The following is a 57,671-nucleotide window of genomic DNA, read 5'->3' as shown; positions in this document are numbered from 1 at the left end:
TCGCTGTTCGTGCCGTTCTGGCTGGTGTTCATGATGGACGGCCTGCGCGGCGTGCGGGAAACCTGGCCTGCAGCGCTGGTGGCCGGCTTGAGCTTTGCCGTGACCCAGTACTTCACCTCGAATTTCATCGGCCCGGAACTGCCGGACATCACCTCGGCCCTGGCCAGCCTGATTTCCCTGACCCTGTTCCTGAAAGTCTGGCAACCAAAACGCGCCGCCGGCCAGCACATCGTCGGCGCTGTCTCGGCCTCCGTGGTGAGCGCCAGTGTCGGTGGTTTTGGCCAGAAGCGCACAACCGTGGCTTCGCCCTACAGCCTTGGGGAAATCTTCAAGGCCTGGTCGCCGTTCCTGATCCTGACCGTACTGGTCACCCTCTGGACCCTGAAGCCGTTCAAGGCGATGTTCGCCGCCGGCGGTTCGATGTACAGCTTCGTGTTCAACTTCGCCATTCCGCACCTGGACCAGATGGTGATCAAGGTCGCGCCGATCGTGGCAACGCCAACGGCTATTCCGGCAGTGTTCAAACTGGACCCGATTTCCGCCACCGGCACAGCGATTTTCTTCTCGGCGCTGATCTCGATGCTGGTATTGAAGATCAACCTCAAAATTGGTCTGACCACTTTGAAAGAGACCTTCTACGAACTGCGCTGGCCGATCCTGTCCATCGGCATGGTGCTGGCGTTCGCCTTCGTCACCAACTACTCGGGCATGTCCTCGACCATGGCCTTGGTGTTGGCAGGCACCGGTGCAGCCTTCCCGTTCTTCTCGCCGTTCCTCGGCTGGCTGGGCGTGTTCCTCACCGGCTCCGATACTTCGTCCAACGCCCTGTTCAGTTCGCTGCAAGCGACCACCGCGCACCAGATCGGTGTCAACGACACATTACTGGTGGCAGCGAACACCAGCGGCGGCGTGACCGGCAAGATGATCTCGCCACAATCGATCGCCGTGGCCTGCGCCGCAACCGGCCTGGTGGGCAAGGAATCGGATCTGTTCCGCTTCACCCTCAAGCACAGCCTATTCTTTGCAACGATTGTCGGCTTGATCACCCTGGCTCAGGCCTACTGGTTCACCGGCATGCTGGTGCACTAAGGACTACAAGCAAAACGGTAAAAACCGACGCCGGGCCACGCCCCCGGCGTCCGCAATTCACACCCCGGTCTGTAAGGCTGCTGAAAGCTTCCCTCACTATATTCAGCGGCCTCAACAGACGAATAACCGGGACCACCCGGAGACACGCCTGATGAGCGAGCTTTTTTACAACGCTGTGCCGAATGCGACCCGTGTCGCCCCGCCACTGCCCGAGCCTCGGCAATACCCCAGCGAGAAACCGTCACGGGTCTACCTGTTCGGGACCTGCGTGGTCGATTTGTTCTACCCCGAAGCCGGGATGGATGCGATCCACCTGCTGGAACGCGAAGGTATTCGTGTCGAGTACCCGCAAGGGCAAAGCTGCTGCGGACAACCGGCCTACACCTCGGGTTACACCGAACAGGCTCGGTCCGTGGCGCGCTCGCAACTGGCGCTGTTTGCCGGGGATTATCCGGTGGTGGTGCCATCAGGCTCTTGCGCCGGGATGTTGCGCGAACACTATACCGACTTGTTCAAGGACGAGCCGCACACGTTGAAACAGGTTCAGGCCCTGGCTGCCAGAACCTATGAACTGGCCGAGTTCCTGTTGTTTGTCTGCAAGGTGCAGTTCAAGGACAGCGGCGAGCCGGTGAAAGTGGCGCTGCACACTTCGTGTTCGGCACGCCGCGAAATGAACACCCACCTGCACGGCCGCGAGTTGTTGTCGCAGTTGAGCAATGTGGAGCGGGTCAATCACGATCACGAAAGTGAGTGCTGTGGCTTTGGCGGAACATTCAGCGTCCGTATGCCAGACATTTCCGGCGCGATGGTGGCTGACAAGACCCGGGCGTTGAAGGAATCCGGCGCGCACAAGGTATTGAGTGCCGATTGCGGCTGCTTGATGAACATCAACGGCTCATTGGAAAAACAGCAGGAAGCGTTGCGCGGTCAGCATCTGGCCAGCTTCCTCTGGCAGCGTACCGGAGGTGCCCGATGAGCACCTCCACGATTATTCCTACGGTTGCCGTAGAAGAAGATTTCCGCACCCGCGCCCACAACGCGCTGGGTGATGCGCAATTGCGAGGCAACTTTCGCAAGGCGATGGACTCACTGATGACCAAACGGGCAGCGGCGTTCAGCGATGCCCATGAAAGAGAACACTTGCGCGCACTGGGCAATGCAATCCGTGCCCGCGCGCTCTCCAAGTTGCCCGACCTGCTCGAGCAACTGGAACAGAACCTGACCCGCAACGGTGTGACAGTGCACTGGGCGGAAACGGTGGACGAGGCCAATGGCATCGTCCTCTCGATCATCCGCGCTCACGAGGGGCGGCAAGTGATCAAGGGCAAATCGATGGTCAGCGAAGAGATGGAGATGAACCATTTCCTGGCTGACCGGGGCATTGAATGCCTGGAATCGGACATGGGCGAGTACATCGTCCAGCTCGACCACGAGAAGCCTTCACACATAATCATGCCGGCGATCCACAAGAATGCCGGTCAGGTCGCGTCCTTGTTCCACGACAAACTTGGGGTGGAATACACCAAGGACGTTGACCAACTCATTCAGATCGGTCGCAAGGTCTTGCGGCAGAAATTCTTCGAAGCGGACATCGGCGTCTCCGGTGTCAACTTCGCCGTGGCCGAAACCGGCACCCTGCTGCTGGTGGAAAACGAAGGCAACGGGCGCATGACCACCACCGTACCGCCCGTGCACATCGCCGTCACCGGTATCGAAAAAGTCGTGGAAAACCTGCGCGATGTGGTGCCGTTGCTGTCGCTGCTGACCCGCTCGGCCCTGGGCATCCCGATCACGACCTACGTCAACATGATCTCCGGCCCGCGCAAGGCACATGAACTCGACGGCCCGCAGGAAGTGCACCTGGTACTGCTCGACAATGGTCGCAGCCAGGCCTTTGCCGACAGCGAATTGCGCCAGACCCTGAACTGCATTCGCTGCGGTGCCTGTATGAATCATTGCCCGGTCTATACCCGAATCGGCGGTCATGCCTATGGGGAGGTTTACCCCGGCCCTATCGGAAAAATCGTCACCCCGCACATGGTCGGCCTGGCGAAAGTCCCGGATCACCCGAGCGCTTCTTCGCTGTGCGGTGCCTGCGGCGAAGTCTGCCCGGTAAAAATCCCGATCCCTGCGTTGCTGCGGCGCCTGCGCGAAGAAAACGTCAAGGCCCCGGACAGCCCCCATCAAGTGATGCGCGGCCAGGGCAGCAAGTATTCGCGCAAGGAGCGGTTCCTCTGGAACGCCTGGGCGAAGCTCAACAGTTCGCCGACGCTGTATCGCCTGTTCGGCTTCTTCGCCACCCGTTTGCGCGCCCTCACGCCGAGCAATGTCGGCCCGTGGACGCAAAACCACAGCGCACCGAAACCCGCCGCCCGCTCACTGCATGAAATGGCCCGCGAGCACTTGGCCAAACAGGGAGACCGCTGATGAGCGCCAAGCAAAATATCCTCGCCAAACTGCGTAAAAGTCTGACAGGCACCACGCCGGTGGCCGACAACTTTGATGTCGATCTGGTGACCCAGCCTTACACCTACGCGCCTGAGCAACGCATTCCACAGCTGCGCAAACTGATGGAAGCGGTGCACACGGAAATCCACCTGACCTCCGGTGAAGAGTGGCCGGTACTGTTGGCGCAATTGCTGCGGGACCGCCAGTTGCCAAGCCTGCTGATCGCACCGACAACGCCCCACGGTCAACGCATCACACAGCATTGGGCGAATAATCCCGATCTGCCGATGCTCAAGGCCTACGACCGCCCGGTTGAAGAATGGAAAGCCGAGTTGTTCAACGACACCCCGGCGAGCCTGACCACCACCCTCGGCGCCATCGCGGCAACCGGCAGCCTGATTCTCTGGCCGACCCGGGAAGAACCGCGCCTGATGAGCCTGGCCCCTCCGGTGCATTTCGCCCTGCTCAAGGCCAGTGAAATCCGCGACAACTTCTATCAGGTGCAACAGGAATTCGAATGGGCCCAGGGCATGCCGACCAACGCACTGCTGGTGTCTGGCCCGTCGAAGACCGCCGACATCGAGCAAGTGCTGGCGTACGGCGCCCACGGCCCGAAAGACCTGGTGGTGCTGATCCTGGAGGACCAATGAGTCTACCGGCCGCTTTCCTGCGTGATGCACAGCAACTGATTCCTCAAGAGCGACGTTTCGACGACCCGCTGTCGACCCTGGCCTTCGGCACCGATGCCAGTTTCTATCGATTGATTCCGCAACTGGTTATCCGCGTCGAGTCCGAAGACGAAGTGGTGGCGCTGCTGCAACTGGCGCAACGCGATCAGGTGCCGGTGACCTTCCGCGCCGCCGGTACCAGTTTGTCCGGTCAGGCGATCAGCGACTCGGTGCTGATCGTGCTGGGGGACAACTGGAACGCGCGCGAGATCCGCGACCAGGGCACGCAAATCCGCCTGCAACCGGGTGTGATCGGCGCCCAGGCCAACGCCTGGCTGGCGCCGTTCGGACGCAAGATCGGCCCGGACCCGGCCTCGATCAATGCCTGCAAGATCGGCGGCATCGTCGCCAACAACGCCAGCGGCATGTGCTGCGGCACGGCGCAAAACACCTACCACACCCTGGCCGGCATTCGTCTGGTGTTGGCCGACGGCAGTCGTCTCGACACTGAAGATGCCGCTAGCGTCGCAGCGTTTCGCCAAAGCCATGCCGCGTTGCTGGAGCGTCTGGCGACGCTGGGTCGCGAGACCCGCGCCAACGCTGATCTGGCTGCGAGAATCCGCCACAAGTACCGTCTGAAAAATACCACCGGCCTGTCGCTCAATGCCCTGGTGGATTTCGACGAGCCTGTGGATATCTTGAGCCACCTGCTGGTGGGCTCCGAGGGCACGCTCGGGTTCATCAGTGCGGTGACCTACGACACGGTGATCGACCACCCGAACAAGGCCTCGGCCCTGATTGTCTTCCCGGATGTCGAGACCTGCTGCAACGCGGTCACCGTACTGAAAAGCCAACCGGTGTCGGCCGTGGAACTGCTGGACCGGCGCAGCCTGCGCTCAGTGCAGGACAAACCCGGCATGCCGTCTTTCGTACAGCATCTGTCGAACAATGCCTGTGCCTTGCTGATTGAATCCCGCGCCGCGTCGTCCGCCCTGCTGCATGAACAACTGGCGCAGATCATGGCGTCGCTGCAGGCGTTCCCGGTGGAAAAGCAGGTCGACTTCACTGAGGACCCTCAAGAAAACGCTCGTCTCTGGGCCATCCGCAAAGACACCTTCCCCGCCGTCGGCGCGGTGCGCAAGACCGGCACCACGGTGATCATCGAAGACGTCACCTTCCCGGTCGAACAACTGGCCATCGGCGTCAATCGCCTGATCGAACTGTTCGACAAACATCACTACGATGAAGCGATCCTTTTCGGACACGCACTGGAAGGCAATCTGCACTTCGTCTTCACCCAAGGCTTCAACAACACGGAAGAAGTCGCACGCTACCAGGCGTTCATGGACGACGTGGCGCAACTGGTGGCGGTGGAGTTCGGCGGCTCGCTGAAGGCCGAACACGGTACCGGACGCAACATGGCGCCGTTCGTCGAACTGGAATGGGGCAGCGATGCCTACCAGCTGATGTGGCAACTCAAGCGTCTGCTCGATCCCAACGGCATCCTCAACCCGGACGTGGTGCTCAGCGAAGATCCGCAGATCCACCTCAAGCACCTCAAGCCCTTGCCGGCCGCCGACGAGATTGTGGACAAGTGCATCGAATGCGGCTTCTGCGAACCGGTCTGCCCGTCGAAGGGCCTGACCCTTAGCCCGCGCCAGCGCATCGTGATCTGGCGCGACATTCAGGCGCGAAAACGCGCCGGCATCGATACCACCGAGCTCGAAGCCGCGTACGAATACCAGGGCATCGATACCTGCGCCGCCACCGGCCTGTGCGCGCAACGTTGCCCGGTTGGCATCAATACCGGCGAGCTGGTGAAAAAGCTGCGCAGCCGTACGGCAACCCATACGAAAACCGCCAACTGGCTTGAAGGAAATTTCGCCACGGCGCTACAAGGGGCGCGGTTCACCCTGCACGTCGCCAATGGCGCACGGATGTTGTTGGGCGCGCCACGCCTGGCAAAACTCTCGGCGACATTGACGAAGCTGTCCAAAGGCCAGGTCCCGCAATGGACCAACGCCATGCCGCAGCCGGAAAAAGCCATCCGCTTCAGTCCCGCCGTGTCGGACGAACGCCCTCGGGTGGTGTACCTGGCGGCGTGTGTGTCGCGGGTCATGGGGCCAGCGGCGGGGGATAAAGAGCAGGTGTCGTTGTACGACAAAACCCGCGGGCTGCTGGAGAAGGCCGGTTACCAGGTCGTCTTCCCGGACAATCTGGACAACCTCTGCTGCGGCCAGCCATTCGCCTCCAAAGGCTACGCCGAACAAGCCGAACACAAACGCCAGGAGCTGATCGGCGCCTTGCTGCACGCCAGTCGCGGCGGGCTCGACCCGATTTATTGCGACACCAGCCCCTGTACGTTACGGCTCACTCAAGACCTGGGCGACGTTCGACTGGACCTCTACGACCCGGTGCGTTTCATCCGCACGCACTTGATGGATCGCCTCGATTTCACACCACAGGAAGCGCCGATTGCGGTGCACGTCACCTGCAGCACTCAGCACCTTGGCGAAAGTCAGGCGCTGATCGATCTGGCACGCAAATGCAGCAAAAACGTGGTCATTCCTGAGGGCATTCACTGCTGCGGCTTCGCCGGCGACAAGGGTTTCACTACGCCGCAGCTCAATGCCCATTCGCTGCGCACGCTCAAGGAGGCGGTGCAGCAGTGCAGCGAGGGGATTTCCACCAGTCGCACGTGTGAGATCGGGCTGACGCAACATGGCGGCATTGATTACCACGGTCTAGTCTATCTGGTGGACCGCGTTACCCAGGCTAGGGTGCCCTGATAGCAGGACCCAAGGAAGGTGCATAGATGTACCTACTTGCCGGAATCGATAGTTCTACAGCAGAAAAACAGAACCCTGAGGTGCCGCCGCAGTCCACTGATCAAGTCCCGCCAATGCGGGGCTCTCCCAACACTCGGTAGCTCGATTTGATGGCCAGCAATGCCTGGCCCTTCAGCTCAAGGAGATACACATGAATCGTTCTGTGCTGTTAGGTTTGTTCATTACTGCTTCCATGATGGCTTCCACTTCGTTTGCTGCAGAAGAAGACCTTTGCGCGGTCAATCTGCAAACCATCGAAAACGCAAAGGCACAGATTCCTCCGGAAATGGCTGACCAGGTGAAAGCCTCCGTCGAGCAAGCCAAAGCCGACCATGCAAAAGGCACCAAGGCAGGCATTGATGATTGCGTCGCCGAGACCAACGACGTCATCAAGGCCGTCACCGACGCGAAAAAAGGCGGGAAGTAATCCGATACGAAGCAAACCAAAACCCGCCAACGGCGGGTTTTGTTGCATCCGGGGTCTGGAAATGCGTAACCGCCCGCATCGCAGGAAAAGCTCGACACGTTGTCTGAAAAAACCGAATTCCTGCGTTGAATCGTAGTCTTTGAGGTAGGTCCCATCCGTTCAAGGTGATATCCATGAAACCTACCACGCTCGCTGGTCTGTTCATTTGCGCTGCAATGCTGGCCTCTCCTGCATTGGCTGCGGACAACAACCTGTGTACGAGCAAGCTGCAAGAGCTCAAAGGCAAAGTGAATGCGCTGCCGGCGACCTCCGGAAACACCGCCATGGAGATCAAGAGACTGATGTCCAGCGCCGAAGCCTCACAAGCCTCCGGAGACGACACAAAATGCGTCACCGAAGCCACCCAGGCATTGGCACTCGCTGACAAACAGAGCAACCAGCCAACCCCATGATTTGTGGTGGCCTACCTTCGGGTTGGCCTTCTGAGTCGCGTTGACGTACACTGTACAGGCTTGTTGCTCACTTGATTCACAGAGCACCAGGCTCGGGGCCGTTTAGGATTCGACGCCGGTTGCGAAACTTTAGGTGCATGCCGAGTTGGTAACAGAACTCGTAAATCCACTGTTGCAACTACTTATAGTTGCCAATGACGATAACCACGGCCAGGAATTCGCTCTCGCTGCGTAAGCAGCCTTAGCCCTGAGCTTCTGGTACCTTCGGGTCCAGCAATCACCAGGGGATGTCTGTAAACCCAAAGTGATTGTCATATAGAACAGAATCGCCGTGCAGTACGTTGTGGACGAAGCGGCTAAAACTTACACAACTCGCCCAAAGCACCCTGCCCGTCGGGTCGCTGAGGGTTAACTTAATAGACACGGCTACGCATGTAGTACCGACAGCGGAGTACTGGCGGACGGGGGTTCAAATCCCCCCGGCTCCACCAATCAAAGCTGACAAGGCCCGCCCAGTGCGGGCTTTGTTGCATCTGGGGTTTGATCATTCATACCGCCCCCTGCGGGAGCGGGCTTGCCCGCGAAGAGGCCAGCGAAACCGCCTGGATATTTTCCAACCGCAGGTCCCCGCGTCACCACCCTCTCTCCCGGAGAAGCCCATGCGCCAAGCCCTCCTGATCATCGACGTACAACCCTGCTTCGCCCCACCGCCGTGGCTGGTCGACGGTATCCAGGCACTCATCGGCACCCTGCCCAGTGTCGCCACGGTCGAGCGTCACGACGAGACCATAACCCCCTTCGAAAAACAGCTTGGCTGGCACCCCGCGCCGGACGATGACAGCCTGATCCCCGCCGACCGCATTTTCATCAAGCACGGCTACGCCCCCACGCCGCAAACCATCGACTACCTGAAAAGCCTGAACGTCGAGCGCGTACTGGTGTGCGGCCTGCAGACCGAAACCTGCTGCCTGGCGGCGGGGTTTGCGCTGTTTGATGCGGGTTTGCAGCCGACGCTGATCACGGATTTGACGGTGGGGTCGTCGCTGGACCGGACGGGAGGGTTGGGGGTCAGGCTTTGGGAGCATCATTTCAAGCACACGGTGAAATCGAGCGACCTGTGACTTCACCGCGTCCTAGGACATTTCCCGCAAAACGCATCGCCTTTCATGAACTGGCGGACGCTGCTTCTCGACGATAGCCTTCAGGGGTCGCCTAAAACCGGCGATCGGCTTTGACAGGCTGAAAAGTGTACTCTTCACACCTCCCAGATCAGGCGACATGCTTTCACGCATGTAGTCACGATTATGGCGGCTGTGCGCGGGGCACCTTCGGGTGCACCGGGTTCTTACACTTCCGGTCTGTCAACCCGCGTATAGCTGCCACCCAATCCTGTTTGACAGCAGGGGATGGCAGCTTCTCCAACAGTGTGAGGAATGCCATTGTGAAAAAGCAAAGCCCCAATCCGCCAGATTCAACAACCGAATCACCCGACGTATCCAACCTCTCCAAAACCACCGAACCCGCCATCAGCGCCCGTCTGCGCAACCCCAATCACCTCGACCCCGTCAGCCACGTCTTCACCATCCGCCCCGACATCGACACGCCGTCCCTGCTCACCCACGCCAGCGAAACCCTCGCCTCGCTCAACGTCATGAGCACCGACCTTGCCTGCGAGCTTGAGAGTTCGCGTCGCAACATCGCCCTGGCGATCCAGCAGTTGGCTGTGCTGGCGCAATTGCTGGTGAACCGGGCACTGGACAACATCGCGCCACTCGACGAAGCAGAGGCTTGAGAGGGATCGATACAGGCCGATGCCAGACAGGTCAGTCGCCGGGCAAACACTTCGGATGAACCCGCAAAGCCCTTCTACACTCCATTCGCAAACGCCCTACATCACCCGTCGAATAGGCCCCCATGACAACCCTCACCGACCGTTTGAAGCAAGGCAAGGATGCGCGCAAGAAGTGCTCGCGCAGTTCGCAAGCAGCCTTGGGCAATGTCGATCGCGACCCGATACCGCTGATCAAGGCGTCGAGTGAGGGACGCATCAAATCGCTGGTGGAGTTGCGCTACGGGCGCATGCTGGTGTCGCCGTTCACCTTCTATCGCGGCAATGCGCTGCTGCAGGCCCACGACCTGGCGGGCACCTCGAACATGGGGCTGGTTTCGCCGATTTGTGGCGACAGCCACTTGATGAACTTCGGCGGTTTCGCAACGCCTGAACGCAACCTGCTGTTCAGCGTCAACGACTTCGATGAAGCCCATCCCGGGCCGTGGGATTGGGACTTGAAACGCCTGGTGGCGAGTTTTCTGGTGGCCGCCCGCGACTTGCGCCATGGCGAGTCGGTTGAAGAAAGCATCTGCCATGAAGTGGTGAGTGCCTATCAGAAAACCATGCTCGAATGCGCCGAACAAAGTTCGCTGGAAACCTGGTACGAGTCCATCAGCTATAACGACCTGCTGGCGCAGGCCAACAAAAACACCCTGGAACACGTGGAACGCGCCATCGAAAAAGCCGAGCGTCGCACCCATGCCGAACTGCTGCCAAAAATCAGTGATCGCGACGCCCATGGGCGTCTGATCATTCGCGATGACCTGCCGGAAATTTTCCACCTGCACAAGAACACCACTCTGCTGGACGCCGATGATGACTGGTTGCGCCTGTCGGACTGGCGCCCGCTCTACGACACCTTCATGCGTGACTATCGCGGCACCCTGCAAGCGGACCGCCGTGAACTGCTGTCGCGTTTTCACGTGCAGGACATGGCGTTCAAGGTGGTGGGCGTCGGCAGTGCCGGCACCCGTTGCCTGGTGGCGCTGCTGACCGACGATCAGCAGTTCCCGCTGTTCCTGCAATTCAAGGAAGCACGCCGTTCAGTGCTTGCCGGCTACGTGAAGGCCAGGTCGAAGGTGCGGCATGAAGGGCAGCGGGTGGTCGAGGGTCAACGCTTGATGCAATCGGCCAGCGACCTGTTCCTCGGCTGGACCACTGGCCCCAGCGGGCGGCATTTCCATGTGCGGCAATTGCGCGATATGAAAATCTCCGCCGAACTCGAGACCTTCGATGGCGAAGCCTTCGCGGCCTATGGCCGGCTTTGCGGCCGGGCCTTGGCTCGCGCCCATGCCAAGTCTTCGGGGCAGGCGGCGGTGATCAGCGGTTACATCGGCAAGAGCGAGGCATTGGCCGATGCGCTTTATAAATACGCCCAGGGTTATACCGAGCAGAACGAGCGCGATTTCGAGCGCTTCCAGCAAGCCTGCCGCAAGGGCCGTTTACGTGCCCGGTCGGAAGCCGACTTTGCCGCCGATCATTTGCCGTAGCGGTGTCGCAGGCTCTGGTGCGGGGCTTTGTTCGAGATGAATTTTTCTTCACCCCACCCTCTCGCGCCAGCCTGTACATTTCGCTCGCTCATTCAAGAAACTACGGTTTGCCCGCCCTCCCGCGGGCTTTTTTTTGGTTGTTCCGGGGAGCATACCTATCCATTTCTGCGGTAACGGCCGCCTATGGTTCCGCTTTTACAGCACCGCGAGGCGAGCTAACGCTCGACCTCGTTGTTTGGTGGTGCACGTTCCCCTGTAGGAGCTGCCGAAGGCTGCGATCTTTTGATTTTGATTTTGCGATCTGGAGATTGCTGAAGATCAAGATCAAGATCAAAAGATCGCAGCCTTCGGCAGCTCCTACAGATATTTCGTTATCTGTTTTCCCTTGGGATTCCCCCAAGCCGAAGCGTCTGTGCGCCGCGGTGCAGTTGTTACGCCCACTCAATTCACTGGCTGAGTCTGAGCCGCCGGCACCGGTTGTTGCGCTTTGGAGAGCACCGGCTGTTCCAGCCTCGCTCGCCCGTAAAACGCCAGCGCCGTCAGCAAACACGCCAGCCACACGAAGATCCCGGCCCAGAAGGTGTGGGACATGTAGTGCCAGCCTTGCAGCACCCGCGTTGTGCCGTAGATGAAGCCGAGGGTCAGCGATCCGTACATGATCGCCTTGGAATAGCGCCAGCGATAGCGGCGAGCCACGAAGTACAACGCCAGCATGGTGAAACCACCCGAGGCATGTCCGCCCGGCCAGCAGCGGCCGTCACCGGCGACTTTCAGCAGGTCGAAATTCTCATACCACTCAACGTGCTGCATTTTGCCGCCGTACAGTGTCGTCTCGATCGGGCAATACACGCTGGTGTGGCCCTTGAGGTAGTGAATGACTCCGGTGCTGATGGAAAACGCGAACACCACGTAGAGAAAGTCGCGACGGTGGCGGTTGGCAAATCGCAGTACCGGTGCCACTTTGATTTTTTCCAGGAAGACGATGATTTTCGAGTGCTTTTCAGCCTTCAGGCGCGGCCAGAGAAACGACAGCAAGGCACCGATAATCGCAATTTCACCGGTCCAGTTCGGGATGATCCGCGCCCATTTGTGGGTGATTTTTTCGAACAGGTGGACCTGGTCCAACGGGTACGTCTGCGTCACCGGATCAAAAAAGTAATTGTTGAAGGCGATATCGATGCGGGTCATGTCGAACATCAGGAACACCACGGCTGCGCAGGCCAGCGGAATACCAAAGTTCACCCAATAAAAGCGGTAGCGGGAGGCAGTCTGCATGCTCAATCCTGATTCAAAGGGAGGGTGAAGTTCAACGGGGTGTCACCGTGGGCCAATCCGATGCTTCGATAAAACCCAGCATGCGCGGACTGTTCGGCGTTTCGGCGGAGATAAACAGAGACGCTCCGTAACCCAGGGTCGACGTGGTCAATTCGAGGTCCTTTTCCAGTTGCGCCATGCATTCGCTGTGGGTCACCAGAATCAGGTTACGTCCGGCCACCTTGTGCGCCAACGCGTCACGCAGCATGGTGCCCTTGCAACTGATCAACCAGTCTTCGCCCGTGCCGGCCTTGTTGAACATGAAGCCGGCGGTCTGTGCCGTACGCAGGATCGGGCTGTGGTAGATATCGGACTTGTCCAGGCCCAGGTTACGGAAATGCGCCCCGACATTTGTGGCAATACTGCGCGAACGCTCGGTAATGCCATCGTTGCCGATCAGGCAGGCAGCCGAAGAGTGATCGCAGCGTTCGACGTGGCGCACCAGCACGATCAGGTCGCCCTTGGCCCATCCCTTCATCAACGCCTGTGCACCGCGCACATTGCCATGAGCCAGGTCCGGAACGGTGGCCGGTCGCAGTAAAAACACCGTCAACGGGATCACCAGCAGCGCCGAGGCCAACACCACCGCAGCGTTGCGATAGCGGGCGAAGCGCTTCAGATCGATCGAGCGTTTTATCCCGAAAAGACTCAGTCTTAATTCCACATCAAGCCGCCTCGCCGGCACGCACTACCTCATTAGATCCCCGGAGGTTAAAGACGCGTGCGTCGTTGGCGGGTGAAACCCATGTGAAAAAAAGCTTAAAAGCGCTGTAAAAACCTTGTTACAGAATCAGTTTGGAAAAATCCTTTCAGCTCCCGCCATTGCTGCCGATACATCCTGCTTACACAGCTTGGCGGCCCCCAAAAAAAACAATCTTCCAGCCAACCGACGAAAAAGTAGCACTACGTTCCTGGAGGAATTTGATGAATAGCTGGTTCGGCAACATCAGCGTGAACCTGAAACTGGGCCTTGGATTTGGCCTCGTGCTGGCACTGACCTGCGTCCTCGCCCTGACCGGCTGGACCAGCCTGGGCGGGTTGATCGACCGCAGTAACTGGATGAGCGACATCACCCAGCTCAACGCCGGCCTGACCAAGCTGCGCGTGGTTCGCCTGCAATACATGCTGACCAACGGCGACGAAACCGCCGCGCAGGGCGTGCAGACCACCCTCGACGCCTTCTCGGCCCAGCAACAGGCCCTGCTGGCGAAGTTCAAGAGCCCGGAAAACCTCAAGCTGCTCCGGGAGCAGGGCACCGTGATCGACGCCTACAGGACGTCCCTGGGCAAAATGCGCAACGCTTATCGCGCCGGCAACAGCGCCCGCGACGCCATGAGCGTCAACGCCGAAACCGCCAACTCGCTGATCAATGACATCAACACCCGCGTGCAGCAAATGCCGCTGAGCGACCAGCGCTTCGAACAGTTCCAGGCCATTACAACGGCCAAGGAAGCGTTCCTGTTGGCGCGTTACGAAGTACGTGGTTACACCGCCACCACCAATACCGAAACCGAGCAAAAAGCGGTCGGCCAACTGGACGCCGCCATCGCCAGCCTGAAACCGCTCAACGCGCATTTCGCCGACGCCCAGCAAGACGTCCTGCGTCAGCTGGAAACCGCGCTGGGCAACTACCGCAGCGCCTTGCAGGCCTACAAGGCCGCCAGCAATGACGCGGTGCAGGCGCGCAAGGAAATGACCGACCAGGGCGCCGCCATCGTGTCCCAGAGCGATCAGTTGTATCAGATCCAGCTCGACCGCCGTGACGCCGAAAGCGCCCGGGCGCGCACGCTGCAACTGATCAGCACACTGTTGGCATTGTTGGTAGGCATCATTGCCGCCGTGGTCATCACGCGCCAGATCACCCGTCCATTGCGCGAAACCCTGGCGGTGGTCGACCGCATCGCCAGCGGCGATCTGTCCCAGAACGTGCTGGTCACCCGTCGTGACGAACTCGGTGTGTTGCAACAAGGCATCGCACGCATGGGCGTGACCCTACGCGACTTGATCAGCGGCATCCGCGACGGCGTGACCCAGATCGCCAGCGCCGCCGAGGAACTGTCGGCCGTGACCGAACAGACCAGCGCCGGGGTCAACAGCCAGAAAGTCGAGACCGATCAGGTCGCGACCGCCATGCACGAGATGACCGCCACCGTGCAGGAAGTCGCGCGCAACGCCGAAGAAGCTTCGCAAGCCGCTGCGGCGGCGGACGGCGAAGCCCGTGAAGGCGACAAAGTGGTCAATGAAGCCATCGCCCAGATCGAGCGCCTGGCCAGCGAAGTGGTACGTTCCACCGAGGCCATGAGCGTGCTGCAACAGGAAAGCGACAAGATCGGCAGCGTCATGGACGTGATCAAGGCCGTGGCCGAACAGACCAACCTGCTGGCGCTCAACGCCGCCATCGAAGCGGCCCGTGCTGGTGAAGCCGGTCGTGGTTTTGCCGTGGTGGCCGACGAGGTCCGCGGCCTGGCCCAGCGCACGCAGAAATCCACCGAGGAAATCGAAGGCCTGGTGGCCGGCCTGCAGAACGGCACGCAACAAGTGTCCGCCGTGATGAACAACAGCCGCGTCCTCACCGACAGCAGCGTGGCCCTGACCCGCAAGGCCGGCGAGTCACTGGAGAGCATCACCCGCACCGTGTCCAACATCCAGTCGATGAACCAGCAGATCGCCGCGGCTGCCGAACAGCAAAGCGCCGTGGCCGAGGAGATCAGCCGCAGCATCATCAATGTGCGCGATGTGTCGGAGCAGACGGCTGCAGCGAGCGATGAGACCGCCAAGTCCAGCGTTGAACTGGCGCGCCTGGGTGGTCAATTGCAGCAGATGGTGAGCCACTTCCGCGTGTGATGAATTCAGGCTCGCCCTGTAGGAGCGAGCTTGCTCGCGATGGTGGTCAACGATAACGCGTGCATTCTGAATGACCGCGGCGCTGGCAAGTTCTTCGCGAGCGAGCTCGCTCCTACAGGGGAGCTCAGCTCATCCAGGGATCTATCACTTCAACACCGCTGAACTCGAAATCTCGAACATTGCGGGTGGCTATTGCCGCCCCATGGCTTCGGCAAGTGGCGGCAATTTGCGCATCTGCCATTGAAACCGCACGCCCATTTGCCCCAGCACCTGCCGTCAGCGCTGCGTACTCAACTGCGGCATGAGCATCGAACGGCAAAATGCGTCCGGCAAAGTCCTCTTCGAACATGGCCATGGCATGGGCTTCAAGTTTTTGTTTGCGCTTGCCAGATGGAAGGCGCGCGATTCCGTGAAGTATTTCTGCCACCGTCACCGCACTGACTGCCAGATCCATCGCTGGCTGCGCATCAACCCAGGCAAGCACCCGGCTTTCAGGCTCGACTCGCATAAACTCTGAAAGAACGTTGGTATCGAGCACTATCATTCAGAAAAATCCACCGCCGTTGCTTTCTCTGAACGCTCTGGCAGATCAAGCTCGACTCCCCCCAGAGTGCTGAAACGATTGCGGATCCTGCTTCCAAGTCCACCGGCGCGATCAACCGTCGCCAAGGCCCTGCCCAGAATCAGGCGAGCCTCTTCTTCCATGGAATGTCCGTTATGAGCCGCTGTGATGCGCAGTTGCTCCTTGAGCTTCTCATCAAGGTTTCTAATTGTGATGCTGGCCATGATGCCCCCTGCAATCAATGAAATCATTGATTGCAGGCTAGCACATCCTGGCAAACCAAAACCCGGCAATCTTCCGAATGGCCAATATCACCGCGTCCCACGCTGGCGCAATGCCGACGGCATGAAGTACGCGTCTTCCGGCACCGGTTGGGCGAAGTCCACGGTGCCCTGCTCTTCGTTATCCAGGTTCTGCACGTAGTAACGACGCGCCTGCAGGTCATGGAAAACGTCCAGCGCACTCCAGGTGGTGGGCAGGTCGTAGAAGTTTTTCAGGTAGGCCATCGACACCCGCCACAGCTCCCCTCGCCCGTCATACTGATCGACCAAGGCGGCACCCCAACTGTCCTCGTCGAGAAACAGCACGCGCTTGGAATAGATATGCCGCGCGCCCGGCTTGAGCGTGCCTTCGACCACCCAGACCCGGTGCAGCTCATAACGGGTGTACTGCGGGTTGAGGTGGCCCGGTGTGAGCAGCTGCGCGTACTTCACCTCGGGGCTGCCGACTTTGTAGTTGTTGTAGGGAATGTAGACCTCTTGCTTGCCCTTGAGCTTCCAGTCGTAGCGGTCCGGCGAGCCGTTGAACAGGTCGGTATCGTCCGCCGTGCGCAGGCCGTCGGACGAGGCGATCGGGGTGTCATACGCGAGGTTCGGCGCCCGGCGTACACGGCGTTGGCCTGCATCGTAGACCCAGGCCTGACGCGGGTCCTTGAGCTGGTCCAGGGTCTCGTGAACCAAGGCCGCACCACCCGCCAGGCGGGCCGGGCTTTTCACGAAGGCCAGGTAGTAAAACAGGATGTTTTTCAGGTCGGCGAATTGCCCGCCCGGGCGGTAATAGTTGAAGAGCCCCTCCTGCTGCGAGGTCACAAGCGCGAAGCTGCCGTTGCGTTGCACCGGCGCTTCGGAGGCACGACGGACTACATAGATACCGCGATAACGGGTGATGTGGTTCCACAGTACCTCGACCCCATCCTTGGGCACCGGGAACGGCACACCGCCATAGGCATCGGCAAAACCGGTGCCGCCATCGAGCAGCTTGGTCGCAGTCGCATTCTTCAAGGTGTTGTCATACAGCCACTGCGGCGCCGAGCCAGAGCGGCGTGAGGGATAGACCGGCATCTGGAAGGTGTCGGGGTAGCTATTGAACAGGGCGATCTGGCCCGGGCTGAGGTGGGCCTTGTACTGTTCAAGGTTGGCCTTGGTGATGGTGAACAGCGGCTTGTCCGCCGCATACGGGTCCAGGTGATGCTGGCCTGGCTTGTAGCCCGCCGGTGCCTGGGTGATGCCGCCAGCCCAGGCCGGAATGGTCCCGGCGGCGTTGCCGGCACGCTCGGCGCCCATTGGGGTCAGGGTGGTTTTCAGTTGTTCGGCCAGCTGGGGCGTGACCGCGGCCAGCGCGCTGCCGGCGGCCAGGCTCAGGAACAGCGCCAGCGTGGTCTTGGTCAGTCGTGGTAAGTCAAACATGGACGTTCTCCGAAATACACAAAAGATCCAATGTGGGAGCGGGCTTGCTCGCGAAGAGGGCGGCACATCCAGCACAGGTGTCACCTGATACACCGCTTTCGCGAGCAAGCCCGCTCCCACAAGGGGGTTGTGCGCAACAATCAAAGGAAATACTTGAGGTTGAAGCCGATGTTGTCGCGGTCACGCAGGCCGTTGTCCTGCCCGCCGCCATAGAACTCGGTGTATTGCAGCTCGGCCTCCAGCCTGTTCTGGTAGTTGGCCTTGATCCCCAGGGTGTAGGCCTTGCGGCCCTCGATGACATTGCCCGCCTGATAGCTGTTGCCCTCGAAGTCATCCTTGTAGACGACATAAGGCGAGACGTTGACCCCGGCATACACGTCGTTCCAGGTGCCGTTGAGCATCGCCGTGTAGCTGTAGGAGTTGCGGTTGACCTGGTCGTCGCGCTCGCCACCGGACACATAGGAAAAGTTGCCGGTGCCCGCGTAGTAACGGTTGCTGCCGTCATAAGCGGTGTATTGCAGGCTGCTGCCGCGCAGGTGCTCGGACGCCAGCTCGAATACGCCGAACATCGAGTCGAACGACAGGCTCGGGCCAAAGTTGTAAATGGTGCCCAGGGACGTGTTGAACGCTTCCACCCGCTCGGCGTTATTGATCTGGCTGTCGAGCGTGACCTGCTGCCCGCCGATGTTGATGGTCTGGCCGCCTGCCGCTGCGGCAGCGCCGTTGGCCAGGTCGCCGATCAGGTCGTTGGTGGCGGCGATCCCGATGGGCAGGTTCGGCCGATAAGCCACTTCACCGAACACCGACGCCTGGCCCAGGGTGGTGTTGAAACTGAAGCCGTACATGCGGATGTCTTCGGCGTAGCGCCGGTGCGCCTGAATATTGCCCAGCACATCCACGGTCGCCAGGCCGTTGGCCAACTGCCCCGCCTGGCTGCCGGCGACACCGGCCAACAGGTTGGTCAGGGCATTCATGTCGATGCCCTGGTACCCGCCCAGATCGGCGGAAATGGTCGGCTCCTTGGCGTGGTAGTTGACCATGTACAACCCGAACTCGGTGCTGTTGAGTGCTTCTGCGATGTAGCGAAAAGCGAAACCGAACTGGCCGTCGTTGCGCGCGTTGAAATCCTTGCCGACCGTGGCCACCTTGACGGTGTTGCCAAAGGTCGGGGTGACCCCGTTGGCATACAGGCCGGTGGTGCTCAGGGCCTGGTTGAGCAGCGGGTTGTTGCCCAGTGCGCTATACAGATCAATCACGTTGCCGAAGCCGGGCACCGGGGTGTCCAGCGCGGTACCGCTGAAGTTGTTGTAGGCGGTGTTGCCGCCGTCGGCGAACAGGTCCGTCTGCGAGTAGAACGTGCCGACCGGGTCGATGCGGGTTTCCTTCCAGTTGGTCTGGTAGAAGCTTTCCATGGTCAGGCTGTCGGTCAGGCCGATGTTGAAGCTGAGCGCCTCCACCGGGACCAGCACTTCCTTGACTTCGGCCCCGGGCAGACGGTACTTGGCCGCATCCACCGGGTTGGTGGTGTTGATCCCGCCACGGTAGAAAATCCCCTCGCCCCAGTTGAACACCTGGCGCCCGATACGTGCGGTGACCGGCATCTGTGCCACGTCCCAATTGCCATAGAGGTAGGCGTCGAGCAACTCCACCCGGCTGCCGGCGATATCGCGGGTCTGGCTGGTGAAATGGTCGTCCTGGGGAAAACTCTGACTGGGTTGCGACGGGTTGTTGTTGCCGTAGTAATCGTTGCGCTTGTCCATCAGTTGGGTGTCATAGAACGCGGTACCGCGCACGAACATCCCGTAGTTCTGATAGTTGGCTTCGAGCTCCGAGGTGATCTTGTACACCTCGGAAACCAGCCCGGTGTCGAAGTTGCGATTGCCGTCGTTGGTGTTGACGTCGTCGTTGTTCTTGTCCCGGCCCTGGACCCGCCACAAGCGGCCATAAGACAAGGTACTGTCGAATGAACCGGTGACCTGGTTGTCCAGCACGCTGAACTCCTCGGCCTGCACGCCGTCGACCGCGCACAGTTGCAGCAGCCCTGCCAGGCCCACGCCGGGAAGCGCCGCGCCAGACAGGCGAAATCGAGTGCTCATGATCTGCTCCTCTTTCCCTGGATTTATTGTTTTTGTGTGCGTTACTGCGATGGCTGGGGCGACAATCCCGCACCGGCATAAATCCGGCTGTGCGCGCCGAAACGTCCCAGCAGTTTGAACAGCTGTCGGTTAAGTGCCGGGTGGTCGAAGTCTTCGCGCTGCAGCTGATTACCGCGGCTGAAATCGCCGGTGATCGGTGCTGTGTCCAGCCATTGGCCGATGGCTTCATCGAACGCAGCGGACGCGTCGACGGACTCGGCACTCACCACTTCGCGCAGGTAGTCCACCGAGTACGGCGGGTAACGGGCGTCCTGGGCAGAATCGGCATAGGCGTCGAGCATCGGATGGGGCTGGCCCGTGCGCAGCAAACGACGCAACCAGCTCGACTGATACTTCTCCACTTCCATGTGCCGGGTCGCAACACGTTCGATGGACGCCTGCTTGTCGGCCGCGAAACCGGCCAGTGCCTTGCCTTCCAGCAGAAGAAGACTGGCGAGGTCGACACCGGGCAATGGCTTGGCGTGATAAGGCTGGGTCAGGTCCTGAATGTGGTGCAGGCCCCAGCCGAGAAAGCGATAACCCCAATAAGGATGGCCGGTGGCAAAGGCCAGTCGCGCCAATCCCATGTATTGATAGGCGCGCCAGTCGGGCCAACTGCGTTCGAGAAATCCCGCAGCGGCGTACACCACCGGGCTTTCATGGAAGAACCCCATGTGGAACGGCGCCTGGGAGCTGTACTGAAACCGCGCGTCACCGAACGGCTGCGGACCGAAGCCGTACAGCGCGCCGACATCGCCGGGGTTGTCGCTGAACAGGTTGATGTCATGGCCGTAATCCGGCTCATCGGCTGCGCTGGCCAACACGGCCAGGGGCGCGACTTTTTCGTTGTCAGACACGCGGATGAAGCGCTGGCGATTCCACGGCGAAAGGGTCTGCTCGACCATGACCTGCTCGGCCTTGAGGTGTTCACGCTCGGGTTGATCCTTGCCCGGCATCGGCTGGATGACCATCGCCAGATGAATCTGTGGATTGATGCGCAGTGCGGTGAGGAAGTCGTGGCGCAGATTGTCCCCAGGCACGGCTGGCAATCGCAGGTTGTCGGGGCGCGGCGGGTACTGGGCGAAGTGCTCGCGGGCGAAGCGCTCCTGCTCGTCGAGCAACGCGCTCACGGCCTCGTATTGTTGCGAGAGAAACTGTTCCAAAGGCTCGACTTCGACCTGCGGTGCATCGCGCAAGGCCGGCAGGTCCTGCAACGCCAGGTAGCTGCCCACCGTATGGTTGGACCAGCCCCACGCCATCGGCGCCGTTCCACAAAGCAGCAACAGGAGGAATGTCAGCTTCATTGCCTGGTTCTTATTGGATGTGCAGTGAGGGTTGAGCCTAACAACCGCCCCGTCCCCTGACACTGTCCAATCTCACCAGAAAAGTTCTCCGATAGCGCCACATGCACGGCGCAAAAAACACCGAAGGTCATTGTGGGAGCGAGCTTGCTCGCGATGGCGGTGGGTCAGTCACCATTGATATCGAATGTACTGCCGTCATCGCGAGCAAGCTCGCTCCCACAGGGTTCCCGGGTGTTTTACTAGGCGGGGTAACCGGTGATTTTGCGGATGCTCTGGTACAACGGCTTGAGCTGTCGATACATGCGCAGGTAGACCTCTTTGTACAGTCGCTCATAGACCTGTTGCGCCTCGGGTTGCGGCAGGAAGACCGCTCCGACCCGCGTCATGGCGGCCATCGCCGTGGGGAAATCCGCGTGCAGCCCCAGCCCCACCGCGCAGCAAATGGCCGCGCCCAGGCCGGAGGCTTCGTAGACATGCGGACGCTCGGCCGGCAGGCCGAAAATGTTCGCCGTGAGTTGCATCGCGGCATCACTCTGGGAACCACCACCGGCGACACGCAAGCGCGTGACGGAGACCCCCGAACGCTTCTCGATCTTCTCCATGCCCTGGCGCAAGGCATACGCCAGGCCTTCGAGGATCGCCCGGTAAATGTGCGCGCGGGTATGCACGTCGCCGAAGCCGATCATCGCGCCCTTGGCTTCCACACCCGGCTCACGGATGCCGGGCGACCAGTAGGGTTGCAGCATCAACCCCATGGAGCCCGGCGGCACGGCCTCGACCAGCGCATCGAAGAGCTGCTCGGGCTCCACGCCCTGGGCCTTGGCCTGCTGCATTTCCCGCAGGCCGAACTCGTTCTTGAACCAGCTGACCATCCAGTAGCCGCGATAGATCATCACCTCGCAGTTGAATTGATCCGGCACCGCCGACGGGTAAGGCGGAATCAACGGGACGATTTCCAGGTAGCGCGAGCGGGTGCTGGTGATCGTCGCCGTGGTGCCGTAGGACAGGCACACGGTGCCGGCGTCGACGACGCCGGAACCCACGACTTCGCAGGCCTTGTCGGCCCCCGCGGCAATCAGCGGCAGCCCCTCGGGAATGCCGGTGTGGCGGCTGGCCTCGGCGCTGATGTAGCCGAGGGTTTCACCGGGCTTGTGCAGACTCGGCAGTTGCTCGGGACGCACCGCCAGCGCCTGCCATTTCCAGTCGGTGGGTGCGGCCCATTTCAGGCGTTTGAAGTCGAAGGGCAAGTAACCGACGCAACAGCCCACGGAATCGACAAAGCGACCACAAAGACGATGGGTGAGAAACCCCGAGAGCAGCAGGAACTTGTCGGTCGCCGCCCACACCTCAGGCTGGTGGCGGGCGATCCAGTTGGCCTCGGCCTGGGCGCGGAAGTAGTCCACCGTGGCTTGCGCGCCGACCAGTTTGAACAACCAGCCCCACGGCCCCTTGATACCGCCTTCGACTTCGCTCTGACGCTGATCGAGCCACAGAATGGCCGGGCGCAAAGGCTTGCCCTGGGCGTCGACGTTGATCACCGTGCCGCGTTGGGTGGTCAGGGACACGCCGGCAATCTGCGAGCGATCGATCCCGGTTTGCTGCCACACCTGCTGGCAGGCTTCACCCAGCTTCTCCCAGTAATACTCCGGGTCTTGCTCGGCCCACCCCGGTTGTGCCGAGTAATAGGCCTGCAACTCGACCTTGCCCTTGCCCAGCAGATTGCCCTGCAGGTCGAAGAGCAGCGCGCGCACGCTCTGGGTGCCATTGTCGATGGCCAACAGGTAACGCTTGTTCGGGTGGTTATCCATGGAGCTCTCTTCAATGGGCATCAATGCGTGGCATCCGGCAATCCGTGATGGCGTTGCCACAACGCCCGATATCGCTGTACCTCCAGCTGCCAACGCTCATCGTCCCAGCCCAGTCGTGGCTGGCAGAGTTGGCGAATGGCCGCGAAACAATCCTCGCCGCCACGCGGCAGCAGCAGGCCCAGGCGGGTGCGGCGCAGCAGCAGGTCATCGAGATGCAGAACCATTTCCGCCTCGCAGGCAACGGCCAGTTCCGCCCACAAGGTGTCCGTGCTGCCTACCGTTTCATGGCCCAATCGGGCGATCAGTTGCGCCAGCCTCGGCAGGTCACGACCATGCCGCCCGGCCAGGCGCCGCCACTGGCTGGCGCTGAGCCCCGGTATCGCCAGCGGCGGCACGAAGGCGAACACCGGCGCGGCATCATCGTTGAAGGGCCGTTCGAGCATGCTCGCGCAGGCCCTGAGCACTTCGATCGCCTGCGGGCGAAAGGTGGTCAACTTGCCGCCGGCCAGGGTCACGCAACCCGGTTCCTGCCACAGCACATGCTCACGGGTTTCATTCGACGGTTTGAGTTCACCCGCCACGTTGCCCACCACTGGGCGCACGCCCGACCAGGTCGACAGCACATCGGCTGCAACCACTTCAGCGCCGGGAAATTGTTGAGTACAAGCCGCCAGCAGATAATCGAGTTCCTCAGCGCTGATACTCGCGCTTTGATCCAGATCCTCGCGATGATCGAGGTCCGTAGTGCCGACCACCGTGGCACCCTCCCAAGGGAAAACGAACACCGGTCGACGGTCACGCTCATGCAGGAAGGTGAAGGCTTGCGCCACGGGCAGGCGCCAGCCCGGCAACAACAGATGACTGCCACGCAACGGGCGCAACTGGCGAGGCGCATCGGGCAGGCGCAAGCGCTCGGCCCACGCGCCGGTGGCCACGGCCAACACCCCACAACGCACTGTCAGTGATCCGCCCCCCTCGCAGTCTTCGACCTGAACCCCGCAAACGCGCCCCTCCTCACGCAGCAATTGCTGCACGCGCACGCCGTTGAGCACCACGGCGCCGTCGGCCCGGGCCTCGCCCAATACGCGTATCACCAAGCGGGCATCATCGGTCAGCGCATCGACAAAACAGGTGGCGCCCAGCAGGTCATCTTCCTTCACCCCGGGGGCCAGATACCGCAGTTGCTGCGCGTCATGAAAGTGATGGCTGCGCCGCCCGGCCAACGCGTCATAGATGGACAGCAATCCACCCAGCACCCGCGGGCCGGGAAAACCGCCACGGTAATGCGGCATCATGAAACTTATCGGCTCGACCAGCCCCGGCGCTTCGTCCAGCAGCCTCTGGCGTTCACGCACCGAATCGCGGGTCAGGCGCCACTGGCCCTTGGCGATGTAACGCAAGCCGCCATGGACCATTTTCGAAGAGCGGCTGGAGGTGCCCCAGGCGAAATCGCGCTGCTCCAGCAGCAGGCAACGCCACCCTCGGCGCGCGGCTTCGCGCAGGATGCCGGCGCCGCTGATGCCGCCGCCGATGACGATCAGGTCCCAGGTTTCAGCCGCCAGCGTCGGCAGCACCTGCTGACGCCACGCCGCGTTCCAGTCCAGGCTCATGGCCGTCACTCCTGCAACAGCGTGCCAGGGTTCAGTCGCCCGGCCGGATCGAAGTGCCGACTCAGTGCCTGCAGGGTGTCCATCGCCAGCGCGCCCTTCTCGCGCATCAGGTATGGCGCGTGGTCCTTGCCCACGCCATGCTGGTGACTGATGGTGCCGTGGTTGTCGACGATGGTCTGGCTGGCCGCCTGCTTGAGTGCCTGCCAGCGCGCCAGGGTGGCGGGGTAATCCGCCGCCGGGCGAAACACGTAGGTGGTGTAGATGCTCGACCCTTCGCCGTAGACGTGGGACAGGTGGGTGAACACGTGGACCCGCTCGCCTTCCGCCGCCAAGGCGTCACGCAAGCTGTTTTCGATCAGGGTGAGCAGGTTATCGACGTTGCTCCAGTCGGTGGCCGTTTCCAGGGTGTCGACCACGTAACCGGCGTTCCACAGGTTCTCGCGCAGGTAGGGAAAGCGGAAGCGGTTCTGTGCCCACTTCTTGCCGAGCAAGGTGCCGGTAAATACCCCGCCGAACGCCTTGAGGTGCTGCCGGGCCTGACGCAGGGACAGCGCATTTTGCCGACGGTTGCCGGTCACGCCGAACGTCAGCAGGCATTTGCCCTCGCCGGCGCCGCGCAGGGCCAGGTACTTTTCCAGCCAGGCGATCTGCTGCGGGTGACCGGCCAGCGCCAGCTGGGTTTCGGTTTCCACCGCGTTGGACAGGCGCAGCATCGACAGCGGCACCCGCGCCTGGGCCAACTGGCGGATGGCTTGCAGCGCCTTGGGCCAATCGGGCAGGAACACACCGTAGAAACGTTCATCGGCGGGCAGTGCGCTGACCCGTACCTTCACCTCGGAAATGATCCCGAAACGGCCCTCACAACCCAACACTACTTCGCGCAGATCGGGGCCGGCCGCCGAGGCCGGAAAGGAGGGAATGTCCAAAGGTCCGGCAAAGGTTTCCAGGGTCCCGCCGGCGAACAATTGCTCGATTCGCCCATAACGCAATGACTGCTGGCCACTGGAACGGCTGGCGACCCAACCGCCCAGGGTCGACAGCTCCCACGATTGCGGGAAGTGCCCCAGGGTGTAACCACGGGCGCGCAACTGACTTTCCACCTGCGGGCCACTGGTGCCGGGGCCGAAGGTGGCCAGCAGGCTCTCTTCGTCGAGGTCCAGCAGGCGACTCATGCGGGCCAGGGAAACCGTCACCACCGGCCGCGCGGAACTCGGCGGGTTGATGTGACCGGCCACCGAGGTGCCGCCGCCATAGGGAATCAGGCACAGGTCCTGTTCATGGGCGAGCAGCAGTAAACGGCGAATCTGCTCAGCGCTCGTGGGATAGGCCACGGCGTCGGGATAATTGCCCAGCTCGCCTTCACGCAACGCCAGCCAGTCCGGCAGGCTCTGGCCGCGAGCATGCAGCAAACGATCATGGGCATCCACGCTGTACAGGAAGTGTTGCTGCAACCGCGACGGGGGCACGCGGGCCAATGCCGTCTCAAGCGTCGCATCGGGCAGCGCTCGACCGTCACCTACCCGCCGGGCGAGAAAACTCGCGCCCTGGGCCGGCAGTTCGACCACCGTGGTTGCATCTCCCCAGCCGTTCCAGCGTCGCATGCGTGTGTCCTTTTGCGGTTCTTATCAGTGATATTTCAGGCCCCCATACTAGTCAGCCGCCGGAAAGTGTCACGGTCGCATCGGGCCAGTTCGAGTAGCCAATTGAGTCAAACGTCGCGCAGGCGTCAGCCATTTACTTTAGCCGTGGTTTCAAATTACCTTTCAGGGCATTCATCCGCGCACGCGGGCCTTGATCAAAGGAATACGATCATGCAATCCCTGGGCTTCACCTCCGTTCCGCCGCTGCTCAAATACCTGCGTCATGCCGAACAACTGGGCATGGCCATCGAGCCTGCGTTGACGGCTGCCGGGTTGCAGGCACAGCAGTTGAGCGACAACAGCCTGCGGTTGCCCGGCGAAGCCCATGAACGGCTGCTCGATTATTTCTGCGAACACTCGGGCGATCCGTTGTTCGGTCTCAACGCCGCGCGTTTTGTGTTGCCCAACTCCTGGAGCGTGCTGGGTTACATCACCATGAACTGCGCGACACTGGGCGATGCGATGAGCCGCATCATGCCGTTCGAGAAGCTGGTGGGAGACATGGGTGTCAGCCGCGCCGAGGTGCAAGGCAGCGACGTGCACCTGATCTGGACCTGCCGCCATCAACGCCCGCGAATTCGCCGGCACCTGGTGGAAAACGTGCTCGGCTCCTGGCTGCAATACGCGCGCTGGATCGCCGACACGCAACTGTCGCCGGCCGCCGTCTGGCTGGAACATGCCTGCCCGGCCGACACGACGCTGGCACAGTACGAGCAGTTCTTCGACTGCCCGGTACTGTTCGACCAGCCTTATTCGGCGCTGATTGTGCCGTTGCCGTATTTGCAGTTGCCCTTGCGCCAGGCCGATGCGCAATTGCTGCGCACGCTGGAAGAACATGCCCAGGGGTTGATGGCCACACTGGAGGACGCGTCGCTGGAACAGCGGGTCAAAAGCATCCTGCGCCAGCTGCTAAAGGAGGGCCTGCCACGCAAGGAGCAGGTGGCCGAGCATCTCGCCGTGTCCGTGCGCACGCTGCAACGCCAGCTGCATCAGGCCGGTACGTCGTACCAGCAGATCCTCGATGACCTGCGCCAGGAACTGGCCGAGCATTACCTGCTCAACAGCACCCTGCCGATTCAGGACATCGCCCAATACCTGGGTTTCACCGAACCCCGCTCGTTTCACCGCACGTTCAAAAGCCGGCGCGGGATGCCGCCCGGCGAGTTTCGCCAAACCCACCGGGTGCCGAACGAAGGCTGAAGGGCTGAAGGTTCAGGGGTTGAAGGTTCAGAGACTGATCGCGTTGGTGAACACCAACCGATTGCCGAACGGGTCGGCGATGGTCATGTCCTGGCTGCCCCAGGGCATGGCCTGAATCTGTGGATGGGAAAACCTGTATTCCCTGGCCAGCAATTGCTGTTGAAACTGCTCCAGCTCATCCGTCTCGATCCGCAGCGCAGAGCCCGGTGCGCTGTCGCCATGGTGTTCGGACAAGTGCAGCACACAATCGCCACGGGAGATTTGCAGGTACAGCGGGAAATCCGCTTCAAGTCGATGCTGCCAGTCGATCTTGAAACCGAGGAAGTCGACGTAGAACTCCACTGCCTTGGCTTCGTCGAAAATACGCAGGACCGGAGTGGTTTTGCCGAAGCTCATCGGATTGCTCCCAGACAATGAAAGACCTGTAGGAGCGAGCTTGCTCGCGATGGTCGTTAACGATGACGCGTCTCTACTGGATAAACGCGGCGCTCTTTTGTCCATCGCGAGCAAGCTCGCTCCTACAAAATACGTAACCGCCGAACCGCAATGATGGCCGGGCTTGATGTCAGCAATTCGGCTGGGTGGGGGGATTCTTTAATTGCACATTGCCACTATGTGATGCAGATCAAAAGATCGCAGCCTGCGGCAGCTCCTACAGGGAGCGATCTTTTCGCCCCGCCTCAATCAATGAAACCCGTCACGCAAATCCCCTTGCCGCGCCAAAAACCGCCCTTCCCTGCGTCCGTTGGCCTGGCCATCGCGGTAACTCAACACACCGTTGACCCATACGCCCTCGATGCCTTGTGCCGCCCGCTGCGGATCGTTGAAGTCGGCGACATCACGGATGGTCGCCGGATCGAACAACACCAGGTCCGCCCAATGGCCTTCGCGGATCTCACCGCGCTCCTTCAAACCGAAGCGTGCCGCCGACAGCCCGGTCATTTTGTGCACGGCGGTGTGCAGCGGGAACAGTCCTACGTCACGGCTGAAATGTCCGAGTACCCTGGGGAATGCGCCCCACAGGCGTGGGTGTGGGAACGGGTCTTCCGGCAAGCCATCGGAGCCGACCATCGACAGCGGATGCGCGAGGATCCGGCGCACATCCGCCTCATCCATGCCGTAGTACACCGCACCGGCCGGTTGCAGTTGACGGGCGGCATCGAGCAACGACAGGTTCCATTCGGCGGCGATGTCCATCAGGTCGCGGCCGCCCATCTCCGGGTGCGGCGTCGACCAGGTGATGGTGATGCGGTGGGCATCGGTCACCTGCTTGAGGTCCAGGGTCGATGAACTCGCGGCATACGGATAGCAATCGCAGCCCACGGGGTGCGATTTCGCTGCTTCTTCCAGGGACGCCAGCAGTTGCGGACTGCGCCCCCAGTTACCGGCACCGGCACATTTGAGGTGGGAAATGATCACCGGGCTCTGCGCATGGCGACCGATCCGGAACGCCTCGTCCATGGCCTCCAGCACCGGCTCGAACTCACTGCGCAAATGGGTGGTGTAGACCGCGCCGAACGCGGTCAACTCTTCGGTCAGTTGCATCACTTCATCGGTCGATGCCGAGAAGGCGCTGGCATAGGCAAGGCCGGTGGACAGGCCCAACGCACCGGCCTCAAGGCTCTCGCGCAGTTGCTCGCGCATCGCGCTGATTTCATCAGCCGTGGCAGTGCGGAACAGGTCGTCAAGGTGGTTGCTGCGTAACGCGGTATGACCCACCAAAGCGGCGACGTTCAGCGTGGTGTTCGCCGCTTCGACCGCCGCCCGATAGTCGCGGAAGGTCGGGTAAACGAATGCAGCGGCCGTGCCGAGCAGGTTCATCGGGTCCGGCGGATCACCGCGCAAACTCACCGGTGAAGCACTGATCCCACAGTTGCCGACGATCACCGTGGTCACGCCCTGGCTGAGTTTGGGCAGCATCTGCGGTTGGCGAATGACCACGGTGTCGTCATGGGTGTGCACGTCGATGAAACCCGGCGCCAGCACATGGCCCTGCGCGTCGATTTCTTCATTGGCACGGGCATCGCGCAAGTCGCCGATACGCTCGATGCGCCCGTTGAGAATGGCCACGTCGGCGGGGTAACCGGGGCTGTTGCTGCCGTCGATGATCAGGGCGTTGCGAATCAGCGTGTCGTACTGCATGTCAGTCTCCCAGCGGCAAGTGATCGTCGCCGCCGCGGTATTCGTCGAGGGCGAGTTTGATCCGCCGCAGACGTTCTTGATTGTCTTCAGGGTTGGCCAGGGCCAGCTCGGTGGCGAGCACATCGATGGCCAGCAGCATGCCGTAGCGTGCCGCCGTGGGTTTGTAGATGAACGAGGTTTCGGCGCTTTGCAGCGGCAGGACGATGTCGGCCAGTTGCGCCAGCGGCGAATCGCCGCGAGTGATGGCCAGGATGCGCGCGCCGTAGTTGCGCGCCAGCTCCACCGTTTCAATCAGTTCCGGGGTGATCCCGGTCAGCGAGCAGACAATCACCACCTGTTCGGCGCTGAGGCTGGCGGCGGTGACGCGCATCATCACCGCATCGTGGCACGCCGTGATCGGATAGCCCAGGCGCACCAGGCGCACTTGCAGTTCATCGCTGCACAGGGTCGAGCAGCCGCCCATGCCGAAGGCGTGAATCATCCGCGCCTTGCCCAGCAGTTTGACCGCATCGGCGAAACGCGACTCATCGAATGCCGCCAGGTGCTGGCGCAAGGTCGATTCGATGTCACCGACAATCTGCCCGTAGAACGCCGACTGCTCGGGGGTGCCCGCCGGGTCGAGAAACCGGCTGCCGACACCGCTGGCCTGGGCCAGCTGCAAACGCAAATCACGCAGATCCTTGCAGCCGACCGTACGGGCGAAACGCGACAGCGTGGCGCTGCTGACCTCTGCCCGCAGCGCCAGCTCATCGAGGCTGGCGGAGGCGGCGAAGCCTACATCGTCGAGCATCAGGCGGGCGATGCGTCCTTCACCGGCGCTGAAGGAATCCTGGCGGGCGCGGATCTGGTAGAGGATGTCCATGCAAGTGGCTCCGGCTAAATCAGGTAGGAAAGGCCAACGGTCAGTCCGAAGGCAATGACCGAGATCAACGTCTCGAGCACGGTCCAGGTCTTGAAGGTTTGGGCAACGGTCATGTTGAAGTATTCCTTGATCAACCAGAAACCGCCGTCGTTAACGTGGGAAAAGATAACCGACCCGGCACCTGTCGCCAGCACCAACAGCTCCGGATGGGGATAACCCAGACCAATGGCCACCGGTGCGACCACGCCTGAAGCGGTGGTCATGGCCACAGTGGCAGAACCGGTGGCGATGCGCATCAGCGCAGCAAACAGCCAGCCCATCAACAGCGGCGACAGATGAAATTCGTGGGCCAGGCCGACAATCTGGTCGGTGACGCCGGCGTCCACCAGGATCCGGTTCAGGCCACCACCGGCGCCCACCAGCAGCGTGATGCTCGCGGTCGGCGCCAGGCATTCGTTGGTGAACTTGAGGATCGATTCGCGGTTGAAGCCCTGGGCCAGGCCGAGGGTCCAGAAGCTCAGCAAGGTGGCCAGCAACAGCGCGATCACCGAGTTACCAATGAACAGCAGGAACTGATTGAAACCACTGCCCGGTGTGGAAATCAGATTGGCCCAGCCGCCGATCAGCATCAGCACCACCGGCAACAGGATGGTCGCCATGGTGATGCCGAAACCCGGCAGGCTGTCGCGCGGTTCACGCTCGAGGAACTGGCGCTCCAGCGGGTTTTCCGCCGGCAATTGGATGCGCGGCACGATGAACTTGGCGTACAGGGGACCGGCAATGATCGCAGTCGGAATGCCGATCAGGATCGCGTACATCAACGTCTGCCCCACCGACGCCTGATACACCTGCACCGCCAGCATCGCCGCCGGGTGTGGCGGCACCAGCGCATGCACCACCGAGAGCCCGGCGACCATCGGCAAGCCGACCATCAGGATCGACACGCCCACGCGCCGCGCCACAGTAAAGGCAATCGGCACCAGCAAGACGAAACCCACTTCGAAGAACAGCGGCAGCCCCACCAGAAACGCGATGGTCACCATCGCCCAATGCGCGTTCTTCTCGCCAAAGCGGTCGATCAAGGTCCGCGCCACCTGCTCGGCGCCGCCGGACTCGGCCATCATCTTGCCGAGCATGGTGCCCAGCGCCACCACCAGTGCGATGTGCCCCAGGGTTTTGCCGACACCGGCCTCGTACGCCCCCACCACGCCGGACGGCGGCATCCCGGCGACCAGCGCCAGGCCAAGGGAAATCAGGGTGATGACAATGAACGGATTGAGCCGGTAACGGGCGATCAGAACGATCAGCGCGATGATGGCAACGGCGGCATACACCAGCAGCCAATAGCCGAAGGACAGGGTCATGCGGTACTCCTCGAGAGGGTCACGTCGAAATATTTGTGAAACTCTTAAAACATTTCGGAAGGCGATTTTCAAACGAGATGAAAGTAATTTTCGTGCAGAGGTAAGAGGTGTCGCGCAGAGGTATGAGTTGTCGCAAATAATGAAAATCAGGCAGGCGGATTTTCATCGCGCCTGCCTGTTTGATTTCAGTCGTGCTGCATCCGGGCGCGCTTGAGCAATTTCTTGCAGCGCTCGGACAAGTGCAGCACCCGCAAGTGCTTGCCGGCCTTGGCGTAGCGCTCGCGCAAGGTGCCCAGCGCGGCGATGGCCGAGTAGTCGACAAAGCTCAGGTGCTGGCAATCCAGGGTCACTTGCGCCGGGTCGTTGGCCGGATCGAACTGATTGAGAAAGGGTGTGGTCGAGGCGAAGAACAGCGTGCCATGCACCCGGTACAGCTTGCTGCCGTCATTCTCCAGATGACTGTCGGCATACAGCTGGCGGGCCTGCTGCCAGGCAAAGTTCAGCGCCGCAATGATGATGCCGCAGAGCACCGCGGTGGCCAGGTCGGTGAACACGGTAATCACCGTTACCGCGATGATCACCAGCACGTCGTTGAGCGGCACCTTGTTCAGCACCCGCAACGAGGCCCAGGCGAAGGTCTGTTGCGACACCACGAACATCACTCCGACCAGCGCGGCCAATGGAATGCGCTCGATCAGCGGCGACAGAAACAGGATGAACAGCAGGATCGACACCCCGGCCACCACCCCGGACAAGCGCCCGCGGCCACCGGAACTGAGGTTGATCACGGTCTGGCCGATCATGGCGCAACCGCCCATGCCGCCGAATGCACCGGACACCACATTCGCCGCCCCCAGCGCCACGCACTCGCGGTCCGGGTAGCCACGGCTCTCGGTGATTTCGTCGGTGAGGTTGAGGGTCAACAGGGTTTCCAGCAACCCGACCAGCGCCATCAGGATCGCATAGGGCGCGATGATGCGCAGGGTGTCCAGATTCCACGCGATGTCCGGCAGCGCCAGCGTCGGCAGGCCACCGGCGATGTGTGCCATGTCGCCCAGGGTGCGGGTTGGCAAGCCAAGCAGATACACCGCCAGGCCCACGCCGAGAATCGCCACCAGCGCCGGCGGCACGGTGCGGGTCAGGCGCGGCAGCACGTAGACAACGGCCATGGTCACCGCGACCAGGCCAAGCATCATGTACAGCGGCGTGCCGCTCAACCAGGCCTCACCGTCCTTGAAATGCTCCAGTTGCGCCAGGGCAATGATGATCGCCAGGCCGTTGACGAAGCCGAGCATCACCGGGTGCGGCACCATGCGCACCAGCTTGCCGAGCTTGAGCAGCCCGAACGCCATCATGATCAGCCCGCCCAGCAACACCGTGGCCAGCAAGTACTGCACGCCGTGTTGCACCACCAGCGCGACGATCACCACGGCCATCGAGCCGGCCGCGCCGGACACCATGCCCGGTCGCCCGCCGAACAACGCGGTCAGGGTGCAGATGATGAACGCGCCATAGAGCCCCATCAGCGGATTGAGATGGGCCACCAGGGCGAAAGCGATGCACTCGGGCAACAGGGCGAAGGACGTGGTAAGCCCGGCCAGGACATCGGCGCGTAGACGTTTTGCTTTCATGGGGGGGACCGCACACAGGGAGAGACGAAAAAGAGTGTGCGGATGTTACGGAATCGAGGACGGCCCGACCAGTTAATGGGCTGCTGAAAAAGCTTCGCGAGCAAGCCCGCTCCCACAATTGATCGCGCTCCGTCAGAAGGAATGCGATCGAATGTGGGAGCGGGCTTGCTCGCGAAGAACGATGAAGCGGTCTATAGCGAACTCACACCATCTCGTCGCGAATCCACTCAACCACCGAAGTCCGCTTCGGCACCCAACCCAACAGATCCCGCGCATGCTTGCCGCGCACCCGACTGTTGGAACCCAGACCATAGTTGGCCATTTCGTAGCCCCACTCGGCTTCGGCATCCTTGAGCGGCCAGTCCTGCGGCTCGCCCAGGTTCAGCGCCCGGGCCATCGCGGTGGTCATGTCGATGAACGACGCTTCACCGCTTTCAACGAAGTAGAAGGTGCCCGGTACATTTTTGGTCAGCGCCAGCAGGTACAGCGCAACCACGTCCTCGATGTGCACGTTGGACCAGATGTTGCGGCCCGTGCCGACATGGCGCACCACGCCGCTTTTGCGCGCTTGTTTGAGCAGGCGCGGCAACTGCACGCTGTCGCGATGGACGCCCAGGCTATGACCGTAGATCAAGGTGTTGCAGATCACTGCCGAGTTCACCCCCTCCATGGCCGCCGCCAGGATCAGGTTATCGATGGCCACGCGCGCCGCCTTGTCGACGGTCGGTTCCGGCAGGTTGTCTTCGAAGTAGATGACATCGCTGGATTGGCCGCCCGAGGCATCACCGACAATGCTCGAACCGCTGGTGTGCAGGAACACTTTGCCAGAGCCGCGCAAGGCATCGAGCAGGGCTTCCACCGCACCACGATGATCGCTGCTGGCCGCGTTGATCACTGCATCGGCAGCGAGCGCCTGATCGGTCAACAGATCGCGGTCGTCCAGACTGCCCACCACCGCAGAAATGCCCAGTGCCCGCAGCTCATCGGCTTGTTCGGCGCTGCGCACCAGACCGGTGACAGCGTGGCCGGCCTGGACCAGGCCCGTGGCGATGGAACCGCCGATAAATCCGGCAGCGCCGGTAACGAATACGTTCATGGAGAATCTCCCTGCGTGGATAAGTGATGCAAGGAGTATCCGGTAGCGATGACTGACGAAAAATCCCTGCTGGACCAATTCACTCTTGCGCAGGAGTCACGAATCAGCCCTTGAAGTCTGCGCTCGCATAATCCGCCAACTTGCCCTGGATAAAGTCCAGGAAGCATTGAATCCGCAAGGCCAGTTGCGAGTTGCGGTAGTACACCGCATTGATCGGCTGGCGGTAGCCGCTGTTGAATTCAGCCAGCAACACTTTCAAGCGTCCGGCACGAATGTCCTCGATGGTCATGAAGTGCGACAGGCTGGCGATGCCCTGGCCGTCCAGTGCCAGATGGCGGATGGTCTCGCCGCTGGAGGCACTGATCGACGCCTGGATCGGCCAGCGATCGCCATGCACGTAACGCAGCGGCCATTGGTTGAGGCCTTCGTTCTGGGTGAACCCCAGCAGCGTATGGTCGGCCAGGTCAGCCACGGCTTGCGGTGTACCGTGTTTTTCCAGGTAGGCCGGGCTGGCGACGATGTGCAGCGGGCTGCAACCGAGGGAGCGGGCATGCAGTGTCGAGTCGGTCAGGGTGCCGATGCGAATGGCGATGTCGGTGCTCTGTTCCAGCAGGTCGATGATCAAGTCATTGCTGTTGAGTTCGAGCTGGATGTCCGGGTAGAGCCTGCGGAATTCATCGATGTAGGGCACGATGGCGTGCAGCATGAAGGGTGATGCCGCGTTGATCCGCAGGCGCCCGGACGGTGTTTGCTGGCGTGAGGACAGGCGCTCTTCGAGCTCGTCCATCTGATCGAGAATGCGCTTGGCGTGCTCGAAGAAGTACTTGCCCTCCTCGGTCAGGTCCATGCGTCGCGTGGTGCGATTGATCAAGGTGGTGTCGAGCTTGGCCTCCAACCGCGACAGCGTACGACTGACCGCCGAAGGCGTTTGCCCGACCTGCTCGGCCGCCGCAGAAATCGACCCGCATTCAATCACGCAGACGAATATCTGCAATTCATCGGATCTGGCTTTCACGTGTGTCCCTTATCGATAGTCCTGCGCCGCTTCTTTTGAGTTGAGAGGAACCATTGTGGCGAGGGAGCTTGCTCCCGCTCGGCGGCGGAGCCGCCGCAAAGTCAGCAAACGCGCAGTATCTGAATCACCGCATGCGCCGGTTATGGGTCCGCTTCGCGCACCAGCGGGAGCAAGCTCCCTCGCCACAAAAGCGCGCCCTCGCCACAGTTCAGCGCTCGCTTCAGGTATCGATAGTAGCCGAGCGTCATGCCTTGAGGCCAAACACCTCAGTCAAATGCTGCTCATAACGCGCCACATCGCCTTCGATGTTCGGGCGCTTCATCACGTCCACACAAAGGAACGTCGGCAAACCGGTCATGCCAAGGAACTCGTTGGCCTTGTGGAACGGGAAGTACACCACGTCCACGCCCTTGGCTTCGAAGAAATCGGTCGGGTCGTCGAAGGCTTGCTGCGGGGCGTTCCAGGTCAGCGACAGCATGTACTGCTTGCCATGGATCAGGCCGCCGCTGCCGTATTTCTGCGAGGCGTCGGAACGGGTGCGGCCGTCGCTGGCGTAGAGGCTGCCATGGCCTTCGGTGAAGACTTCATCGATGTACTTCTTCACGGTCCACGGCGCGCCCATCCACCAGCCGGGCATCTGGTAAATGATCACGTCGGCCCAGAGAAACTTGGCCACCTCTTCGGCGACGTCGTAGCCCTCGTCGATGAAGGTGGTTTTGATATCCACACCACCGCGATCCAGCACGCTCAACGCGGCTTCATGCAGGGTGGTGTTGTAGCGGCCGTCGGAGTGCGCAAATTGTTTGCCGCCGTTGAGCAACAGGACTTTTTTCATGGAAGGTCTCGGGAAGGGTCGGGAATTCGATGGCGGCAGAGTACCGGTCGGCCTCGCGCGGAATAAGCGTCGATTTGGCAAAATTCATTTGACCTACAAGCACGAATCAACAGGCGATTGTTGCCTTAGACTGGGGCCCATTCTGACTTGAGGAGAGATGTAGATGAGTGAAATCCAGGGCTTCATCCTGCACGCCAAGACCCGTCCGGAAAAATCCGACGCCTTCGAAGCGTTTTTCAGCGGCTACGTGGAAGCAAGCCGCGCCGAACCCGGCTGCATCGAATACCACATGCTGCGCGACAAACAGGACCCGACCCTGTTCATTTTCTACGAGATCTGGCAGTCCCAGACCCATCTGGACGTGCACTCGAACCTGCCGCACATGAAGCAATTCCTCGAGCAGCGCGATGAGTATCTGGAACGGGACTTCGAAATCCGCGCCATCGACATGATCAGCCCGTCGTCCGCTAGCCGCTGATCAGCAAATGGCCGCCAAGCACACCCAGGCCAACGAAAAACACGCGCTTGAACCACAGGGCGCTGATCCGCTGGCGCAGCGATTGCCCCAGCCACATGCCGAGCATGGCCGGGATCAGCGCCAGCAGCGACGCGCTCAACTCGCCCCCGCCGAGCGCGCCGCGCCATAGCAAGCCACCGGCCAGGGCCAGGGTCGAGACGGTGAACGACAGGCCCAGCGCCTGCACCAGTTCGTCCCGGCTCAAACCCAGCGCTTGCAGGTAGGGCACCGCCGGAATCACGAACACGCCGGTGGCCGACGTGATGACGCCGGTCAGCAGGCCACACAGCGGACCGAGCCAGCCTTCACGCTGGGATCCTACGTGCAAGGTCGGCAGGCACAATCCGCTCAGCGCATACAGCAACAACGCAGCGCCCAACCCTCGCACCACCCAATGGCCACCGCTCATGCCGATCCACAGCGTGCCTGCCCCGGTGCCGATGAAAATCGCCAGCAACATCGGCCACAGTCGTTTGACCAGCCCGGACAAATGCCCGCCGAATGCCAGTTGCCAGACGTTGGTGAGGGTTGCCGGAATGATCAATAGTGCGGCTGCCTGTGACGGGGCCATAGCCAGACCGAGCAGTCCCATGGCAACCGTTGGCAGGCCGAGGCCGATCACACCCTTGATCATGCCAGCCAGCACAAAGGTGCCGATCACCAGCAGTGACAGGGCCAATCCGAGATTCTGGTAAAACGCCGAGAGTGTGTTCATGGGGCTATGGTGGGCCCGCGAGGGTTGATTGAAAATCTGCCATATACTGAGGCTGCCTCTTGCTTTGACAGAGGCTGAGAATTTCGCTGAAGCGACAGGCCCCTTCGCGAGCAAGCCCGCTCCCACAGGGGATTTGTGAACGACACATAACCACTGTGGGAGCGGGCTTGCCCGCGAAGGGGCCAGTCCAGACAGCAAATAAACCGGGAATGACAATGCACTTCGACCTGACCGACCTGCGCCTGTACCTGAACATCCTCGACTCCGGCAACATCACCGCCGGCGCCACACGCAGCCATCTGTCACTCGCGGCGGCCAGTGCACGAATTCGCGCCATGGAGGCATCGCTGGGCGTCGAGTTTCTTCAGCGCAACCGTCGCGGGGTCAGCCCGACGCCGGCCGGCGATGCCCTGGCCCGGCACGCCCGGGTTCTGCTGCAACAGGCCGAACGCCTGCAACAGGAACTGGCTGAATATGCCAAGGGCGTCAAAGGCCAGGTGCGGTTGCTGTGCAATACCACGGCGATCACCGAGTACCTGCCGGAGTTGCTCGCGGACTTCCTGCACAGCCACCCCAACCTCGACATCGACCTGCAGGAACTGCCCAGCGCCCGCATCACCCACGCCTTGCGCCAGGGCGCGGCGGACCTGGGCATCGTTTCCGACGCGGTGGACACCGATGACTTGCAGACCCGAGCATTCCGCGATGATCCGCTGGTACTGATCATCCCCCGAGATCACTCCCTGGCACAGGCAACTTCGGTGAGCTTCACCGACACGCTGCATCACGATTACGTCGGCCTGAATGCCAACAGCGCGCTGGCGGTGTATCTCGAAGAACAGGCGCTGCACGCAGGCCTGCGCATGCAGATCCGCATCCGTGCCGATGGCTTCGATGGCGTGATGCGCATGGTCGCCCGTGGCGCGGGCCTGGCGATTGTGCCGCTGGCCGCGGTCGAGCGCGGGTCAGGCGGACTGTCCTTCAAGAGCCTCGCCCTGCAAGAACCCTGGGGCCAACGCAAATTGCTGCTCTGTGCACGGGACTTCGCCGCACTGCCCGGTTATGCCAAGGCCCTGCTGCACGCCTTGACTCTCCCCTGAGGGGCAGACTTTATCCTTGAGGTTTGATCTTCGAGGGCAGCGATGATGGGCAAACGAATACTGGTGATCCTCGGGCATCCGTCCAGCAACAGCTTCTGCGCCGCCCTTGCCGAGCGTTACGCACTGTCGGCCGTGCGCGCCGGGCATGAGGTGCGTCAGTTGTTTCTTGGCACCCTGGATTTTGACCCGGTGCTGCGCGAAGGCTATCAGCAGGTCCAGCCGCTGGAGGCCGACTTGCGTAACGCCCAGGCCGACATCCTGTGGGCCGAACAGCTGACGCTGGTTTATCCGATCTGGTGGGGCGGCGTACCGGCCTTGCTCAAGGGCTTTTTCGACCGGGTGTTCTTGCCGGGTTTTGCCTTCAAGTATCGCCAGGGCAAAGCCTTCCCCGACAAACTCCTGCGCGGCCGAACCGCCCACTTGCTGGTGACCATGGACACACCGCCCTGGTACTACCGCTGGATCTACCGCATGCCCGGTTTGCATCAGGTCCGTAAAACCACGCTGGAATTCTGTGGCATCAAGCCAACCCGCACCCTCACCTTCGGGCCCATTCTCGGCGCCAGCGCAGACCGGCATGCAGCCTGGTTACGCCAGGCCGAAGCTATCGCCAGCGCTTGAGTCGGTCGATAATGCACCGAGCTTTATCCTCGGAGAAAAGGACCTTCCCATGTACATCGGCCAAGCCGCGCAACGTTCCGGAACCACTGTCAAAAGCATCCGTCACTACGAATCGATTGGCCTGCTGCCTGCCGCTCGACGTCAGGGCAAGTACCGCATCTATGACCAGCACAGCGTCGATCTGCTGATGTTCATCAAATGTGCCCAGCAGCTGGGTTTCAGGCTCAAGGAATTGCACTCAGCCTTCGCCGGACAACAGGGCCCGCAGTTGCCATGGGAACGGGCCCATCAGGTCATCGCCAGCAAAAAACGGGAAATCGCCGAACGGATAGCAGCGCTGTCGCAACAGCACGCGCAATTGGTCGAATTCGAAAGCAGCCTCGAACAATCCAGGCTCGACTGCCCGTTGACCCATCTCTGAGGGCTGTGCGTTTCTGGACAGCTCAGTGTCGAGCACAGACAACTGACCCACGGACAGGCGCTATAGGGTGCGACTTCAGTTCTTGAGCCCACTGCCCGGAGTCATCATGACCGCACCGATTACCGTTCTTCGCGACACCCACCCGCTGCCCGTGCTCGACGCCTGCAAATGGGAAAAGCTCGAAGGCGACCCGCACACCGTCAACCTCAACGCCTACACCAGTGAAGACGGCAGCAAGATCATGGGCACCTGGATCTGCACGCCGGGCAAGTGGTATGTGGAATACGTGAAGTGGGAGTACTGCCATTTCCAGGAAGGCTACTGCATCATCACCCCCGAAGGCATGGCGCCGATCCACCTGCGCGCGGGTGACATTTTTGTCATCGAGCCCGGGATGAAAGGCACCTGGGAAGTGGTGGAAACCGTGCGTAAGTATTTCGTGTTTGCCTGATGCAAAAAAACCGGGGGATCACCCGACGTGATCTCCCGGTCAAAAGTCTTTAGGTAAGCGCCGTACCCTGTGGGAGCGAGCTTGCTCGCGATAGCGGTGGGTCAGTCACCATCAATGTCGACTGTAACGACCTCATCGCGAGCAAGCTCGCTCCCACAGTTTTTGCTATTGCGGCTTGCGATAGCTATTGATGATCGCCGAGAAGTCGTTGCCACCTTCCCCACGCAAACTCATCGCCTGATACAACTGCTGGGCCACCGCGCCAAGCACCACCGGCTGGTGCGCCTGACGCGCCGCTTCAGTGGCCAGCCCCAGATCCTTGAGCATCAGTTCGGCCCCGAAGCCGCCGGTGTAGCCGCGCGACGCCGGTGCTGTTTCGACGATGCCCGGCCACGGGTTGTACATCTCCGAACTCCAGCAACGCCCTGTGGAACTGTTGATGATGCCCGCCAGCACCTTGGTGTCGATGCCCAGGGCATCACCCAGGGCCATGGCTTCGCTGACGCCGACCATGGAAATCCCCAGCAGCAGGTTGTTGCAGATTTTAGCGATTTGCCCGGTGCCGACCTCACCACAATGGACGATGTTGCGGCCCATCTGCGCCAGTACCGGTTGCAGGGTGGCGAACAGTTCAGGCGTGGCGCCGACCATGAAGGTCAGGGTCCCGGCGGCTGCACCACCAGTACCGCCAGAGACCGGCGCATCGGCCATGGTCACGCCCTGTTTGGCAGCGGCGGCGGCCACGTCCCGCGCGGTCTGCGGATCGATGGTGCTGCAATCGACGGCCGGCACGCCTTTGCCGATACCGGCGAGCACACCGTCTTCACCCAGCCACACACTGCGCACATGCACCGCGGCAGGCAGCATGGTGATCACCAGTTCGGCGCCCTCTGCCGCTTCACGGGCCGAAGGGCTGATACTGCCGCCCAACTGCTCCAGCTCCGCCAGCACAGCCTTGTTCAGGTCCACCAGGCGCAGCGCATGGCCGGCCTTGATCAGGTTGCGCGCCATCGGCGCGCCCATGTTGCCCAGACCGATAAAAGCGATTTTCATATCCGGCTCCTTATCGCAGGTTGATCGTGGTGTTCACACCGTCGTTGACGCTGTTGTCATCGAACCAGCGACTGGTGACGGTCTTGGTCTGAGTGTAGAACTGCACCACTTGCTTGCCGTACGGACCGAGGTCGCCGAGCTTGGAGCCGCGCGAACCGGTGAAGCTGAAGAATGGGACCGGTACCGGAATCGGGATGTTGATGCCGACCTGGCCGACGTCGATCTCGTTCTGGAATTTACGTGCCGCCGCACCGCTCTGGGTGAACAGGCCCGTGCCGTTGCCAAACGGGTTGGCGTTGACCAGGGCGATGGCCTCGTCGAGGGTGGCGACTTCCAGCACCACCAGCACCGGGCCGAAGATTTCCTGGGTGTAGATCTGCATGTCGGTGGTCACGCCGGAGAACAGGGTCGGGCCGACAAAGTTGCCCTTCTCGTAACCCGGAACCGAGATCTCGCGACCGTCCAGTTCCAGTTTGGCGCCTTCCTTGATGCCGCTTTCGATCAGGTCGAGAATCCGCGCCTTGGCTTTTTTCGAGATCACCGGACCGACATCAGTGCCCGGCTCGCTGCCGGCATTGACCTTGAGCTTCTGCGCCAGCGCCTTGAGGTCCGGCAGCCATTGCTTGGCCGCACCCACCAGCACCACCACAGAAGTGGCCATGCAGCGTTGACCGGCAGCACCGAAGCCGGCACCCACCAGCGCATTCAGCGCCTGTTCGCGATTGGCGTCCGGCAGCACCACGGCGTGGTTCTTGGCGCCCATCATCGATTGCACGCGCTTGCCGTGTTTACCGGCCAGGTCATAGACATGAGTACCGACGGCGGTCGAACCGACGAAGGAAACCGCCTTGATGTCCTTGTGGGTGCAGAGTCCGTCCACCACGTCCTTGCCGCCATGCACGACGTTGAGCACGCCGGCCGGAATGCCCGCCTCGATCGCCAGCTCCACCAGGAGCATGGTCGACATCGGGTCCTGTTCCGACGGCTTGAGCACGAAGGTGTTACCGCAGGCGATGGCCATCGGGAACATCCACAGCGGAATCATCGCCGGGAAGTTGAACGGGGTAATGCCCGCGCACACGCCGATCGGCTGGCGCAGGGTGTAGGTGTCGACGCCACCGGCGACGTTTTCAGCGAACTCGCCCATTTGCAGGCTGCCGATGGAGCAGGCGTGCTCGACCACTTCCAGGCCACGGAAAATATCGCCTTCGGCGTCGGCAATGGTCTTGCCTTGCTCGGCGCTCAGGACCGCGGCGATGCGCTTGGAGTGTTCGCGAATCAGCGCCTGGAGCTTGAGCATGATGCGCATCCGCGCGCCGATGGGGGTCAGCTTCCAGGTCTGGAACGCACGATGAGCGGCGCTGATGGCGGCATCGACTTCTTCGGCGGTGGCAAACGGAACTTTGGCCAGCACTTGCTGGGTCGCCGGGTTGATGATGTCGTGCCATTCGGTGGTCTTGGATTCGACCCACTCGCCGTCGATCAACAGTTTGACCTTTTGCACGGTGGTTTCGTTAGGCGTGAGCGATACGTTCATGTGGGTCTCCGAATCTTTGTTGTTATCTTGGGAGCCAAGGCGAGAAAGTCGCCTTGAGATGAGCTGTGTGTCGCGAATTGGTTCTCGGACTGTTTTTGGAGTATAGATGTGCAAACTTCTGATAAGAACGCACATAAAAACCGGTCCAACATGCAAAAAAACATCACCTCCCTCGGCTCGTTGAACTGGGATGACCTCAAGTTTTTCCTCGAGGTCGCCCGCACCCGCAAGGCCAGCACCGCGGCCAAGCGCCTGGCGGTGGACTACACCACGGTGTCGCGGCGCATCAGTTCGCTGGAAACGGCGCTGGGCACCTTGCTGTTCGAGAAGTCCCGGACCAACGGCTTTGTCCTGACCGCCGAAGGCCAGCGGTTGATGGGGTATGCCGAATCGATCGAAAGCACCTTGCACATGGCGTGCGAGCAGGTTTCCGGGTCCGGCGTGGCGCTGTCCGGTCATGTGCGCATGGGCTGCACCGAAGGCTTCGGCAGCTTTTTCATCACGCCGCAGTTGAGCCACTTCGTCGACACCTACCCGGCGATCTCGGTGGACATCCTGCCGCTGCCGCACTTCATCAGCCTGTCCAAGCGCGAGGCCGACATCGTCATCGCCCTGGAGCGTCCGGAGCATGGCCCGTACGTCTGCTGCAAACTGTGCGACTACCGGTTGCAGCTGTACGCGACCCAGGATTATCTCGACAACCACCCGGCCATCCGCCGCCCGGCAGACCTGGCGAAACATTCGTTTATCAGTTACGTCGACGACCTGGCGTTCAGCTCGGAGCTGTTGTACCTGGCCAATGTACTGCCCGGTGCCAGCGCCAACCTGCGCAGCACCAGCGTGATCGCGCAGTTCGTGGCGGCGCAGCAGGGGCGCTCACTGGCGATCCTGCCGTGCTTCCTCGCCACGCAAGACCCGCGCCTGCTGCCGGTGTTGCCGCAGGAAATCAACATCACCCGACAGTTCTGGATGTACTGCCGCGAAGACCTGCGCAAGCTCAAGCGGATCACCCTGTTGTGGGATTACATCCGGGAGGTCACCGAGCAGAATCAGGGCCTGTTGATGGGCGAAAGCCGGGAGATGTTGTTTGCCGACTGAAAATCTGAAGGAATCAGGTAGCGGCACCGTAATGAGGTCAGCAGGTTAAAGCCCACGCGAGGGTTCCCATGATGGGGGGTGCCTGCACCCCCCTCTGTCGGTCAAATGATGTTCAACGCCTTGAGAACCACCAGCGATTGCTCGGCAAACGCTTCGGCCTGTTCAGTCAGTTCGGCGATATTCTCTTCAGCCGTGGTCAGCGGCTGATTGTCCTTGATGAGGACTTCGCCTTGTTCAGCGAGAACGCCCCACGCCAGCTGTGCCCATTCAGCCGGATGTTTTCTGCCTTGCTTGATGGATATCAGGAACAGCAGCTGGAAGCGGCTGACCGGCACGCCGCCGCCCGTTACCGGACTGGCCAGGACCTGGATTTTGTTGCTGAGCAACGCACGTTTGCAAAGCTGCAGATTGAGGGTGTTGCAGCGCGCCTGCACCAGTTTCTCGGCCACTTCGCTCTGGCACGGTGCTGCAGCGCCCATCCCGATCAATACGGTGATGGCCTGCACCAGATCGTCATAAGGCATCGAGGGCACGGCCACGGCCAACTGGCGCAACGTTTTCGGTGCATAGGCGTTGGCCGTCAGCGCTTCGAGTACAGGGCCATAGACCTCTGCCTGCAGCGTCGCTTCGCCGGCAGGCCCCCTGACGGTGTCAGATAGGCTTTCTGCCGCCTGCAGCAGGACAAAACGCGTGTTGTACATACCCTGGCGCTGTTCAGCGGCAGACAGTCGGCTGGCGCCGCGCACGTACAGATCTCGACGGAATTGCTGGTTGACGAAGTAGTCGCGCGCTTGTTCACGCATGACCGGGTGCTCGATTCCTTCCAGGAAGTCCATGCCTTCTGCGCTCAAGTTGAGCGGGTCCACCGAGTCCAGCGGGACGGCCGTCGTGGCGTAGTCGAGTTTGGCAGGGGCCAGGGCATCGACCACGTCGGTGAAATACATGCAGTTCCAGTCGCGGTTGAAGTATTCATGGGCGACGTACTGACGATCCTGGCCTTTGATGCCCTGGAGCTTGTCGTCCAGGTTCGGTACCGCGCTGGCGTAGTTGGGATTGGCCGCCAGCAGCGTTTCGGAGAATTGCAGTGCGGCCTCGATACGCTGGTCCGGGCGAACGGAGGTGTGCGTGGCGAAGCGGTCGTGCAGCCTGAACAGATGACGCAAGGGCGCCGACGGCGACCAGCCGGGGAAGCAGTTGTAGCTGATGTACAGCAGGCCACCGGGCTTGAGGTGACGACGGGCGAACTCGACGATCAGTTTCTGGTTGTCGCGGCTGACCCAGGTCCAGATGCCATGCAGGCTGATGCTGTCGAATTGTGGCAAGTCGTCGCGGGCGAGCAGCTGCTCGAAGCTGTCGTCATACAGTCGCGCATCGCTGTTCCAGGCAGTCGCCAGTGCATTGGCATGGGCTGCCTGGCCCGGGTGGAAATCCGTGCCTAGGTAGGCCCCTGGGTTGGCGGCGGCATGGATATTGATCGAGACACCCTGACCAAATCCCAATTCGCAGTGATGGCCGTCGGTCGTCTCAAGACTGGAAAAACCGCGCAACAACAAACAATAGCGCTGGAAGACTGGATTGATTTCCCGGCTGTAGCTGTAGGTGTAGCCCTCGTCCGTAAAATACCCTTCGTTCCAGGCGTCGCTCATGCTTGTACCCCTTTATTTCGAGAGTGAAAAGTTGCTCTTATAAGGGGTAGCTCTTACGCCCTACAAGCAATAAACAGCCTGTGTGCAATCTTTTCGTGTCCACACCAGGCTGTAGCCGTTGCGGCCACAGTGGGTACAGCTTGAACGTGAACGCCAGGGACGCCCTTGGCTTGCATGAGGGAGGCTGGCGAGTCCGCCTATCCAGCTCACCAAGAGCCGCTCGCCGATCAGTCGGAGCTGACGACGATGGCGACCCGGCGATTCTCCGTGCGGCCACTGGAGGTGCTGTTGGTGGCCACCGGTACGCTGCTGCCCAGGCCGCGCAACTGGATATTTTCCGGCTTCATGCCGACCGTGTTGAGCACCCTGGCCACGCTTTTCGCCCGGCGCACGGACAGTTGCTCGTTGTAGGCCTCTTTGCCCGATGCATCGGTGTGACCATCGACCCGCACTCGCTCGATCCCTACACCGAGCAGTGCCTTGCCGATGCGCTCGACGATCTCGGTGCTCTGCTGGTTCAGGCTGTCATCGTCGCTGCCGAACAACACCTTGCCGGACAACCCGAAGGCCCAGCCATCGTCGGTCAGCTCGAAACCCTGCTGTTTCAGCACGGCGATCTGCGCCGGGGTCAGGCCTTTTGGCGGGGCGGTCTGGCAACCGGTCAGGCTCAGCAAGGCCACGAGCAGGGTCATGGTGAAAAAACGCAGGGAACGCGGGTTGAAAGTGAACACGGAATTCAGCTCCTGTTTTGAACATCGGCGGCAGGGTGCTCCGACCCTGCCGTGTACTGTGCGCCTCGGGACAGGCGCTTGGCCTGGTACATCGCACCATCGGCGGCGTTGAGCAGGGCACCCGGCGTTGCGCCATGATCCGGGTACACCGCGACGCCGATACTGAGTGAGGTCAACACCTGGGTACTGCCCGGCAATGGAATCGGCATGTCCATGCTGGCCAGAATCTTGTCGGCAATTCGTTCGGCGTCTGCGGTCTTGTGCAGCGGTGTCAGCAGCACGGCAAACTCATCGCCACCCACGCGCGCCACCAGGTCCCCTTCCCGCAGTTGCGCGCGAACCCGGTTGGCCACGGCCACCAACACCGCATCCCCCGCCGCATGGCCGAAACTGTCGTTGATTTCCTTGAAGCGATCGCTGTCGAGAAACAACACCGCCACTCGCTCGCCGAGCTTGTTGGCGTTGCGCAGCGCGCGCATCAGGCGACCTTCGAAAAATGCCCGGTTGGGCAATCCGGTGAGGCTGTCGTGACTGGCCTGATGCGCCAGGGATTCGTTTTCGCTTTGCAGGTGCGATTGCCAGGCTTCGAGCTCATCGAGCAGGGCATTGAAGTCGTTGCCGAAATCATCGAGCTCGGCAATGTCGGCGGGCGGCACGCGCTTGTCGAAGGCCCGTTCACTGCGCGCGGCGTGGGCGACGGTGGCCAGGTTGCGCAGGGGCTTGATGATCCCGCGAAGTTGTCGGCGCGCCAGAAAGAGCGCAACCCAGGCACTCACTGCCGTGCACAAGAGGATGCCCACCAGGCCGCTGAGCAAAAAGCGCATCAGGTTGCCGCCGTGCCCGGTGAGCCTGATGCTGCCGACTTCCCGTCCTTGATGGAGGATCGGCATGCTCATCGGTTCTTCGAGAAACGCTTTGGCGATGTGCCGTTCGAGATCAGATACCCAGTCGGTTTCCGGTCGTTGCCAACGGGCCAGCAACTGCCCCCGCTGGTCGAACACCTGGGCGTCGGCCACTTCTTCGGTGGACACAATCAACGCCAGCGCCTCGGTGGCAGCAGGCTTGTCGTTGAACACCACCGCGGCTTCCACGGTGTAGGTGATCGAGCGTGCGATCAGGTGCAGGTTGTGATCCGCGTACACACGCAAGGCCAGCACGCCGAGCAACGTCAGCGAAACACTGGCCATGGCGACGCCCACCAGCGCGACGAGCAAGTTGCCGCGACCGATGACCGAATGCAAAGTCGGGCGACTGCCCGGAGTCAGTAGCTTCATGGCGCCGCCGGCTTGCGGCGGGAAAGTTGCAGCACGCTCGGATGGATGCGTACACCGCTGCGAGCGACGGAGTCGAGATTGACCTCGAACGACACCTGCTCGTCGCTGACCCGCAAGCAAAACAGGCTGCCGACCGAGCACTGCTCGTCACTCTCGCTAATGCTCAGCACCGGATGCCCGATCAACGCGGCAAACAATCGGCTGCGTTCTTCGCCAGTCAGCTTGCCGATGTAAACCGCATCGCAGTCACTGACAATCGCGGGGTTGTCGGCCAGCAAGCGTTGCACCGCGACAGGTCGACCGGTCGCCTGGGTCGTGCCTTTGACCAGGTCGTCGGTGTATTCGGTAGGGCCGACCAGACACAGGCGCAGCAGCAAAGGCTCAACGGGCCAGCGGGCATAGCTGAGGATTCCGAGGACCACCTGGGTAACCGCTTTGGCGCGTTGGTCGGCCATGCCCACCGGGGGCTGCGATTGAGCGAAAGCGACGCTGGCCAGCAGACAAAGAAGGATGGCAAGCAGCGCTTTCTTACAGCCAACGACGCGCTCTGTCGTCCTGACAGCCACCTTCATGCAGGGATACTCTTGGACCGAAGCGAAATGATGCCGCAACGATAGCACAGCGAGGAAATGCCAGCGAGGCCACGTACTACGCTGCTTCGGACAATTTCCTACAATCGCTCACCGACCTTTCAGTCTGTCGGCTCGCTGCCGTCCTTCAGCTCCAGCATCAGCCCGCTCAAGCGCTTGACCCGGCGTTTCACCGCTTCTTCAAACACGCCTGCCCGCGATTCGATCAGGGTGAACCAGTCCTTGGCCCGGGTAATCCCGGTGTAGATCAATTCCTTGGTGAGGACCGGATTCAAGGCGTCGGGAAGAATCAACGCGGTGTGCGCGAACTCCGAGCCCTGGGATTTATGCACGGTCATGGCGTATACAGTTTCGACATCATTCAGGCGGCTTGGCAGGACAAATCGCACGCCGCCCTGACCGTCATTTCGTGGGAACGCCACACGCAAAACCTGTTTTCCGTGGCCCTCCTGCTCCGGGAGTTTGAGAGCGATGCCGATATCGCCATTCATCAAACCCAGCCCGTAATCGTTGCGGGTCATCAGCACAGGGCGACCTTCATACCACTGCTGATCGCTGTCGATCAGGCGTGCCCTGAGCAACGCCTCCGTCACTCGCTGGTTCAAGCCCTCCACGCCCCACGGCCCCTTGCGCACGGCGCATAACAGCTGGAACGCGTCGAAGGCTTGCAACACCTCTCGGGCCCAGTCTGTCCAGCGTGAATCTTCCAGCGGGCTGTCGAGTGGCGGCCGCTGTTTGCGCAGTAAGGTCAGGTAATGCCGATAACCTTGCGGGCCCTCACCATGGCCTTCGAGCAGCAACCGCTCCAGCGCCCGGTCCTGCTCGCCCTTGAGGGACAAGCCATACACATCGTCATGGCTTCGCGCAGACAACAACTTGCGGGCTTCTTCCGGTTGCTGCTGGTTGACCCAACGAGCGAGCTGACCAATACCGCTGCCCTCACCGAATCGCCGGGAATGGCGCAACATCACCACCTGTTGGGCCAGTGGATGCGCGCCCTGCGTATCCTCCTGCAATCCACCGGCCTGCAAGCTTTCGCCACTGACGGCTTCCAGCCACTGGCGTGTCTGCGGGCTGTACCAGCCAGCCTCCGCGTCACGACACAGATCCCCCAGTACCGCACCGGCTTCTACCGAAGCCAACTGGTCCTTGTCCCCCAACAGCACGAGGCGCGCATGGGCCGGCAAGGCGTCGAGCAGATTGGCCATCATTTCCAGGTCGATCATCGAGGCCTCGTCCACCACCAGCACATCCAGCGGCAGGCGATTGCCCGCGTGGTGCCGGAAATGACGTGTCCCGGGCCGACTGCCCAGCAGACGGTGAACGGTGGTGACATCGGACGGGATCTTCTCGCGTATGGCTTCGCTGACTTTCAAGGTCCGGACTTGCTGGCTGATGGACTCTGTCAGACGCGCCGCGGCCTTGCCGGTCGGTGCGGCGAGGCGGATGCGCAAAGGCATGCCGGCCTCGACCGCCGGCGCCTGGAGCAACGCCAGCAAGCGCACGACGGTGGTGGTCTTGCCGGTTCCCGGCCCCCCCGTCACGATGCTGAAGGCACTGCGGGTCGCCAGGGCGCAGGCCAGCTTTTGCCAGTCAATCACTTCACCCGGCCGGGCAGGCCCAAACAAACCGGTGAGGCGCTGGAGCAGGTCGTTCGGCGTGGACTCGTGCTCCGTCAGGCGCTCGCGCAGCGAAAGGTCGATCCGCCGCTCGTAGGCCCAATAGCGGCGCAGGTACAGGCGTTTGCCCGATAACACCAAAGGCCGGTCACGCACGTTGTCACGGCTGTCAGCGGCCAGGGCGACCAGGTTGCTGACGGCCAGCACCTTGCACCAATGAGCACCGTCCAGCGCTCCGAGCAATTGCGACGGCAACAGCATGGCGCCGCCTTGTACGTCACCTTCGGGCGGTAATGACAGGGCGAAGTCCGGTTCTTTCAGCGTCTCGAACAGGTCGAGGCAGACATGCCCGTGACCCAGCTGGTGGCTGGTCAGCGCGGCAGCCAGCAAGACCAACGGATCATCCTCCGGCGCCAGCTCATGCAGAAACGCCACAAAGGCTTTGTCCAGTGCGCGCAGCCAGCCACGTTCGACCCAACGCGTGAGCAGCAACAGCAAGTCGTCGGCACGACTCAGCGGCGCGAGTTCGGCCTGGCTTTCGACTGCCAGCGAGGTGGGCAGCAAATCGGCGAATGAGCGATTCATAACAGTACTCCTTGTTCCCAGGCGGGCTCGGCCTTGGGCTCTGGCTTGCCCTGGAACAGCCTGTCCAGACGCTCGATCAGTTCTCTTGGCGGACGGGTGAAAAACACCCCCTGGCTGGTCGCACGCGTACCCCGCAAAAACAGGTACAACGCACCGCCGACATGCCGGTCGTAGTCGTAATCGGCGAGCCGCGCCTTGAGCTGGCGATGCAGGGCCAACAGGTACAACACGTATTGCAGGTCATAGCGGTTGTCGAGAATCGACTGCTCCATGGCCGGCAAGGTGTAGGCCGCATCATCGGCGCCAAGCCAGTTGGATTTGTAGTCGGCAACGTAATAGCGGCCGTTGTGCTCGAACGTCAGGTCGATGAAGCCCTTGAACATGCCGTTGAGCAGCACCGGTTCGGCGGCCACCCGGGCCACACCGTCATGAGTGTACTGACACACCAGCGCATCGAGCTTGAGCACATCGACCTTGTGGCTGGCGAACCAGAATTCCATCTCGACCTGGTATTGCGTCAACTGCCCGAATATCACCGGCGCCTGATCGGCACCCAGTTGCAACGGCGACTTGAGCAGATGCTGCAGCCAGTCACTCAGCGTGGTGATCCAGCCCTCCCAGCCTCGGCGATTGCAGCGACGGGCAATGGCGTCGATCACCTCCTGGGGTGCCGCGGCAAACCCCTCGCCCCCCGCCCATTCGAGCAGACCATGGAGGAAGGTGCCGGGGTTCGGGCCGCGCGGGAAGCGATGGATATCGCCGCCACTGGCCACCACTTCCCTGGGAGCCTGCGGGTCGAGACGTTCGTCATCGAACAGTTTTTGCGCCTGCGGACTCTCCGGCGCCTCGTCCGTGCCGACACTCAGGGTGTCGCCAATGCGCAATGCGCTGTAAGAGGCGATCCACCAGTTTTCACTGGCCTTGCGTTTCGGGATCAGCGGAGCCAGCAGCGCCGCGTCGTTTTGCGGTGGCTGGTAATGCTCTATTGTCGCATCAGGCATCTGGGCATACGCCAGCGCCGGGCAGTCCTGTTGCAGGTCGCGCAACCACTGCTGCAACGCCGGGGAGTCGGCCAATGGCGCACCACCCCCCAACAGATAACCCAGCGCCGACAGATGCAGCACCGAACCATTGTTGTTGCCGCGCTTGAGGTCAGCCACCCCCAGCCAGCAGGCGTGTTGCGCCCGGGTCAGGGCGACATAGAGCAAGCGCAGATCCTCGGCCAGACGCTCATCGTCGGCCAGGGCAATCAATTCTGCCGTTGGCTTCAAAGTGACCTGGGCATTGCCTGATTCATCGTGGTAGTGCAACGGCAGGCGACTGCCGTCCACGGGCTTCGCCGAGCAAATGAACGGCAGGAACACCAAGGGGTATTCAAGGCCTTTGGACTTGTGGATGGTCACGACCTTGACCAGTTGCTCATCACTTTCCAGACGCAGGATCTGCTCCTCGCCTGCCTGACCGGACAACGCCAGATGCTCGGACAAATGCCGGATCAGCGCTTGTTCGCCATCGAGTTCGGCGGCTGCCTGTTGCAGCAATTCGGACAGGTGCAGGAGGTTCGTCAAGACCCGCTCGCCGTCACTGCGTGCGATCAACGCCTGGGGCAGGCGGAAGTCGTGCAGCAAACGGCGCAGCATCGGCAGTACACCCTGCTTGCGCCAGACTTCGCGATAGCCACGGAACTGCATGACCCGGGACTCCCAGGCCAACTCGTCCTGATTCAGCCGCTCCAGCTCGGTCAACGAAAGGTTCAAGGTGATGCTGGCCAACGCGGCCCGTAGCGGGCGTTCGACATCCGGCTCGGCGCAGGCCTTGAGCCAGGTCAGCACGTCGTGCGCCTCCTGGGCGGCGAACACCGAGTCCTTATCCGACAGGTAAACACTGCGCACGCCCCGCGCAGCCATTTCGCCACGCACCGCCTGCGCTTCCTTGCCATCGCGTACCAGGATGGCGATGTCCGCCGGCAGCAGGCCTCTGAAGGCTTTGCCGTCCTGGGTGAACCCCGCTTGCCCCTGCTGCCCGCCATTGAGCAATGCCGTGATTTCACTGGCGCAGGCCGCCGCCAGATGTTGCCGGTACACCGCGCCGGACAACGGTTGTTCGGCCGACAAGTGCCAGATGTTCAAGGCCGGAACAGGCTGATTATTGATATGCAGGACTTCTTTGCGGCCCTGGGAGGCCACCGGCATGAACGGAACCGGGTTATTGCCATTCGGTTCCCGAAAGAGGAATGCGCCCCGTCCCGACTCCCGGGCTTCGGCACGCTCGAACACATGGTTCACCGCGTTGACCATGCCATGGCTTGAGCGGAAGTTGGTGCCCAGGGTGTGCAGGCGGCCGGTAGTGGCCTGACGGGCGCGCAGGTAGGTATGGATGTCGGCACCGCGAAACGCGTAGATCGCCTGTTTCGGGTCGCCGATCAGGAACAGGCCGCACTCGGGGCTGTTCTCCTCAATCCGGTAAATGCTCTCGAAGATCCGGTATTGCACCGGGTCGGTGTCCTGGAACTCATCGATCAGGGCGACCGGAAACTGTTCACGAATCAGGGTGGCCAGGCGCTCGCCGCCATCGGACTGCAAGGCCGCATCCAGGCGCAGCAACATGTCGTCGAAACCCATTTCCGCACGACGGCGTTTCTCTTCCTCGAATCGCGCCCCGACCCAGCGGGCGGCATGTTGCAGTACGGCGGCATCGGGCGTTGGCAACCCGTCGAGACAGGCCTTGAGACCGGCCATGGCATCGAGCCCCGGATGTCGAGGCGCTTCGCCCTTCCAGGCTTCGGCCATGCCATCAGGGGTCAGTCGCGTGAAACCGGTGCCGATATCCAGTTGCTCAAGGGATTCATCCTCGGCCCAGGCTTTGATTTTTTCGAACCAGGGTTCGAAATAGCGTGCCTGCATCTTGCGACCGTCGACAGCCTTGCTGGCAACGCCCTGGTGACAGATTGCAAGCAACTCGTCCGCCCACTGCAGCCAGGGCTTTTTCAGTTCGATCAGTGCCGCCCGTCGCTCCTGCAAGCATTGCGAAATCACCTCGGCGGGCTCTTTCCCTTGAAGCGAATCGCGCTCACTGGCGAACAGCGCACGAATCCGCGGCAGCAGCGCCGCCGGACCGCCCCAATTGCTGCGCACCCAATTCAGCGCATCACCTTGCATCGGGTAGCAGAACAGCCGCCAGTAATCGCGCAGGACTTCCCCCAGCAAGTCGCTGTGGTCGGTTTCCAGGGTCTGGGTAAACAGGCTGCCGCTGTCGAAGGCGTGCTCGCGCAACATGCGCTGGCACCAACTGTGGATAGTCGACACCGCTGCCTCGTCCATCCATTGGGCGGCGATATCCAGGCGGTTTGCGCACCCGGGCCATTGCTCGGGCAAGTACTGGTCACGCAGCTCGGCAATCAGGCTGTCGGGGGCCGGCGTTTCATCGCGGAAAAAGCGTGCGGCCTCGGCGAGCCGCGTGCGAATGCGTTCGCGCAACTCTTTGGTGGCGGCGTCGGTAAAGGTCACGACGAGGATTTGCGGCGGCAAGAGCTCACGTCCGAAGCCACTGTCTTCGCCGCCATTGCCAAGCACCAGGCGCAGGTACAACGCGGAAATGGTGAAAGTCTTGCCGGTCCCGGCGCTGGCTTCGATCAGTTGACTGCCACGCAGCGGAAACGCCAGGGCCAGCGGTGTCTTTGTACTCATCAACGCGACTCCTCGCTGGACAGTGAACGCCAGGGTGCTTCAAGCAGCGGGCGATAGAGCGCATCACACCAGTCGGGGAAGGTTTCATCGGCGCTCAGGGCATCGTAATCGGCGAACTGGCGTGCGAGTGCCGGACTTTCGCGTCGCTCTCCGTCCGTCGTCTGTCCGTCGCCTTCATAGGCCTTGCGCGCAGCGGCCGCGGCTTTGACCGGGTCGGTTTGCCCAAGCCAAGCAAAGGCTGTCTTGACCGCGATCGGCAGAGGCTGGCGCATACCCGACTGCCAGGCCATCAGCAGATCGCCGAGAATTTTCCGCGCCGTGGACTCGTCCATCGGTGCGAGCAACAGGCTGTCGTCGCTGGCCACCAATGCGGTGGTCAACGCCATGCCACTGGCGCAGGCCACCAGATGCGTGAGCCACGGGCGCGTCAGTCGATGCCATTTGCGCGATTTGATCGAGCCGATACTGTTGGGGATCGTCGTGACAGACAGCAAACCACCATCAGCACGCTGATGCAGGCCGCTGAGCCAGCCCTCGATGTGCAGGCCTTGCAGTTCAAGATTGACGGGCAACGCACTGCTGAGGGGTGTCGGCCACAAAGCCAGGAGCTGTTGGTGGCGTTGCAGCAAGTCGGGCAATGGTTCGATCAATTCACGTTGCAGGCACTCACCGAAACCGGCGATGGGCAGCAGCCCGCTGTTTTGCAGGCGTTTGGCCTGATCCTCCAGTGCCTGTCCGGTATGTTCCGGATCTGCCAGTGCCGCTTCGAGCAAACGGTCGCTGAGGCTGTAACGCTGCAACGCATCCAGGACAAAAGGCTCTTCATCGGCCAACGGCACTTCAGCCGCCTCGAAGAAGACTTTCAGTCGCTGGCTGAAAAAGTGCCGTACCGGATTGCGCAGGAAATCCTGCAGTTGACCGAGGCTGAGGGGTTCGTCCTGAACGTGAGGCTCGAGCACTTCGGCGCTCGCCTGTTGCTCTGCCGCTTGATGAAGGACCTGCCATTCGGTGGCGTAGCTGAACGACTCATCCCCTTCGTGAAAGTAGCGGGCGCTGAAAGGTTGCAAGGGGTGTTCCCGGGTCATGGCTTCAAGCAGATCCTCGCTACTCTGTGCCAGTCGCCAACCGCTGGCCAAGTGGTCACGCAACTGGCCGATCAATACCGACGCCGGCCTCTCGCTGTTGTCGCGGATGCTGCGGCCCACCCAACTGATGTAGAGCTGATCACGCGCCGACAGCAAGGCTTCCAGTAGCAGGTAACGGTCATCTTCGCGTCGGGAGCGATCGCCTGGCCGGTAATCACTGCCCATCAGATCGAAATCCAGCGGCGGTTGCGCGCGCGGATAATCGCCGTCATTCATGCCCAGCAGGCAGACCAGCTTGAACGGGATAGCGCGCATGGGCATCAAGGTGCAGAAGTTCACCGCACCGGCCAGAAAGCGTTGGGACAAACGGCCCTGATCCAGGCCTGCAAGCCAGGCTTCACGGACGACCGTCAGCGGCAACTCGTCCTGCAGGCCGACGGACTCGCAGGTCTCGAGCCAGGTCTCGCGCAGCTCTTCGAGCTGGGCCAGCAAGTAGTCATCGTGTTCGTTGCTGGCGAGGAAGAACAACTGCACCAACGCCTGCAAACGCAAACCCCATTGCCGCGGCGGTGCAGGCTGAGAGAGTTCGTGGTGAGCCACATCCAGCGCGTCCAGCAGAGCCACCAGCGGACCTATGAGCGCAGCGTCCAGACCACCGATTTCGTCGTAGGGTTCGATGCCCTCATAGGCATCGGCGCAGCCAACGGCATAACCGAGCAACATCCGTCGCAAGCCGAAACGCCAGCTGTTTTGCTCCAGCTCATTGGGCAGCCCGAGTCCGGCACGTTGCTCGGCATTCATGCCCCAGCGAATGCCGGCACCTTCGATCCAGCGGTGCAACGTCGGCAGGTCACGCTCCTCGACACCAAAGCGGGCGCGCAGTGCCGGGACGTCCAGCAGATCGAGAATTTCACTGACGGGGAAACGGCTGTCAGGCAGCTTGAGCAGGTGCTCGACCGCAATCAGCAGTGGATCGCGACCACGCTGGCCCTGGTCAGCCAGCGTGAACGGAATGAAGCGCGGGTCCTGACGGTCGAGCTGGCCAAACACGGCACGAATGTGCGGGGCGTAGCTGTCGATGTCCGGGACCATCACGATGATGTCCCGGGGGCGCAATGTCGGATCGGCACTGAAGCGCGCGAGCAGTTGATCGTGAAGTATCTCGACTTCTCGCTGGGCGCTATGGGCAATGTGAAAACGGATCGATTCGTCCGTGTGCAGATCGATGGCCGGCCAGCGCTCCCGAGTCTCGTTGAGGGGACGCAATTCAAGGATGTCATCCTGCAACTGGTTGAGCACATTCAGCGGCTGACCGTCACTGAACAGGTCGATGCGCCCGTCACGGAATGCCGAGCGATAGCTGTTGGGATCGTCGTAACTGTCGAGCAGGTTGATGTAGTCCCGCCCCTGTTTACCCCAGGCAGCCAGCAGCGGGTGAGCATGCTGGTGCAGGGTTTGCGGATCGATTACTACCGGCATGCCGCTCTTGCGGGCCTGACGCTTGTATTGATGACGCAACAGGTCTTTATCGGCGACGATGTCCGCCCAATGGTGGCGACACGGGTTATGTACGCACAGCAGGACCTGGCTGAATCGGGCCAGCCCCGCCAGTGCTTCCAGGGCTTGGGCAGGCAGCGAAGAAATCCCGAAAACGATCACTCGCGAGGGCAATCCCTGGGGAGCTGTTTCGAGGTTGTTGATGCGCTCGACGAATCGCTGATGGACCCCGGCACGGCTTTGCGCCATGCCTTGCTCTCCGACATCCAGCAAGAGTGCGCGCCATAACTCTGCCTGCCAGCAATTGGCCGGCGTCAGGGCTTTGGCCTCGCCCCTGGCGCTTCTTGTCTGATGTCGACCTTCTGCCCAGTCTTCAAGCCAGTCAGCCCGATAGACCTGGTACTGGTCGAACAGGTCCGCCAGACGCTCAGCCAATTGGTAGCGTTTGCGCAGATCGGTGTCATGGGTCAGGAAGCGCTGCAGCGGCTCGAAGTGTGGCTGGTTGATCAACTGCGGCAGCAGGCGCATCAATCGCCAGGTCAGCGGGGCTTTATCGAGCAGGGACTTGGCCGGAATTTCATCGCGCCCAAGGACCATGCGATAGAGCTGCCACATGAAACTGCCGGGCAACTGCACGTCGATGGCGGCGGCGATGCCGCAGCCGCCCATGTCGTCTTCTTCGGCATCTTCCGCCAGTGCCAGCTTCAGCCATTGGGCAATGCCATTGCTTTGCACCAACGCGATTTCATTCTCCAGGGGAGCCAGCGGGTAGCGCCGCATCCAGCTGACCACCAGGCTGCGCAACTCGTCCAGGCGATTGCCGTGAACCACCATGAATCCAGCACTGAGGGACGTGGCGTCCGGCATAAGGCTTCCTTGGAAAATGCAAATTCGAGGGACGACTTTAGCATTTGTAGGAGCGAGCTCGCTCGCGAAGGTCATCAACGATGACGCGGGTTGTCTGGGGTAACGCGGTGCCCTGAAGTTCTTCGTCGGAACGCCGCCCGGAGCAGGCTCGCTCCTACAGGGAACAGCGTTTGAGGTGTACGGAGGCGAAAAAACAAAACCCCTACCTGCATACGCAGATAGGGGTTTCGGAATTTAATCTTGACGATGACCTACTCTCACATGGGGAAACCCCACACTACCATCGGCGATGCATCGT

The 57,671-nt window shown here is 61.5% G+C and carries 46 protein-coding genes, 1 other RNA gene and 1 pseudogene (1 of these 48 running past the window's edge); 20 read left to right on the top strand and 28 right to left on the bottom strand.

What is annotated here, in order from left to right:
* The 11 genes from AC07YV_RS06425 to AC07YV_RS06375 all read left to right on the top strand — a co-directional run.
* Window positions 1–1,089, top strand: the 3' portion of a protein-coding gene (locus AC07YV_RS06425; RefSeq protein ID WP_102698884.1) for a lactate permease LctP family transporter. The gene continues 606 nt to the left of window position 1, outside the view; the window shows 1,089 of its 1,695 coding nt (coding positions 607–1,695); the start codon falls outside the window, past its left edge; it ends in the stop codon at window positions 1,087–1,089.
* 151 nt (window positions 1,090–1,240) lie between these two features.
* Window positions 1,241–2,065, top strand: a complete 825-nt coding sequence (locus AC07YV_RS06420; RefSeq protein ID WP_102698885.1) for a (Fe-S)-binding protein — start codon at window positions 1,241–1,243, stop codon at window positions 2,063–2,065.
* Window positions 2,062–3,516 carry a LutB/LldF family L-lactate oxidation iron-sulfur protein gene (locus tag AC07YV_RS06415; RefSeq protein ID WP_102698886.1) on the top strand — a complete coding sequence of 485 codons (1,455 nt, stop codon included), beginning with the start codon at window positions 2,062–2,064 and terminating at the stop codon, window positions 3,514–3,516. Before AC07YV_RS06420 ends, AC07YV_RS06415 begins: the two co-directional genes overlap by 4 nt.
* Entirely contained in the window at window positions 3,516–4,187 is a 672-nt protein-coding gene (locus tag AC07YV_RS06410) for a LutC/YkgG family protein (RefSeq protein ID WP_102698887.1), read from the top strand. The genes AC07YV_RS06415 and AC07YV_RS06410 overlap by 1 nt, the downstream gene beginning before the upstream one ends.
* Window positions 4,184–6,994 carry an FAD-binding and (Fe-S)-binding domain-containing protein gene (locus tag AC07YV_RS06405; protein WP_102698888.1) on the top strand — a complete coding sequence of 937 codons (2,811 nt, stop codon included), beginning with the start codon at window positions 4,184–4,186 and terminating at the stop codon, window positions 6,992–6,994. The genes AC07YV_RS06410 and AC07YV_RS06405 overlap by 4 nt, the downstream gene beginning before the upstream one ends.
* Before the next feature lie 190 nt (window positions 6,995–7,184).
* Window positions 7,185–7,460 carry a PA2433 domain-containing protein gene (locus tag AC07YV_RS06400; RefSeq protein WP_102698889.1) on the top strand — a complete coding sequence of 92 codons (276 nt, stop codon included), beginning with the start codon at window positions 7,185–7,187 and terminating at the stop codon, window positions 7,458–7,460.
* Between the two features lie 173 nt (window positions 7,461–7,633).
* The gene (locus AC07YV_RS06395) at window positions 7,634–7,912 is read left to right on the top strand and encodes a PA2433 domain-containing protein (RefSeq protein ID WP_102698890.1); all 279 of its coding nucleotides are present in this window, start codon (window positions 7,634–7,636) and stop codon (window positions 7,910–7,912) included.
* Between the two features lie 94 nt (window positions 7,913–8,006).
* Window positions 8,007–8,403: a transfer-messenger RNA gene (gene ssrA / locus AC07YV_RS06390) on the top strand.
* A gap of 168 nt (window positions 8,404–8,571) precedes the next feature.
* Window positions 8,572–9,033 carry a cysteine hydrolase family protein gene (locus AC07YV_RS06385; protein ID WP_102698891.1) on the top strand — a complete coding sequence of 154 codons (462 nt, stop codon included), beginning with the start codon at window positions 8,572–8,574 and terminating at the stop codon, window positions 9,031–9,033.
* 320 nt (window positions 9,034–9,353) lie between these two features.
* On the top strand, window positions 9,354–9,704 hold the full coding sequence (locus AC07YV_RS06380; protein ID WP_102698892.1) for a DUF6124 family protein: 351 nt from the start codon (window positions 9,354–9,356) through the stop codon (window positions 9,702–9,704).
* A gap of 122 nt (window positions 9,705–9,826) precedes the next feature.
* Window positions 9,827–11,233 (top strand): DUF2252 domain-containing protein, encoded by a 1,407-nt coding sequence (locus AC07YV_RS06375; RefSeq protein ID WP_102698893.1) that lies wholly within the window; start codon window positions 9,827–9,829, stop codon window positions 11,231–11,233.
* Between the two features lie 441 nt (window positions 11,234–11,674).
* Here AC07YV_RS06375 and AC07YV_RS06370 read toward each other — a convergent pair whose 3' ends face one another.
* Together AC07YV_RS06370 and pmrG are read right to left on the bottom strand one after the other, a co-directional pair.
* Window positions 11,675–12,508 (bottom strand): phosphatase PAP2 family protein, encoded by an 834-nt coding sequence (locus tag AC07YV_RS06370; protein WP_102698894.1) that lies wholly within the window; start codon window positions 12,506–12,508, stop codon window positions 11,675–11,677.
* A gap of 31 nt (window positions 12,509–12,539) precedes the next feature.
* The gene (gene pmrG / locus AC07YV_RS06365; RefSeq protein WP_102698895.1) at window positions 12,540–13,211 is read right to left on the bottom strand and encodes a lipopolysaccharide core heptose(II)-phosphate phosphatase PmrG; all 672 of its coding nucleotides are present in this window, start codon (window positions 13,209–13,211) and stop codon (window positions 12,540–12,542) included.
* Window positions 13,212–13,471: 260 nt separating this feature from the next.
* On the opposite strand from pmrG, the pseudogene AC07YV_RS06360 reads away from it, so the two are divergent.
* Together AC07YV_RS06360 and AC07YV_RS06355 are read left to right on the top strand one after the other, a co-directional pair.
* A pseudogene (locus tag AC07YV_RS06360) lies at window positions 13,472–14,533 on the top strand (methyl-accepting chemotaxis protein); the annotation flags it as partial.
* A complete protein-coding gene (locus AC07YV_RS06355) occupies window positions 14,528–15,391 on the top strand; it encodes a methyl-accepting chemotaxis protein (protein ID WP_371317832.1) in 864 nt (287 codons plus the stop codon). The pseudogene AC07YV_RS06360 and the gene AC07YV_RS06355, both read left to right, overlap by 6 nt.
* A 124-nt stretch (window positions 15,392–15,515) precedes the next feature.
* On the opposite strand, the gene AC07YV_RS06350 is transcribed toward AC07YV_RS06355, so the two are convergent.
* The 8 genes from AC07YV_RS06350 to AC07YV_RS06315 form a co-directional block, all read right to left on the bottom strand.
* Window positions 15,516–15,935, bottom strand: coding sequence for a type II toxin-antitoxin system VapC family toxin (locus tag AC07YV_RS06350; protein WP_102698897.1), 420 nt, complete (start codon window positions 15,933–15,935; stop codon window positions 15,516–15,518).
* Window positions 15,932–16,177: a FitA-like ribbon-helix-helix domain-containing protein gene (locus AC07YV_RS06345; RefSeq protein WP_007973186.1), complete on the bottom strand. Its 246-nt coding sequence runs from the start codon at window positions 16,175–16,177 to the stop codon at window positions 15,932–15,934. Before AC07YV_RS06345 ends, AC07YV_RS06350 begins: the two co-directional genes overlap by 4 nt.
* An 87-nt stretch (window positions 16,178–16,264) precedes the next feature.
* Window positions 16,265–17,638: a DUF1329 domain-containing protein gene (locus AC07YV_RS06340; protein ID WP_102698898.1), complete on the bottom strand. Its 1,374-nt coding sequence runs from the start codon at window positions 17,636–17,638 to the stop codon at window positions 16,265–16,267.
* A 140-nt stretch (window positions 17,639–17,778) separates the two neighbouring features.
* A complete protein-coding gene (locus AC07YV_RS06335; RefSeq protein ID WP_173900793.1) occupies window positions 17,779–19,734 on the bottom strand; it encodes a DUF1302 domain-containing protein in 1,956 nt (651 codons plus the stop codon).
* Between the two features lie 41 nt (window positions 19,735–19,775).
* Window positions 19,776–21,077: a phospholipase C/P1 nuclease family protein gene (locus AC07YV_RS06330; protein WP_102698901.1), complete on the bottom strand. Its 1,302-nt coding sequence runs from the start codon at window positions 21,075–21,077 to the stop codon at window positions 19,776–19,778.
* 239 nt (window positions 21,078–21,316) lie between these two features.
* Window positions 21,317–22,885, bottom strand: a complete 1,569-nt coding sequence (locus AC07YV_RS06325; protein WP_102698902.1) for an FGGY-family carbohydrate kinase — start codon at window positions 22,883–22,885, stop codon at window positions 21,317–21,319.
* Between the two features lie 20 nt (window positions 22,886–22,905).
* Complete coding sequence (locus AC07YV_RS06320) at window positions 22,906–24,495, bottom strand: glycerol-3-phosphate dehydrogenase/oxidase (protein WP_102698903.1); 1,590 nt, start codon at window positions 24,493–24,495, stop codon at window positions 22,906–22,908.
* A 5-nt stretch (window positions 24,496–24,500) separates the two neighbouring features.
* Complete coding sequence (locus AC07YV_RS06315) at window positions 24,501–26,096, bottom strand: FAD-binding oxidoreductase (RefSeq protein WP_102698904.1); 1,596 nt, start codon at window positions 26,094–26,096, stop codon at window positions 24,501–24,503.
* 210 nt (window positions 26,097–26,306) lie between these two features.
* On the opposite strand from AC07YV_RS06315, the gene gliR reads away from it, so the two are divergent.
* On the top strand, window positions 26,307–27,335 hold the full coding sequence (gene gliR, locus AC07YV_RS06310; protein ID WP_102698905.1) for an AraC family transcriptional regulator GliR: 1,029 nt from the start codon (window positions 26,307–26,309) through the stop codon (window positions 27,333–27,335).
* A 27-nt stretch (window positions 27,336–27,362) separates the two neighbouring features.
* Here the strand turns inward: gliR and AC07YV_RS06305 are convergent, their stop codons facing one another.
* The 8 genes from AC07YV_RS06305 to mdaB form a co-directional block, all read right to left on the bottom strand.
* Complete coding sequence (locus AC07YV_RS06305; RefSeq protein ID WP_008047543.1) at window positions 27,363–27,731, bottom strand: glyoxalase superfamily protein; 369 nt, start codon at window positions 27,729–27,731, stop codon at window positions 27,363–27,365.
* 288 nt (window positions 27,732–28,019) lie between these two features.
* On the bottom strand, window positions 28,020–29,477 hold the full coding sequence (locus tag AC07YV_RS06300) for an N-acyl-D-amino-acid deacylase family protein (RefSeq protein WP_102698906.1): 1,458 nt from the start codon (window positions 29,475–29,477) through the stop codon (window positions 28,020–28,022).
* 1 nt (window position 29,478) lies between these two features.
* Complete coding sequence (locus tag AC07YV_RS06295; RefSeq protein WP_007973204.1) at window positions 29,479–30,339, bottom strand: MurR/RpiR family transcriptional regulator; 861 nt, start codon at window positions 30,337–30,339, stop codon at window positions 29,479–29,481.
* A 14-nt stretch (window positions 30,340–30,353) separates the two neighbouring features.
* Window positions 30,354–31,703, bottom strand: coding sequence for a GntT/GntP/DsdX family permease (locus AC07YV_RS06290; protein WP_102698907.1), 1,350 nt, complete (start codon window positions 31,701–31,703; stop codon window positions 30,354–30,356).
* 185 nt (window positions 31,704–31,888) lie between these two features.
* On the bottom strand, window positions 31,889–33,334 hold the full coding sequence (locus tag AC07YV_RS06285) for a SulP family inorganic anion transporter (RefSeq protein ID WP_095965975.1): 1,446 nt from the start codon (window positions 33,332–33,334) through the stop codon (window positions 31,889–31,891).
* A 202-nt stretch (window positions 33,335–33,536) separates the two neighbouring features.
* Window positions 33,537–34,430: an NAD-dependent epimerase/dehydratase family protein gene (locus AC07YV_RS06280; protein WP_102698908.1), complete on the bottom strand. Its 894-nt coding sequence runs from the start codon at window positions 34,428–34,430 to the stop codon at window positions 33,537–33,539.
* 103 nt (window positions 34,431–34,533) lie between these two features.
* Window positions 34,534–35,445: a LysR family transcriptional regulator gene (locus AC07YV_RS06275; RefSeq protein ID WP_007973212.1), complete on the bottom strand. Its 912-nt coding sequence runs from the start codon at window positions 35,443–35,445 to the stop codon at window positions 34,534–34,536.
* 244 nt (window positions 35,446–35,689) lie between these two features.
* On the bottom strand, window positions 35,690–36,280 hold the full coding sequence (gene mdaB / locus AC07YV_RS06270) for an NADPH:quinone oxidoreductase MdaB (RefSeq protein ID WP_102698909.1): 591 nt from the start codon (window positions 36,278–36,280) through the stop codon (window positions 35,690–35,692).
* Window positions 36,281–36,443: 163 nt separating this feature from the next.
* Here mdaB and AC07YV_RS06265 point away from each other — a divergent pair, with 163 nt between their 5' ends.
* Window positions 36,444–36,758, top strand: a complete 315-nt coding sequence (locus AC07YV_RS06265; RefSeq protein ID WP_102698910.1) for a putative quinol monooxygenase — start codon at window positions 36,444–36,446, stop codon at window positions 36,756–36,758.
* Here the strand turns inward: AC07YV_RS06265 and AC07YV_RS06260 are convergent.
* Window positions 36,748–37,512 carry a sulfite exporter TauE/SafE family protein gene (locus AC07YV_RS06260; protein ID WP_102698911.1) on the bottom strand — a complete coding sequence of 255 codons (765 nt, stop codon included), beginning with the start codon at window positions 37,510–37,512 and terminating at the stop codon, window positions 36,748–36,750. The genes AC07YV_RS06265 and AC07YV_RS06260 overlap by 11 nt on opposite strands.
* Before the next feature lie 215 nt (window positions 37,513–37,727).
* Here AC07YV_RS06260 and AC07YV_RS06255 point away from each other — a divergent pair, with 215 nt between their 5' ends.
* The 4 genes from AC07YV_RS06255 (at window position 37,728) to AC07YV_RS06240 (ending at window position 40,105) form a co-directional block, all read left to right on the top strand.
* Window positions 37,728–38,612: a LysR family transcriptional regulator gene (locus AC07YV_RS06255; protein WP_102698912.1), complete on the top strand. Its 885-nt coding sequence runs from the start codon at window positions 37,728–37,730 to the stop codon at window positions 38,610–38,612.
* Between the two features lie 42 nt (window positions 38,613–38,654).
* Window positions 38,655–39,233 carry an NAD(P)H-dependent oxidoreductase gene (locus tag AC07YV_RS06250; protein ID WP_102698913.1) on the top strand — a complete coding sequence of 193 codons (579 nt, stop codon included), beginning with the start codon at window positions 38,655–38,657 and terminating at the stop codon, window positions 39,231–39,233.
* A 49-nt stretch (window positions 39,234–39,282) separates the two neighbouring features.
* Complete coding sequence (locus tag AC07YV_RS06245) at window positions 39,283–39,654, top strand: MerR family transcriptional regulator (protein ID WP_102698914.1); 372 nt, start codon at window positions 39,283–39,285, stop codon at window positions 39,652–39,654.
* A 106-nt stretch (window positions 39,655–39,760) separates the two neighbouring features.
* Window positions 39,761–40,105 (top strand): cupin domain-containing protein, encoded by a 345-nt coding sequence (locus AC07YV_RS06240; protein WP_007900627.1) that lies wholly within the window; start codon window positions 39,761–39,763, stop codon window positions 40,103–40,105.
* Window positions 40,106–40,270: 165 nt separating this feature from the next.
* On the opposite strand, the gene mmsB is transcribed toward AC07YV_RS06240, so the two are convergent.
* Window positions 40,271–41,158: a 3-hydroxyisobutyrate dehydrogenase gene (gene mmsB / locus AC07YV_RS06235; RefSeq protein WP_102698915.1), complete on the bottom strand. Its 888-nt coding sequence runs from the start codon at window positions 41,156–41,158 to the stop codon at window positions 40,271–40,273.
* A gap of 10 nt (window positions 41,159–41,168) precedes the next feature.
* Complete coding sequence (locus AC07YV_RS06230) at window positions 41,169–42,695, bottom strand: CoA-acylating methylmalonate-semialdehyde dehydrogenase (protein ID WP_102698916.1); 1,527 nt, start codon at window positions 42,693–42,695, stop codon at window positions 41,169–41,171.
* Window positions 42,696–42,845: 150 nt separating this feature from the next.
* Between AC07YV_RS06230 and AC07YV_RS06225 the strand changes: the two genes are divergently transcribed.
* Window positions 42,846–43,793 carry a LysR family transcriptional regulator gene (locus AC07YV_RS06225; RefSeq protein ID WP_102698917.1) on the top strand — a complete coding sequence of 316 codons (948 nt, stop codon included), beginning with the start codon at window positions 42,846–42,848 and terminating at the stop codon, window positions 43,791–43,793.
* Window positions 43,794–43,894: 101 nt separating this feature from the next.
* Here AC07YV_RS06225 and AC07YV_RS06220 read toward each other — a convergent pair whose 3' ends face one another.
* From AC07YV_RS06220 to recC, 7 genes are all read right to left on the bottom strand, one after another.
* The gene (locus tag AC07YV_RS06220; RefSeq protein ID WP_102698918.1) at window positions 43,895–45,439 is read right to left on the bottom strand and encodes a class I SAM-dependent methyltransferase; all 1,545 of its coding nucleotides are present in this window, start codon (window positions 45,437–45,439) and stop codon (window positions 43,895–43,897) included.
* 227 nt (window positions 45,440–45,666) lie between these two features.
* The gene (gene yfiB, locus AC07YV_RS06215; protein WP_173900794.1) at window positions 45,667–46,170 is read right to left on the bottom strand and encodes an outer membrane lipoprotein YfiB; all 504 of its coding nucleotides are present in this window, start codon (window positions 46,168–46,170) and stop codon (window positions 45,667–45,669) included.
* 5 nt (window positions 46,171–46,175) lie between these two features.
* Entirely contained in the window at window positions 46,176–47,444 is a 1,269-nt protein-coding gene (dgcN, locus tag AC07YV_RS06210) for a diguanylate cyclase DgcN/YfiN (protein WP_102698919.1), read from the bottom strand.
* On the bottom strand, window positions 47,441–48,016 hold the full coding sequence (yfiR, locus tag AC07YV_RS06205) for a regulatory sequestration protein YfiR (protein WP_102698920.1): 576 nt from the start codon (window positions 48,014–48,016) through the stop codon (window positions 47,441–47,443). Before yfiR ends, dgcN begins: the two co-directional genes overlap by 4 nt.
* Window positions 48,017–48,135: 119 nt before the next feature.
* The gene (recD, locus tag AC07YV_RS06200; RefSeq protein ID WP_102698921.1) at window positions 48,136–50,238 is read right to left on the bottom strand and encodes an exodeoxyribonuclease V subunit alpha; all 2,103 of its coding nucleotides are present in this window, start codon (window positions 50,236–50,238) and stop codon (window positions 48,136–48,138) included.
* Window positions 50,235–53,924, bottom strand: a complete 3,690-nt coding sequence (gene recB, locus AC07YV_RS06195; protein ID WP_102698922.1) for an exodeoxyribonuclease V subunit beta — start codon at window positions 53,922–53,924, stop codon at window positions 50,235–50,237. Before recB ends, recD begins: the two co-directional genes overlap by 4 nt.
* Window positions 53,924–57,373 carry an exodeoxyribonuclease V subunit gamma gene (gene recC, locus AC07YV_RS06190; protein ID WP_102698923.1) on the bottom strand — a complete coding sequence of 1,150 codons (3,450 nt, stop codon included), beginning with the start codon at window positions 57,371–57,373 and terminating at the stop codon, window positions 53,924–53,926. The genes recB and recC overlap by 1 nt, the downstream gene beginning before the upstream one ends.
* Between the last annotated feature and the right edge of the window lie 298 nt (window positions 57,374–57,671).

Source organism: Pseudomonas sp. GW456-E7 (assembly GCF_059424105.1).
Note: the sequence above shows the minus strand (reverse complement) of the source record. Positions and strands in the feature narration are given on the sequence as shown.

Coding starts and splice junctions, on each gene's coding strand:
- AC07YV_RS06305 (WP_008047543.1), bottom strand. CDS start 27,731: ATGAGCTTCGGCAAAACCACTCCGGTCCTGCGTATTTTCGACGAAGCC.
- AC07YV_RS06335 (WP_173900793.1), bottom strand. CDS start 19,734: ATGAGCACTCGATTTCGCCTGTCTGGCGCGGCGCTTCCCGGCGTGGGC.
- recD (WP_102698921.1), bottom strand. CDS start 50,238: ATGAATCGCTCATTCGCCGATTTGCTGCCCACCTCGCTGGCAGTCGAA.
- AC07YV_RS06355 (WP_371317832.1), top strand. CDS start 14,528: ATGGGCGTGACCCTACGCGACTTGATCAGCGGCATCCGCGACGGCGTG.
- AC07YV_RS06370 (WP_102698894.1), bottom strand. CDS start 12,508: ATGCAGACTGCCTCCCGCTACCGCTTTTATTGGGTGAACTTTGGTATT.
- AC07YV_RS06415 (WP_102698886.1), top strand. CDS start 2,062: ATGAGCACCTCCACGATTATTCCTACGGTTGCCGTAGAAGAAGATTTC.
- AC07YV_RS06375 (WP_102698893.1), top strand. CDS start 9,827: ATGACAACCCTCACCGACCGTTTGAAGCAAGGCAAGGATGCGCGCAAG.
- AC07YV_RS06315 (WP_102698904.1), bottom strand. CDS start 26,096: ATGCGACGCTGGAACGGCTGGGGAGATGCAACCACGGTGGTCGAACTG.
- AC07YV_RS06330 (WP_102698901.1), bottom strand. CDS start 21,077: ATGAAGCTGACATTCCTCCTGTTGCTGCTTTGTGGAACGGCGCCGATG.
- AC07YV_RS06410 (WP_102698887.1), top strand. CDS start 3,516: ATGAGCGCCAAGCAAAATATCCTCGCCAAACTGCGTAAAAGTCTGACA.
- AC07YV_RS06400 (WP_102698889.1), top strand. CDS start 7,185: ATGAATCGTTCTGTGCTGTTAGGTTTGTTCATTACTGCTTCCATGATG.
- AC07YV_RS06285 (WP_095965975.1), bottom strand. CDS start 33,334: ATGAAAGCAAAACGTCTACGCGCCGATGTCCTGGCCGGGCTTACCACG.
- AC07YV_RS06300 (WP_102698906.1), bottom strand. CDS start 29,477: ATGCAGTACGACACGCTGATTCGCAACGCCCTGATCATCGACGGCAGC.
- AC07YV_RS06295 (WP_007973204.1), bottom strand. CDS start 30,339: ATGGACATCCTCTACCAGATCCGCGCCCGCCAGGATTCCTTCAGCGCC.
- AC07YV_RS06345 (WP_007973186.1), bottom strand. CDS start 16,177: ATGGCCAGCATCACAATTAGAAACCTTGATGAGAAGCTCAAGGAGCAA.
- yfiR (WP_102698920.1), bottom strand. CDS start 48,016: ATGAAGGTGGCTGTCAGGACGACAGAGCGCGTCGTTGGCTGTAAGAAA.
- AC07YV_RS06225 (WP_102698917.1), top strand. CDS start 42,846: ATGCAAAAAAACATCACCTCCCTCGGCTCGTTGAACTGGGATGACCTC.
- AC07YV_RS06350 (WP_102698897.1), bottom strand. CDS start 15,935: ATGATAGTGCTCGATACCAACGTTCTTTCAGAGTTTATGCGAGTCGAG.
- AC07YV_RS06230 (WP_102698916.1), bottom strand. CDS start 42,695: ATGAACGTATCGCTCACGCCTAACGAAACCACCGTGCAAAAGGTCAAA.
- AC07YV_RS06220 (WP_102698918.1), bottom strand. CDS start 45,439: ATGAGCGACGCCTGGAACGAAGGGTATTTTACGGACGAGGGCTACACC.
- AC07YV_RS06240 (WP_007900627.1), top strand. CDS start 39,761: ATGACCGCACCGATTACCGTTCTTCGCGACACCCACCCGCTGCCCGTG.
- AC07YV_RS06280 (WP_102698908.1), bottom strand. CDS start 34,430: ATGAACGTATTCGTTACCGGCGCTGCCGGATTTATCGGCGGTTCCATC.
- mdaB (WP_102698909.1), bottom strand. CDS start 36,280: ATGAAAAAAGTCCTGTTGCTCAACGGCGGCAAACAATTTGCGCACTCC.
- AC07YV_RS06320 (WP_102698903.1), bottom strand. CDS start 24,495: ATGAGCCTGGACTGGAACGCGGCGTGGCGTCAGCAGGTGCTGCCGACG.
- AC07YV_RS06245 (WP_102698914.1), top strand. CDS start 39,283: ATGTACATCGGCCAAGCCGCGCAACGTTCCGGAACCACTGTCAAAAGC.
- dgcN (WP_102698919.1), bottom strand. CDS start 47,444: ATGAAGCTACTGACTCCGGGCAGTCGCCCGACTTTGCATTCGGTCATC.
- AC07YV_RS06260 (WP_102698911.1), bottom strand. CDS start 37,512: ATGAACACACTCTCGGCGTTTTACCAGAATCTCGGATTGGCCCTGTCA.
- AC07YV_RS06250 (WP_102698913.1), top strand. CDS start 38,655: ATGATGGGCAAACGAATACTGGTGATCCTCGGGCATCCGTCCAGCAAC.
- AC07YV_RS06405 (WP_102698888.1), top strand. CDS start 4,184: ATGAGTCTACCGGCCGCTTTCCTGCGTGATGCACAGCAACTGATTCCT.
- AC07YV_RS06395 (WP_102698890.1), top strand. CDS start 7,634: ATGAAACCTACCACGCTCGCTGGTCTGTTCATTTGCGCTGCAATGCTG.
- gliR (WP_102698905.1), top strand. CDS start 26,307: ATGCAATCCCTGGGCTTCACCTCCGTTCCGCCGCTGCTCAAATACCTG.
- AC07YV_RS06385 (WP_102698891.1), top strand. CDS start 8,572: ATGCGCCAAGCCCTCCTGATCATCGACGTACAACCCTGCTTCGCCCCA.
- mmsB (WP_102698915.1), bottom strand. CDS start 41,158: ATGAAAATCGCTTTTATCGGTCTGGGCAACATGGGCGCGCCGATGGCG.
- AC07YV_RS06290 (WP_102698907.1), bottom strand. CDS start 31,703: ATGACCCTGTCCTTCGGCTATTGGCTGCTGGTGTATGCCGCCGTTGCC.
- AC07YV_RS06340 (WP_102698898.1), bottom strand. CDS start 17,638: ATGTTTGACTTACCACGACTGACCAAGACCACGCTGGCGCTGTTCCTG.
- AC07YV_RS06265 (WP_102698910.1), top strand. CDS start 36,444: ATGAGTGAAATCCAGGGCTTCATCCTGCACGCCAAGACCCGTCCGGAA.
- recC (WP_102698923.1), bottom strand. CDS start 57,373: ATGCCGGACGCCACGTCCCTCAGTGCTGGATTCATGGTGGTTCACGGC.
- recB (WP_102698922.1), bottom strand. CDS start 53,924: ATGAGTACAAAGACACCGCTGGCCCTGGCGTTTCCGCTGCGTGGCAGT.
- AC07YV_RS06325 (WP_102698902.1), bottom strand. CDS start 22,885: ATGGATAACCACCCGAACAAGCGTTACCTGTTGGCCATCGACAATGGC.
- AC07YV_RS06420 (WP_102698885.1), top strand. CDS start 1,241: ATGAGCGAGCTTTTTTACAACGCTGTGCCGAATGCGACCCGTGTCGCC.
- AC07YV_RS06255 (WP_102698912.1), top strand. CDS start 37,728: ATGCACTTCGACCTGACCGACCTGCGCCTGTACCTGAACATCCTCGAC.